Source organism: Kutzneria buriramensis, assembly GCF_003387475.1.
In the GTDB taxonomy this organism is placed as follows: domain Bacteria; phylum Actinomycetota; class Actinomycetes; order Mycobacteriales; family Pseudonocardiaceae; genus Kutzneria; species Kutzneria buriramensis.
Window position 1 is genome coordinate 56,217 of the sequence record NZ_QUNO01000017.1, and the last position, 56,692, is coordinate 112,908.

At 72.0% G+C, this 56,692-nt stretch carries 51 protein-coding genes (2 of these 51 only partly in view); 12 read left to right on the top strand and 39 right to left on the bottom strand.

Annotation, left to right across the window (positions count from 1 at the left end):
• On the bottom strand, window positions 1–1,428 hold the 5' portion of the coding sequence (locus BCF44_RS40150) for an alkaline phosphatase family protein (protein ID WP_116179747.1). 678 nt of this gene lie to the left of the window's left edge; 1,428 of the gene's 2,106 nt are visible here — the first part of the coding sequence; it begins with the start codon at window positions 1,426–1,428; its stop codon lies off the left edge, out of view.
• 173 nt (window positions 1,429–1,601) lie between these two features.
• Between BCF44_RS40150 and BCF44_RS40155 the strand changes: the two genes are divergently transcribed.
• Window positions 1,602–1,907, top strand: coding sequence for a hypothetical protein (locus BCF44_RS40155; protein ID WP_116179748.1), 306 nt, complete (start codon window positions 1,602–1,604; stop codon window positions 1,905–1,907).
• A gap of 166 nt (window positions 1,908–2,073) precedes the next feature.
• On the opposite strand, the gene BCF44_RS40160 is transcribed toward BCF44_RS40155, so the two are convergent.
• From BCF44_RS40160 to BCF44_RS40230, 15 genes are all read right to left on the bottom strand, one after another.
• Window positions 2,074–3,279, bottom strand: coding sequence for an MFS transporter (locus BCF44_RS40160; RefSeq protein ID WP_116179749.1), 1,206 nt, complete (start codon window positions 3,277–3,279; stop codon window positions 2,074–2,076).
• Window positions 3,276–3,770: a GNAT family N-acetyltransferase gene (locus tag BCF44_RS58090; RefSeq protein WP_116179750.1), complete on the bottom strand. Its 495-nt coding sequence runs from the start codon at window positions 3,768–3,770 to the stop codon at window positions 3,276–3,278. The genes BCF44_RS40160 and BCF44_RS58090 overlap by 4 nt, the downstream gene beginning before the upstream one ends.
• Window positions 3,771–3,772: 2 nt before the next feature.
• Entirely contained in the window at window positions 3,773–4,987 is a 1,215-nt protein-coding gene (locus BCF44_RS40170; protein ID WP_246016082.1) for a type III PLP-dependent enzyme, read from the bottom strand.
• The gene (locus BCF44_RS40175; protein WP_116179751.1) at window positions 4,971–6,272 is read right to left on the bottom strand and encodes a DUF6271 family protein; all 1,302 of its coding nucleotides are present in this window, start codon (window positions 6,270–6,272) and stop codon (window positions 4,971–4,973) included. The genes BCF44_RS40170 and BCF44_RS40175 overlap by 17 nt, the downstream gene beginning before the upstream one ends.
• Window positions 6,254–7,318 (bottom strand): phytanoyl-CoA dioxygenase family protein, encoded by a 1,065-nt coding sequence (locus BCF44_RS40180; RefSeq protein WP_116179752.1) that lies wholly within the window; start codon window positions 7,316–7,318, stop codon window positions 6,254–6,256. The genes BCF44_RS40175 and BCF44_RS40180 overlap by 19 nt, the downstream gene beginning before the upstream one ends.
• Window positions 7,319–7,453: 135 nt before the next feature.
• On the bottom strand, window positions 7,454–8,638 hold the full coding sequence (locus tag BCF44_RS40185) for a glycosyltransferase (RefSeq protein WP_116179753.1): 1,185 nt from the start codon (window positions 8,636–8,638) through the stop codon (window positions 7,454–7,456).
• A gap of 3 nt (window positions 8,639–8,641) precedes the next feature.
• Window positions 8,642–9,901 carry a condensation domain-containing protein gene (locus BCF44_RS40190; RefSeq protein ID WP_116179754.1) on the bottom strand — a complete coding sequence of 420 codons (1,260 nt, stop codon included), beginning with the start codon at window positions 9,899–9,901 and terminating at the stop codon, window positions 8,642–8,644.
• Window positions 9,883–10,815 (bottom strand): 3-oxoacyl-[acyl-carrier-protein] synthase III C-terminal domain-containing protein, encoded by a 933-nt coding sequence (locus tag BCF44_RS40195; protein WP_147328811.1) that lies wholly within the window; start codon window positions 10,813–10,815, stop codon window positions 9,883–9,885. The genes BCF44_RS40190 and BCF44_RS40195 overlap by 19 nt, the downstream gene beginning before the upstream one ends.
• 191 nt (window positions 10,816–11,006) lie before the next feature.
• On the bottom strand, window positions 11,007–12,599 hold the full coding sequence (locus tag BCF44_RS40200) for an amino acid adenylation domain-containing protein (RefSeq protein ID WP_116179756.1): 1,593 nt from the start codon (window positions 12,597–12,599) through the stop codon (window positions 11,007–11,009).
• Window positions 12,600–12,629: 30 nt separating this feature from the next.
• Window positions 12,630–14,513 carry an ABC transporter ATP-binding protein gene (locus BCF44_RS40205; protein WP_116179757.1) on the bottom strand — a complete coding sequence of 628 codons (1,884 nt, stop codon included), beginning with the start codon at window positions 14,511–14,513 and terminating at the stop codon, window positions 12,630–12,632.
• Window positions 14,510–16,243 carry an ABC transporter ATP-binding protein gene (locus tag BCF44_RS40210; RefSeq protein WP_116179758.1) on the bottom strand — a complete coding sequence of 578 codons (1,734 nt, stop codon included), beginning with the start codon at window positions 16,241–16,243 and terminating at the stop codon, window positions 14,510–14,512. Before BCF44_RS40210 ends, BCF44_RS40205 begins: the two co-directional genes overlap by 4 nt.
• Window positions 16,243–17,409 carry a nucleotidyltransferase family protein gene (locus tag BCF44_RS40215; RefSeq protein ID WP_170218000.1) on the bottom strand — a complete coding sequence of 389 codons (1,167 nt, stop codon included), beginning with the start codon at window positions 17,407–17,409 and terminating at the stop codon, window positions 16,243–16,245. Before BCF44_RS40215 ends, BCF44_RS40210 begins: the two co-directional genes overlap by 1 nt.
• A complete protein-coding gene (locus BCF44_RS40220; RefSeq protein ID WP_147328812.1) occupies window positions 17,406–18,212 on the bottom strand; it encodes a hypothetical protein in 807 nt (268 codons plus the stop codon). Before BCF44_RS40220 ends, BCF44_RS40215 begins: the two co-directional genes overlap by 4 nt.
• Window positions 18,209–18,898: an adenylate kinase family protein gene (locus tag BCF44_RS40225; protein ID WP_116179761.1), complete on the bottom strand. Its 690-nt coding sequence runs from the start codon at window positions 18,896–18,898 to the stop codon at window positions 18,209–18,211. Before BCF44_RS40225 ends, BCF44_RS40220 begins: the two co-directional genes overlap by 4 nt.
• Window position 18,899: 1 nt before the next feature.
• Window positions 18,900–20,201: a radical SAM family protein gene (locus BCF44_RS40230; RefSeq protein ID WP_211353445.1), complete on the bottom strand. Its 1,302-nt coding sequence runs from the start codon at window positions 20,199–20,201 to the stop codon at window positions 18,900–18,902.
• Window positions 20,202–20,419: 218 nt separating this feature from the next.
• Here BCF44_RS40230 and BCF44_RS40235 point away from each other — a divergent pair, with 218 nt between their 5' ends.
• The 3 genes from BCF44_RS40235 to BCF44_RS40245 are packed head-to-tail and all read left to right on the top strand — an operon-like array spanning window position 20,420 to window position 23,273.
• Complete coding sequence (locus BCF44_RS40235) at window positions 20,420–21,598, top strand: acyl-CoA dehydrogenase family protein (RefSeq protein ID WP_116179762.1); 1,179 nt, start codon at window positions 20,420–20,422, stop codon at window positions 21,596–21,598.
• Between the two features lie 38 nt (window positions 21,599–21,636).
• Window positions 21,637–21,888: a phosphopantetheine-binding protein gene (locus BCF44_RS58755; RefSeq protein WP_116179763.1), complete on the top strand. Its 252-nt coding sequence runs from the start codon at window positions 21,637–21,639 to the stop codon at window positions 21,886–21,888.
• A gap of 2 nt (window positions 21,889–21,890) precedes the next feature.
• Window positions 21,891–23,273, top strand: coding sequence for an aminotransferase class I/II-fold pyridoxal phosphate-dependent enzyme (locus tag BCF44_RS40245; RefSeq protein ID WP_116179764.1), 1,383 nt, complete (start codon window positions 21,891–21,893; stop codon window positions 23,271–23,273).
• A gap of 5 nt (window positions 23,274–23,278) precedes the next feature.
• Here BCF44_RS40245 and BCF44_RS40250 read toward each other — a convergent pair whose 3' ends face one another.
• Window positions 23,279–24,217 (bottom strand): ParB/RepB/Spo0J family partition protein, encoded by a 939-nt coding sequence (locus BCF44_RS40250; protein WP_170218001.1) that lies wholly within the window; start codon window positions 24,215–24,217, stop codon window positions 23,279–23,281.
• Between the two features lie 36 nt (window positions 24,218–24,253).
• A complete protein-coding gene (locus BCF44_RS56015; RefSeq protein ID WP_170218002.1) occupies window positions 24,254–24,625 on the bottom strand; it encodes a winged helix-turn-helix transcriptional regulator in 372 nt (123 codons plus the stop codon).
• 346 nt (window positions 24,626–24,971) lie between these two features.
• On the opposite strand from BCF44_RS56015, the gene BCF44_RS56020 reads away from it, so the two are divergent.
• Window positions 24,972–25,658, top strand: coding sequence for a LuxR C-terminal-related transcriptional regulator (locus BCF44_RS56020; RefSeq protein ID WP_170218003.1), 687 nt, complete (start codon window positions 24,972–24,974; stop codon window positions 25,656–25,658).
• Between the two features lie 157 nt (window positions 25,659–25,815).
• Entirely contained in the window at window positions 25,816–26,961 is a 1,146-nt protein-coding gene (locus BCF44_RS40260) for a class I SAM-dependent methyltransferase (RefSeq protein WP_116179766.1), read from the top strand.
• A gap of 44 nt (window positions 26,962–27,005) precedes the next feature.
• Here the strand turns inward: BCF44_RS40260 and BCF44_RS40265 are convergent, their stop codons facing one another.
• From BCF44_RS40265 to rffA, 7 genes are read right to left on the bottom strand one after another with little or no spacing between them, the layout of a single operon-like run.
• On the bottom strand, window positions 27,006–28,172 hold the full coding sequence (locus BCF44_RS40265; protein ID WP_116179767.1) for a cytochrome P450 family protein: 1,167 nt from the start codon (window positions 28,170–28,172) through the stop codon (window positions 27,006–27,008).
• On the bottom strand, window positions 28,166–29,356 hold the full coding sequence (locus BCF44_RS40270; RefSeq protein ID WP_116179768.1) for a macrolide family glycosyltransferase: 1,191 nt from the start codon (window positions 29,354–29,356) through the stop codon (window positions 28,166–28,168). Before BCF44_RS40270 ends, BCF44_RS40265 begins: the two co-directional genes overlap by 7 nt.
• Window positions 29,357–29,358: 2 nt before the next feature.
• Window positions 29,359–30,534: a macrolide family glycosyltransferase gene (locus BCF44_RS40275; protein ID WP_116179769.1), complete on the bottom strand. Its 1,176-nt coding sequence runs from the start codon at window positions 30,532–30,534 to the stop codon at window positions 29,359–29,361.
• 7 nt (window positions 30,535–30,541) lie between these two features.
• Window positions 30,542–31,726 (bottom strand): macrolide family glycosyltransferase, encoded by a 1,185-nt coding sequence (locus tag BCF44_RS40280; RefSeq protein ID WP_211353447.1) that lies wholly within the window; start codon window positions 31,724–31,726, stop codon window positions 30,542–30,544.
• Window positions 31,717–32,922 (bottom strand): macrolide family glycosyltransferase, encoded by a 1,206-nt coding sequence (locus BCF44_RS40285; protein ID WP_116179770.1) that lies wholly within the window; start codon window positions 32,920–32,922, stop codon window positions 31,717–31,719. The genes BCF44_RS40280 and BCF44_RS40285 overlap by 10 nt, the downstream gene beginning before the upstream one ends.
• Before the next feature lie 13 nt (window positions 32,923–32,935).
• Window positions 32,936–33,697: a GNAT family N-acetyltransferase gene (locus BCF44_RS40290; RefSeq protein ID WP_116179771.1), complete on the bottom strand. Its 762-nt coding sequence runs from the start codon at window positions 33,695–33,697 to the stop codon at window positions 32,936–32,938.
• A complete protein-coding gene (gene rffA, locus BCF44_RS40295) occupies window positions 33,694–34,845 on the bottom strand; it encodes a dTDP-4-amino-4,6-dideoxygalactose transaminase (RefSeq protein WP_211353448.1) in 1,152 nt (383 codons plus the stop codon). The genes BCF44_RS40290 and rffA overlap by 4 nt, the downstream gene beginning before the upstream one ends.
• Before the next feature lie 237 nt (window positions 34,846–35,082).
• On the opposite strand from rffA, the gene BCF44_RS58760 reads away from it, so the two are divergent.
• The 3 genes from BCF44_RS58760 to BCF44_RS40305 all read left to right on the top strand — a co-directional run bounded on the left by BCF44_RS58760 (window position 35,083) and on the right by BCF44_RS40305 (window position 37,069).
• Window positions 35,083–35,217 (top strand): hypothetical protein, encoded by a 135-nt coding sequence (locus tag BCF44_RS58760; RefSeq protein WP_281283198.1) that lies wholly within the window; start codon window positions 35,083–35,085, stop codon window positions 35,215–35,217.
• Window positions 35,218–35,340: 123 nt separating this feature from the next.
• Window positions 35,341–36,468: a nucleotide disphospho-sugar-binding domain-containing protein gene (locus tag BCF44_RS40300; RefSeq protein WP_116179772.1), complete on the top strand. Its 1,128-nt coding sequence runs from the start codon at window positions 35,341–35,343 to the stop codon at window positions 36,466–36,468.
• Entirely contained in the window at window positions 36,458–37,069 is a 612-nt protein-coding gene (locus BCF44_RS40305) for a flavoprotein (protein ID WP_116179773.1), read from the top strand. Before BCF44_RS40300 ends, BCF44_RS40305 begins: the two co-directional genes overlap by 11 nt.
• A 12-nt stretch (window positions 37,070–37,081) precedes the next feature.
• Here the strand turns inward: BCF44_RS40305 and BCF44_RS40310 are convergent, their stop codons facing one another.
• The gene (locus BCF44_RS40310) at window positions 37,082–38,221 is read right to left on the bottom strand and encodes a macrolide family glycosyltransferase (RefSeq protein WP_116179774.1); all 1,140 of its coding nucleotides are present in this window, start codon (window positions 38,219–38,221) and stop codon (window positions 37,082–37,084) included.
• 48 nt (window positions 38,222–38,269) lie between these two features.
• Here BCF44_RS40310 and BCF44_RS40315 point away from each other — a divergent pair, with 48 nt between their 5' ends.
• Window positions 38,270–38,653: a hypothetical protein gene (locus tag BCF44_RS40315; protein ID WP_116179775.1), complete on the top strand. Its 384-nt coding sequence runs from the start codon at window positions 38,270–38,272 to the stop codon at window positions 38,651–38,653.
• On the opposite strand, the gene BCF44_RS40320 is transcribed toward BCF44_RS40315, so the two are convergent.
• From BCF44_RS40320 to BCF44_RS40370, 11 genes are all read right to left on the bottom strand, one after another.
• Entirely contained in the window at window positions 38,610–39,812 is a 1,203-nt protein-coding gene (locus BCF44_RS40320) for a cytochrome P450 family protein (protein ID WP_116179776.1), read from the bottom strand. The genes BCF44_RS40315 and BCF44_RS40320 overlap by 44 nt on opposite strands.
• Window positions 39,803–40,603: an NAD-dependent epimerase/dehydratase family protein gene (locus BCF44_RS40325; RefSeq protein ID WP_147328813.1), complete on the bottom strand. Its 801-nt coding sequence runs from the start codon at window positions 40,601–40,603 to the stop codon at window positions 39,803–39,805. The genes BCF44_RS40320 and BCF44_RS40325 overlap by 10 nt, the downstream gene beginning before the upstream one ends.
• Window positions 40,600–41,607 (bottom strand): Gfo/Idh/MocA family protein, encoded by a 1,008-nt coding sequence (locus BCF44_RS40330; RefSeq protein ID WP_211353449.1) that lies wholly within the window; start codon window positions 41,605–41,607, stop codon window positions 40,600–40,602. The genes BCF44_RS40325 and BCF44_RS40330 overlap by 4 nt, the downstream gene beginning before the upstream one ends.
• Window positions 41,586–42,992: an NDP-hexose 2,3-dehydratase family protein gene (locus BCF44_RS40335; RefSeq protein ID WP_116179779.1), complete on the bottom strand. Its 1,407-nt coding sequence runs from the start codon at window positions 42,990–42,992 to the stop codon at window positions 41,586–41,588. Before BCF44_RS40335 ends, BCF44_RS40330 begins: the two co-directional genes overlap by 22 nt.
• Entirely contained in the window at window positions 42,989–44,173 is a 1,185-nt protein-coding gene (locus BCF44_RS40340; protein ID WP_116179780.1) for an NAD(P)/FAD-dependent oxidoreductase, read from the bottom strand. Before BCF44_RS40340 ends, BCF44_RS40335 begins: the two co-directional genes overlap by 4 nt.
• The gene (locus BCF44_RS40345) at window positions 44,170–45,492 is read right to left on the bottom strand and encodes a SagB family peptide dehydrogenase (RefSeq protein ID WP_116179781.1); all 1,323 of its coding nucleotides are present in this window, start codon (window positions 45,490–45,492) and stop codon (window positions 44,170–44,172) included. The genes BCF44_RS40340 and BCF44_RS40345 overlap by 4 nt, the downstream gene beginning before the upstream one ends.
• The gene (locus tag BCF44_RS40350) at window positions 45,489–46,934 is read right to left on the bottom strand and encodes a SagB family peptide dehydrogenase (protein WP_116179782.1); all 1,446 of its coding nucleotides are present in this window, start codon (window positions 46,932–46,934) and stop codon (window positions 45,489–45,491) included. Before BCF44_RS40350 ends, BCF44_RS40345 begins: the two co-directional genes overlap by 4 nt.
• Before the next feature lie 12 nt (window positions 46,935–46,946).
• Window positions 46,947–48,857: a TOMM precursor leader peptide-binding protein gene (locus BCF44_RS40355; protein WP_170218004.1), complete on the bottom strand. Its 1,911-nt coding sequence runs from the start codon at window positions 48,855–48,857 to the stop codon at window positions 46,947–46,949.
• Window positions 48,850–50,655, bottom strand: coding sequence for a YcaO-like family protein (locus BCF44_RS40360; protein WP_170218005.1), 1,806 nt, complete (start codon window positions 50,653–50,655; stop codon window positions 48,850–48,852). The genes BCF44_RS40355 and BCF44_RS40360 overlap by 8 nt, the downstream gene beginning before the upstream one ends.
• Before the next feature lie 120 nt (window positions 50,656–50,775).
• Entirely contained in the window at window positions 50,776–51,984 is a 1,209-nt protein-coding gene (locus BCF44_RS40365; protein WP_116179785.1) for a macrolide family glycosyltransferase, read from the bottom strand.
• Between the two features lie 944 nt (window positions 51,985–52,928).
• Window positions 52,929–53,735: an alpha/beta fold hydrolase gene (locus BCF44_RS40370; protein WP_342775700.1), complete on the bottom strand. Its 807-nt coding sequence runs from the start codon at window positions 53,733–53,735 to the stop codon at window positions 52,929–52,931.
• Here BCF44_RS40370 and BCF44_RS59010 point away from each other — a divergent pair.
• On the top strand, window positions 53,713–53,976 hold the full coding sequence (locus BCF44_RS59010) for a hypothetical protein (RefSeq protein ID WP_342775706.1): 264 nt from the start codon (window positions 53,713–53,715) through the stop codon (window positions 53,974–53,976). The genes BCF44_RS40370 and BCF44_RS59010 overlap by 23 nt on opposite strands.
• A 135-nt stretch (window positions 53,977–54,111) precedes the next feature.
• On the opposite strand, the gene BCF44_RS56985 is transcribed toward BCF44_RS59010, so the two are convergent.
• Complete coding sequence (locus tag BCF44_RS56985; RefSeq protein ID WP_211353450.1) at window positions 54,112–54,411, bottom strand: hypothetical protein; 300 nt, start codon at window positions 54,409–54,411, stop codon at window positions 54,112–54,114.
• On the opposite strand from BCF44_RS56985, the gene BCF44_RS40380 reads away from it, so the two are divergent.
• Window positions 54,397–55,422 carry an esterase/lipase family protein gene (locus BCF44_RS40380; RefSeq protein WP_147328814.1) on the top strand — a complete coding sequence of 342 codons (1,026 nt, stop codon included), beginning with the start codon at window positions 54,397–54,399 and terminating at the stop codon, window positions 55,420–55,422. The genes BCF44_RS56985 and BCF44_RS40380 overlap by 15 nt on opposite strands.
• Before the next feature lie 968 nt (window positions 55,423–56,390).
• Here the strand turns inward: BCF44_RS40380 and BCF44_RS40385 are convergent.
• Window positions 56,391–56,692 carry the 3' portion of a YbhB/YbcL family Raf kinase inhibitor-like protein gene (locus BCF44_RS40385; RefSeq protein ID WP_170218006.1) on the bottom strand. The gene runs 190 nt beyond the window's last position, so only the last 302 of its 492 coding nucleotides appear in the window; its start codon lies off the right edge, out of view — the gene reads right to left on this strand; the stop codon is at window positions 56,391–56,393.

The following is a 56,692-nucleotide window of genomic DNA, read 5'->3' on the forward strand; positions in this document are numbered from 1 at the left end:
CTGGTAGGCGACCTTGTCGGTGCCGCCGGTCAGCGGATTGGTCACGGACAGCTTCGTGACGTCGCGCTCCAGCGACAGCGCGGTCGGCGAACCAGCCTGCGGGTTGCCCTGCACCCACACGGCCGGCGCCGGGTCGCTGTGGATGGCGAACGGCGTGGTGTTGCCGGCCTGCGTGGCGAGCAGACCCGGCAGGTTCACGTTCACCTCGGACCGCGTGGTGTAGGAGCAGGTGTTGCCCGCGGCGCCGGTGCAGTTGGCCGGGGTCGGGGCGCTGCCGGAGAAGTGGTCGCCCTCGTCGGTGGTCACCGAGAACAGCGTGTTGGCCGGGGTGATCCCGTCCTTGGCCAGTCGCGCCAGGAACTGTCCGAACGAGCGGTCGTAGTCGTGCAGCTGCTGGGAGTACAACGCCTCGCCGGGACCGAGGTCGCCGGTGTTGGCCGCGGTGTGGTCGCCGTGCACGTCGGACAGGTACACGTTGGTGATCGGGACCCCGTGCTCCTGCAACAACGCGGCGTAGCCCAGCGAGTTGGTCGCGGTCTGCGCGTCGAAGCCCGGAAAGCCGGGATTGCCCTTGCTGTCCGCGATGATCTGGCCGTCCAGGTTCGTGGCCGGCCCCGAACCCAACTCGGGCGCCACCTCGGCGTTGCCGAACAGCGCCTTGTAGCCCGAGTAGCCCCCGGGCTCGTCCGGCAGCACGTCGCTCTGGCCGTTGCCGCAGACCGCCGAGGTCCGCGCGCAGTGCACGGCGTAGCCGACGAAGTCGGCAGTCGCCTTGGCGGGGTTGGCCTTCGCCTCGGCCTGCTGCGGCGAGTCGGAGCCGAACACGGTGGGGATGTCGGTGGCGATGTTCTCCAACACGGTGTTGGACATGCCCACCTCGCCGACGTTGCAGCCGGCCCGGGTGAACGTCGTCCACGGCGCCGGCGTGTTCACGTTGGCGCTGATCGGGTTCTGCGAGCGGTCCGCGCTGTAGGCCATGTTGTACCGGGTGTCCGCCGGTGACCCGCTCGGGTCGTACAGCGGGTCCGTCCAGTACGCGAAGGACACGCCGGTGTGCGTCTTCCCGGCCGCGTCGTAGTAGGAGAAGCTGTTGGACTGCGTGACGCTGGTCCGGTCGGGGTAGAGCCCGGTCTGGTTGGACGTGAAGTTCGTGGCGGTGTGGCTGAGCACGTCGTGGTCGTTGCTCAGCAGCGTCCCGTTGTGCTCCAGGAATCCGAGCAGGTTGGGCATCTGCTCCAGGTCGCTGGGCACGTTCGGGTTGTCCCGGGTGAAGTGCACGTTGTCGAACTGGATCGAGATGACGTGCTTGATTCCGTTGTCCAGCTGGCAGCCGGTAGGCCGCTGCGCGGACGCCTGCGCCGTCGTCGCCATGCTGAGCGCGCCGAGCACGCCCAACGCGGCGGCAACGGCTCTTCGGGTCTTGTTCACGTGCTGTCCCCTCAAGTGATACCGACCGGTCCTCACCGAGCTCCGATTCATGAGCCCCGCACACCCTGGGCACCCACCCCGCCGAAGTCAAGCTTTTGGCCCAGCACCGGGCTGCCCGTGTTGCATTCGTCGAAAGGTCGTGCGGACCGTCGCGATGCGTTACCTACCAGGACATGTCGGACACCGCGCGGCAGGTTTCCCGCGCGGCCATCACGCTGGCCGGCGGGGAGGCGGTCGCGGCCGGAGGCGGATACGACTTCGACCGTGCCCACCGCAAGCGGCTCCACGCCGAGATGGCGTACTTGGACCACAAGGGCCTGTCCACGCGGGCCGGAGTTCACGCGAAGCTGGACGGCCTCTACATCGATCTCAGCCTCGACCCGTGCCCTCTTCAGCAGGTCGACGAGAACCTCCTCGGCCAGTTGCCGGCCGAGGACATGGCACCGCGCCGGCCGGTGAGTACGAACCGCTCGGCGTAGCAGTCCGCCCGTGGGACAACGCTGTGGGATCCTGACCGCCGTGGTGCCCGCCTGATCAAACGAGTACGAACAGGCCGCGTAAAACTACTGGTCAGAGCCAGTGACTGACTTCTGGAACCCCACAGGCGGCCGGCGAGGACAGGCCGTGACGGGCAACTGCCGATGATCAGCTGACGTTGGGCGTGGTGTCGTCGAGGACCAAGGACGTCTGCTTGACCGAGGCCTGCGGCGTCCAGGTGATGCGGGTGGCGCAGAGGAAGACGACGAAGGCGGAGACCGCCACGGCGAGCAGACCGACGGCGAGGGTGGTGGCGGCGGCGAGGAGACCGATGGCGGGCGGCCCGGCGAGCAGGCCGACGGTGCCCATGCCGGCGACAAAGGTGAGGGCGTCCGGGCCCTGACGGGCGGCGGCGACGTACACGCACGGTGTGACGGCGGCGACGCCGAGACCGACGCAGGCGAAGCCGACCAGGGCCGGGAGGACACCGCCGAGGAGCACGCCGACAGCGAGGCCGAGGGCAGCCAGGGCGGTGCCGACGAGCACCACCCGGCCGTCGCCCCAGCGCGACCGCCAGCCGTCGGCGAAGAGCCGGGCCAGCACCATCATCACGGACACGACGGCGATGCCCATGGGCTCCACAGCCACCGATGCGTGCACCGAATTCCGCAGGTAGAGCGCGGACCAGTCGTTCATGGCCCCCTCCGTCACAGTGCCGAACACCATGGCGCAGCCCAGCAACAGCGTCATGGCGGACGGCGCCCGCCTACGACCGCGCTCCTTCTTCACGGGGGCCTGGTTCTCGGCGAGCAGGCCGGGCCGGGCGCACGCGACCAGGACCAGCACGACAGCCAGCGCCAGCCAGAAGTGCCCGGAGACGCTCGGCGTCAGGGCGGCGACCCCGGCCGCGACCAGGGCCGCGACCAGCGAACCTCCGCTGAAGCTGGCGTGCAGCCTGGCCATCACCGGCCGGCCGTAGCGGTCCTCCAGCGCCGCGCCCTGGGCGTTCATCGCCACGTTCAGGCATGCGACGGCGACGCCGTCGACGAACAGCGTGGCGACCGCGGCCGGGTAGTCGGCCACGACGGGCAGCGCCACCAGGACGAACCCGAGAACGAGGGCGGCCAGGCAGGACAGGTCACGCGAGCCGAGCCGGGCCATGAGCAGCGTGACCAGCGGGTACGACACGACGGCACCGACGCCGCAGGCCAACAGCAGCAGCCCGACCTCCGCGCTGCCCAGGCCCAGCCGACCGGCGATGGCCGGCAGCCGCGCCGCCCACGTCGAGTACTGGAAGCCCAGCAGGAAGAACAGGGCCGCGGTGGACAGGAACCGCCGGCCGAACCGGCCGTCCACTGTGGATGTGTCTGTCACGTGCTCTCCGTTCCGATGGCCTTCGACATGTACACGGCGCCGGGCCCGTAGCCGGCCGGCACGGTCACCCCGCGGACCGTGCGGAATCCCCTGGCGGCCCAGAAGACGTCGCTGCCGCCGACCGCGGCCAACGAGACGTGCGTGTACGCCCGGGCGGTCGCCGCCGCGAAACCGTCGAGCAGCAGCCGGGCCAGTCCGCGGCCGCGAAACCGCTCGGCGACGACGAGGTCGTGCAGGTGGACGTTGTCCGAGCGGCACCCGGCCCGTTCCGGCGTCACCAGGTCGGGACAGCGAAACCGCGGGTAGGGCAGCGAGATCAGGTAGCCGGCGATGACCTCGCCGTCGGCCAGCACGAAGCACGTCGACGGCGAGCGGCCAGCCCTCGACCGCAATGCCTCGACGCCTTCCGACAGCCCCCTGTCCCGGTACGCGGCGACCTCGAGGTCCCCGATCGCGCTCCAGTCGCCGGCGGCGATGCCCCGCGTGCGCATGGTTACACCGGTCCCGGAGTGGAGGCGGGGACGAGGCTCGGCGCGAACGTGTGTGGCAGCGGGAAGAATCCGTTGAATCCCTGGGTCTGGTAGCTCACGGAGTAGGCGCCGCAGGCGAGGATCCACACCGGATCGCCGGACACGACGGTCGCGGGCACCAGCGTCGGCTCGGCGCCGAGGATGTCGTCGCTGTCGCAGGTCGGCCCCGCGACCACGGCCGGCACGAGGTCGGCGTCGCTCCGGGTCGGGAACACCAGCCGGTACCGGAGCTGGTCGCTCTCGTACAGGCCGTTGAACCGGCCGCAGCTCAGGTAGAGCCAGTGCTGCCGCCGGCCGTCCGGTCGCCGCCGGGCCGACAACCGCGACACGTGGGCGCGGATCACGCCGTGGTCGGCGACGAGGTGCCGGCCCGGTTCCATGACGAGGTCGAGCGGCGCCGGGGCGAGGCGGCGGAGCTCGCGCATGCCGGTCCGGATGGCCGCGAACATCGCGTCCAGCGGGGGTGCGAGCGCCCGGCCGTGGCGGTCCAGGTAGCCGAGCGCGGGCAGGCCGCCGCCGAGGTTGACGTGGTCGAGGACGATGCCGCGCAGGCTCAGCTCGGTGATCGCCTCGGCGATCAGGTCGAACGCCGTCCGCCAGGCCCGCACGGTCAGCTGCTGCGACCCGACGTGCACCGACAGGCCGGCCGGGGTCAGCCCGAGCTCACGGGCCCGGTCCAGCACGAGCACCGCGTCCGCGACCGAACACCCGCACTTGCGGCTCAGACCCCAGAGCGCGCCGTCCCCGTCGGTGGCCAGACGGCAGAACACCCGCGAGCCCGGGGCGCCGGCGGCGATTGCCGCGACGTCCTCGACGCTGTCGGTGGCGAAGTCCCGGACGCCGAGCCGGTATGCGTCGGCGATGTGCCGGTCGGACTTGACCGTGTTGCCGTAGTGGATGGCGCCGGCCGCCACGCCGGCGGCGAGCGCCTGGGCGATCTCGCCGGGGCTGGCCGCGTCGACGCCGGCGCCCTCTCCCGCGAGGCGGCCGATCACCTCGTCCACCGGGCAGGCCTTCATCGCGAACCGGACCCGGACCCCGGGCAGCTCCCGGCGCAGCGCGGCGGACCGCCCGGCGATGCCGTCGAGGTCGAACACGATCTGGTCGTCGCCGGCCGCCGCCAGCGCGGTCCGCAGCCGCTGGCCGACCAGCTCCGACGCGTCACCGGCCCGGAACACCGGTCGTCCCGCTCGCTTCGACCAGCCGCGGCCAGGCCTCGATCAGCAGGGCGAAGTCCGCCATGTCCCGGCGGGCCTCCTCCAGCAGCCGGTCCCGTTGTGCCGCCAGGAGTTCCGCAACCGCCCGATACCGGCCGCCGAGCGCCCGGTAGGCCCGGTCGAGCACATCCAGGCGACGCGCGTTCGGCGCGACGTCCAGGCTCGTGCTCTCCAGGACGAACCCCGCGACCAGGTCCGGCCGGACGTGGCCGTCGCCGTCCAGCAGCGACTCGCCGGCGGCCGCCATCCGCTCGTACACGTGGTGCAGGTACCGCATCGACAGGAAGAACTTCGCCAGCCGCCGCTGGTAGGCCGGGAATCCCGCGTCCGTCTTGCGCTCGGCGGTGTGGAAGTTGACGATGTGCCGGTTGTGCTGGACGCCCGGCAGCCGGGCGGCCCGCACCAGATGCAGCAGGAAGTAGTCGCTGCCGATGGTGTCCACCGCGGGCGGCAGCGGAATCCGCTCCTGCACCCGGGAGAACGCGACGTTGCACATGTCCACGTGCATCGGATCGACGATCGTCAGCACCGAGTGGTCGGCGGTGAAGGGCTCGGCGCCGGCGCCGGTGAAGGACTTCTCGACGAGATCGCGGCGTTGCGTCTCGGTCGCGCCCTCGGCGGCCCAGAGCCCGACCACCTCGCGGTAGACGGCCGGGTCCAGGTCCCGGATCTCGGCGATGTCCACCGACAGGTCCCCGATGAACGAACTCCCGACCAGCACGACGGTCTTGTCCCCGTCGACAGGGTCGAGCGCGGTCTCCGTGACGGCGGTCGCCGCGTCGCGGGCGCGCCGGCCCAGCGACAGCAGCTCGTGCCGGATGGGGAAGACCGGCGCCCCGTCGGCGGTCTGGTACCGACTGTCGGAGTCGCGGCGGTGCACCGACACGCAGCCCAGCGCCGCGCCGATCAGGAAGGCGCGATTGGTGCACGCCCCGTACGAGACGCCGGCGGGCAACATGAGCTCCTGCACCAGCTCCGGCTTGGCCACACCGGAGCGGGCGACCACATCGGACAGGAACCGGTGCTGCCGGGCCTCGTCGAGATGGTGCACGACCACGCCCGGCGCGGCGATCCCGCCGAGCACCGAGGCGTGGGCGGCCCGGTCACGCTCGCCGGCCGAGTCGAGAACCAGGAGGTGCACCTCGACGTCGAAGGTGCGGGCGGCGTATTCGGCCTCCTCGGCCACGGCGGCGATCGTCCGGGCGCAGCCCCGGTTCGTCGGCAGGGTCAGGCAGACCGCACGCATGCGACATCCCCGTCGACCCGGTCCCACTCGTGCCCCGCCCACGGCTCCAGCCCCAGCAGCCGCGCCCCCAGCTCGGTCAGCTGTGCGCCGCGGTAGCGCTCCGCCTCCGGCTTGATCGCGTCACCGAGCAGGGTCGGATTCCAGTCGGGGGTGCTCAACGTCCGCCAGGAGTCCACACGGGACCGTCGCAGCTCCTCATGGGACTCGAGCGCCGGCATCATCGACAGGTACTGCACCGCCCGGACGCCGTCGGCGGAGGTGTTCGGGGCGACGCCGTGCGCCAGCATGCCGTTCCAGATCAGCAGATCGCCGGCCGCCAACTGCGGGCGGACGATCGGAAACTCCGTGCGGTCGACGTCCGGCCGGATCGGGTCCCGGTGCGCCGGCTGGGTGGCGCACCACTTCTCGAACCGCCGGAACAGCTCCGGGCAGCACTGGAAGCCGCCGAGTTCCGGGCTGGTGTCGGTCAGCGCGATCAGGCCCTGCACCCGCTGCGGCGGCTCCGCCGGCGTGCTGTCGACGTCCCAGTGCAGCTCGATGTCGAAGCCGCGTTCGGTCGGCGCGATCAGCGAGCGGCTGCGGTTGCCCACGTTGGGCGGGTTCAGGTTCAGCCGGTCCAGCGTGACCCACAGCTGCTCGCAGTCCCACACGTCCACGAAGGCGTCGTACACGCGTGGGTTCTGTCTGCTGTCCCAGATCAGCTGGTGATGGTAGGCCTCGACGAAGCCGTAGACGTGCAGGTCGCGGTCCAGCTCCGAGCGGAACTCCCGCTGCGGGTACCAGGTCTGCGGCCGCTCGGGGTCGAGACCCTGGAAGTCCCAGGCGAAGTCGAGCAGTCGCTTGGCCGCCGCGGTCGAGATCGCCTGCCGGACGATGACGTATCCGTAGGTGCGCCAGCAGTGCAGGTCCGCTTCGGACAGCACCCGCGACGGCAGCGACTTCGTCAGGTGTCGCAACTGGGTCGGGGCCCGGTAGGTGTCCGCGTCCGCGCTGAGGTAGGGCACCGGAGTCGCGGATCGATACAGCGTGGTTTCGGCTGTGCTCATGGGTTTTTCGTCCCGTGCTGAGAGTCGACGGTGTGCTCGGGTGAACGCTCCCACGAATCGGCGACCGTCGAAAGTACGGACTTCGATGTGCGCGGGCACCTCGAGGTGCGCAGTTTTCCTTGTGCGCCAGGGTAATCAGGACACGATCCGGGCTACGGCGTCGAGCACCGGCGTCATCCCGTCCTCGGCCCGGATCGCCGCCGCGAGTCGCTCGGCCCGCGCCCTGAGGCCGACGTCGGCCACCGCGCCACGGATCGCGGCACCGAGTTCCGCGCCGGAGACGGTGCGCAGCCGCAGCGCGCCGGTCGGCGCGACACCGAGATCGACGAGCCGGTCGGCCCAGAAGGGTTGGTCCGGAGAGGTGTAGGGCAGCGGCACCGCGGGGACACCGGCCCGCAGGCCGGCCGCGGTCACGCCCGCGCCGGCGGCGTGGACCACCGCGGCCGTGCGCGGGAACAGCCACTCGTACGGCACGTCCGCGATGGTCAGGACGTCCGGCCCGTGGACCGTCAGATCCGCCCAGCCGGACTGCACGACGCCACGGACCCCGGCGGCGCGCAACGCCTGCGACACCACGGCGGCGAGCCGGTCGGCGTCGCCGGGCATCATGCTGCCGAAGCCGACGAAGACGGGCGGCGGCCCGGCCGCGAGGAACTCGGTCAACTCGGCCGGCGGCCGCCAGCCGGGATCGAGGTGCGGCCACCAGAACCCGGCCATGGTGAACCACTCGGGCCATGACCCCGGCCGGGCCACCACGCTGGGGCTGAGTCCGAAGTGGATCGGCCAGCGCAGCTCCCGCTGCCGCCGGGCGGTGTCCTCCGGGGTGGTCGCCGGCAGGCCGTAGCGGTGCCGTAGATCGTTGACTCCCTTGAAGTACAGCCGTTCCGCCGACAGCGCGCCGCCGATGTGCATCGGCGCCACGTGCAGGCCGAGGCTGGGGATCCCGCGCGCCTCGGCGACGTGGTAGCCGGCGATGCCGAGTTCGCCGACGAGGACGGCATCGGCATCCACCATCGCCTCCGGCACGCCCACATTGACCTCGGCCAGATAGGCGCGCAGCAGCCGCGCCGCCGCTATCCGGCCCGACGAGATGACCCGTTCCGCCGGCTCGTGTCGGCGCGGCGACTCCCGGACACAGCTGCGGAAATCGCCGGGAAGCACCCGCAGCCCGAGCCCGGCCGACGTGACCAGGTCCGTGAACGCCCGGTCCACCGCGAGCGTCACGCGGTGGCCGGCGTCGCGAAGCCGGACACCCAGCCCCACACACGGATCCACGTGGCCACGCGAGCCGGGCGCGATCAGCACCAGATGCGCGCCCACGGCTCAGCCCCCGATCGGCCCGGCCGGGGCCAGGGTTCGGGCGTCGAGGGCGGCCGCCAGCGCGGCGACCGTCCGGTCGGTGGGGAACATGCCGGTGTTGATCACCGTGCGGAGGTGGATGCCGCCCTCCTGGCCGGTGGCGACCACGTCCAGCATCGGCGCGGCCAGCGAGCCGGCCGGCACGCCGGGCCCGCGCCCGATCGCCAGCCCGGCCACCCGTGCCGTCTCGGCGGCCACGGCGGTGTGGTCGAGGTAGGAGAAGGAGATCGTGCCGGGCACCGACAGCCCGTGGGCGCGCGCCAGCTCCTGTTGGCAGTCGGCCATGGCGTCCGGCGGCACGTACCCGTGCACCCGGCCGCGGAGCAGCGTGCGCTGCACCTGCTGCGGGCTGATCCCGGCAACCGCGTCCCGGTCCAGCACGATCGGGACGCCGCGGGCGAAGGAGCCGATCACGTCACGGTCGTCGACCGTGCGGAAGTCGTTCAGGGTCAAGATGATCAGGCGAGACAGGTCGAGCACGTCCGCCACGGCGTCGCCGATCCGGGCCAGCAGCACCTCGAACTCCGTGCAGCGGAGCCGGTCCGCGTCCTGGGCGAGCGCCCGGCGCGCCGAGCCGGCGAGGAAGAAGTCCCGGACCACGGAGTCGCCCGATCGCCGCTGGAGCTCGCCGAGCGCGGCGAACGCCGGATCCGGGGCCAGGGCCTTGCGCCAGTACGCGGCGTTCGCGACGGCGCGCCGGCCCAGCGACGCCATGGACCGGGTCGCGGCCGCCAGGAAGCCGGTCGCCGGCTCGGTCGGCGGTGTGCCGCCGGCCCGGAGGTCGGCGTAGGCCGCCCACAGCTCGGCGGCGAACAGCCGCTGGCCGCGGCCGTCCACGGCGAACCGGGCGAACACCGCGCACAGCACGTGGTGCTCGGGGGTGAAGCGGCACAGCAGGAATCGCGCCGGCGGCCCGTCGGCCAGGTCCCAGCGCGTGTCCAACTCCTCGACCAGCCGGGCCTCGACGTGGTCCAGGAACTCCGCCTCGGAGTCGCATTCCACCTGCTGGAGCTCGATCCGCGCGGACTCGTCCACGGCGTGCTGGCGCGGCGGCTCGCCCGGCAGCAACCGCAGGCGCAGGGCGTCGTGCCGGGTCACCACCGACTCCAGCGCCGCCACGAGCGCCTCGACGTCCAACTCGCCGCGCAGGTCGAAGGACTGCCAGACCCGGCTGTCGCCGTCCATGTCGGCTTGTTGCACGTAGGTCACCGGTGCGGTGTCCACGTCTGCCCCCTGATGTGTCGTACGGCGATGGCGGACCAGGAACGCGGGCTCACGGTGAGCATCAGCGCCTGGTCGTCCCCGCCGAGCTGTCCGGTGTCCACAAGGGACGACAAGGTGATGAGCGGGTCGCCGGCGAAGCAGTGCCCGGCGTCGGCGAGCAGCGGCGCGGCCACCCGGTCCGTCGGCACGCCTGCTGACGTCGCCAGGAAATCCAGGGCCGAGCGGCCGTAGTTGCCGGTGACCAGGTGACGGAAGTCGTTGGTGGTCAAGGAGAGCCGCTCGGTGACGCCACGGACGGCGGAGCGGATCCCCTGCGTCGTCGCCCTCGCGACCAAGATGGGCCGGTCCGCGACAGTGCCGATGTCCACCCGGCAGCTGTCGGCGATCGCCCGGAGCTCGAAGCCGGCGCCGAACGCCTCGGCGCCGACCACGCAGCTGGCGGCGGCGTCGCTCATCACGGTCTGTCCGTTGGCCAGGTACCGAGTGCCCTCGCGAACCCGGTCGGCGGTCACCACCAGCACCGCGGACCGGTCGCCGGTCAGCACCATGCCGCGGGCGACGTTCAGCGCCGGGCCCAGGTTTCCACAGCCCGCGCCGCTGACGAAGGTGGCGGGCGTCCGGGGCAGGCCGACGGCGTCGAGGAAGTCCCAGATCTCGGCGGTGGGGCTGGGCTCGGGTGAGTTGTCGGAGCAGAACACCACGGCGTCCACCGTGTCCGGTGGCACGGCGGCGAGGGTGCGCCGCGCGCTGGCGGCGGCCAGTTCGACCACCGGCCGATCGGCCACCCGGCAGTGCCGCAACCCCTGCTCGTGCAAGGCCTGCAGCTGTTCGCGCAGCGTCGGCTCGTCGACCTGCGCGAGCGGGGTCCGTGTGCCGAGCTCGTGGTCGAGGCCGGACAGGTGCACGGTGGCCACAGCGTCTCCCGCTCGTCGTTGGGACGATGGTGGTGCCGGCGCTGACAGCACCGGCACCACCGGAACTAACTCACTGGCACAGCGAACGACGCTTGCCCACGCGAACCGCCTTCTTGGCGGCAACGGTCTTGAACTGCATGACGAACACACCCCCCTTCCCACTTGCGCTTGCGGTGTCTCCCCGAGCCGCGTCAGCCGACGGCGGTCCGGGCAGTCTCGGGCTGCCGCAGCAGCCGGTAGTCGACCTTGCCGCTGTTGTTGAGCGGCAAGGCATCCAAGCGGGTCCAGTGCCGGGGCAGCATCGCCTTCGGCAGGTTCCGCTCGGTGGCCGCGCGGACGGCCGTCGGCGACACCGAAGGGTCCGCGGCGTAGTAGGCGCGGAGATGGAGGTCGCCCTCCTCCCCCTGCGTCACCACGGCGCAGCCGGCCACCCCGTGCGCCTCGGCCACAGCGGCCTCGACCTCGTCCAGCTCGATCCGCACCCCGGCGATCTTGACCTGCCGGTCCGCCCGGCCGAGGCAGTGCGCCTGGCCGTCGGCGAACACGGCGAGATCACCGGTGCGGTAGAGCCGGCCGGTCGGCGAGGCCGGGTCGAACTCGTCCACGACGAACGACGACCGGGTCAGCTCCGGCTCACCCCGGTAACCGAGTGCGACGCCGGCACCGCCGACCCACAGTTCTCCCGGCTCGCCCGGCGCGGCCGCGCGCCAGACGCCGTCCTCGCGGACGAGCAGGTACAGACAGACGTTGGGCAGCGGCCGCCCGGCCGGGATCCGCCCCCGCTCGACGTCGACCGCGCACACCCGGTGCAGCGTCACGTCGTCGGAGCATTCCGTTGCCCCGTAAGCATTTACGAGGACGACTCCAGAATAGACGGTCAGTAACTCCGCCGCCAGTCCCACCGGCAACTTCTCTCCGGTGGACATCAGGCAGCGCAGACGGGGCAGCCCCGACGTCGCCGGGCGGCGGCGAAACTCCTCCACCAGCCAACCCAACGCGGTCGGCACGAGCTCCGCAACCGTCACTCCGCCGCGGGACAGCGCCGCGACCAGGCGCCGGCCGAACACCGCGTCACCCTCGGATATCACCACTACCCGCCCGCCCACCAGCAACGCGGCGAGCATCTGCCAGATCGAGACGACGTATCCGGGCGCGGCGGAGAAGGCGACCGCGTCGGACGGACCGAGGCCGAGTTCATCCACAATGGACCATAGATGGTTCAGCAGACCGGTCTGCGTGACGACCACGCCCTTCGGCCGGCCGGTACTGCCGGAAGTGGTTATGACGTAACGGGGTTCGTTCGGCGGCGCGGTGCGCGGCGGCTCGCCCCGCGCCAACGGCGCGTCCTCGGCCGGCGGCGCGACGACCGGCACGGGCAGGTCGGGCGCGCCGGGCGCCAGGACGCACCGCGGCCTGGTGCGGTCCAGCATGTCCGCCAGCCGGCCGGATGGCCAGTCGAGATCCACCGGCATGTAGGCGGCGCCGAGCGACTCGATGGCGAGCAGCGTCGCGATCGTGTCCACGCCGCGAGGGCCGGCCACGCCGACCAGGTCGCCCGGGCCGCAGTCGCGCAGCGCGGACCGGAGTTGACCCACCCGCCGACACAGCTGCCCGTACGTCACCGTCCGCGCACCGTCCACAATGGCCACAGCGGACGGGGCGATCCGACTTACCTGCGCGAAGACACCACCGCCGGCAAGGGGCTTCGGGTTGCGCAGCGCCTGTCCGGCGGCTTCCTCGATCGTTCCCGGCCGCAACCGCAGCCGTCCCAGTGGTGTGTCCACCGTGTTCTTCCCCCCTTGGTGGTGACGTGCCTATCCGGCATCCGTGACGGGTTGCGCGAACTGGGCCCGGTAGAGCTCCGCGTACGGGCCGTCGGCCGCGAGCAGCGCGGCGTGCGTGCCGCTCTCGACGATGGCGCCGCCGCGCATCACCACAATGGTGTCCGCGTCACGGACGGTGGACAGCCGATGCGCGATGACGAAGCAGGTCCTGCCGGCACTGAGCCGCTCCATGGCCCGCCGCACCAGCAACTCGGTCCGGCTGTCGACAGCGCTGGTCGCCTCGTCCAGCACGAGGATCGGCGAGTCGGCCAGGAACGCCCGGGCGATGGTGATCAGCTGCCGCTCGCCGGCGCTCACGCCGCCGCCGTCCTCGCCCAGCACGGTGTCGTAACCGTCGGGCAGCGTGCGGATGAAGTGGTCCGCGTGCGCGGCCCGGGCCGCGGCCTCGATCTCCTCGCGGCCGGCGCCGTCGCGACCGTAGCCGATGTTGTCCGCGATCGTGCCGGCGAACAGCCAGGAGTCCTGCAGCACCATGCCCACCCGAGCCCGCAGGTCTGCCCGCGGCACCGTGGCGATGTCGATGCCGTCCACCGTGATCCGGCCGCCGCTCACCTCGTAGAACCTGAGCAGCAGGTTCACCAGGGTGGTCTTGCCGGCGCCGGTGGGCCCGACGATGGCGACGGTCCGACCGGGCCGGACGTCCAGCGACAGGCCCTCGATCAGCGGCGTGTCCTCGTCGTAGCGGAAGCGCACCGACTCGAACCGCACCAGGCCCGCCGCCGGGCTCGGCAGCCGACCGGTCTCTCCGTCGGTCTCCTCCGCCGAGTCCAGCAGCTCGAACACCCGCCGCGCGGACGCCACCCCGGACTGCACGATGCCGGCCAGGCCGGTCACCTGGGTGAGGGGGCCGCTGAGCTGGCGGGAGTACTGCACGAACGCCTGCAGCTCGCCGATGGTCAGGCCGCCGGACAGCACCCGCAGGCAGCCGACCACCGCGACCGCCACGTAGCCGAGGTTGTTCACGAAGTTCATCGACGGCTGGCTGACGCCGCTGACGAACTGCGCCCGGTAGCCGGCACGGAACACGGCCTCGTTGCGCTCCCGGAACTCGGCCAGTGCCAGGTCGCGGCGGTCGTGCGCGGTCACCAGCGCGTGGCCGGTGTAGGTCTCCTCGACCTGGCCGGTCAGCCCGCCGACGGCGGCCCACAGCCGGTTGAAGTCGGGTTGCGCCCGCTTGCCGAGCAAGGTCGTCACGGCCACCGCCGCCGGCACCACGAGCACCGCGATCACGGCCAGCAGCGGCGTGATGGAGAACATCATCACCAGCAGCGCGACCAGCAGCAGCACGGAGTTGGTCAGCTGGCTCATCGTCTGCTGGAGCGTGACGATCAGGTTGTCGACGTCGTTGGTGGCCCGGCTGAGCAGGTCGCCGCGCCGAGTGGTGTCGAACCGGGTGAGCGGCAGCCGGCCCAGCTTCGCCTCGACCTCGGCGCGCAGCCGTGCCCCGGCGTGCTGGATCGCCTTGGTGGCTTGCCGGCCCTGGAGCATCCAGCACAGCCCGGAGACCGCGGTGACCACCAGCGCGGCCAGCAGCGAGGCGGCGACGGCGGCCATGTCGACGCCCTGGCCGGGCGTGAAGTCCACGACGCCGACCATGGCGGCGAAGGTGTCGTGGCCCTGCTCCCGCAGCCGCGCCACCACCTGGGCCTTCGTCTCGCCGGGAGTGGTGCCGTGGCCGAGCACGCCGGCCAGCACCAGGTCGGTGGCCCGGCCGAGCAGGATCGGGCTGATGATGTTGAGCGTGATGCTGGCCAGGCCGAGGGCCAGCATGGCGGCGAACGCCCGCTGCACGCGGACCAGCCGGAGCAGGCGCCGGCCGGTCACGGCGAAGCCGGTGTCGGTGGTGGCCGTCATGCCAGCTCCTCGGTCAGCTGGGACTGCACGATCTCGCGGTAGACGGCGTTGTCGGCGAGCAGTTCGTCGTGTGTTCCGACGCCCGCGACCACACCGGCCTCCAGCACGACGATGCGCTCCGCGTGCCGGATGGCGGCCACGCGCTGGGACACCGTCACCACCGTCGCCTCGGCGATCTCGGTGGCGAGCGCCGCCCGCAGCCGCATCTCCGTGGCGTGGTCCAGCGCCGAGAAGGAGTCGTCGAACAGGTAGATCCCGGGCCGCGCCACCAGGGCGCGGGCGATGGCGAGCCGCTGGCGCTGGCCGCCGGAGAAGTTGCCGCCGCCCTGCGTGACCTCGCTGTCCAGGCCGCGGTCCATGGCCTCGACGAAGTCCCGCGCCTGGGCCGTCTCCAGGGCCCGCCACAGTTCGGCGTCGGCGGCGTCCGGCCGGCCGAAACGCAGGTTGGACGCGACGGTGCCGGCGAACAGCCACGCCTGCTGCGGCACCAGGGCGACCGCCCGGGACAGTGCCGACCGGTCGAGCTCCCGGACGTCCACCCCGCCCACCAGCACCTGGCCCGCGGCCACGTCGGCGAGCCGGGCGACCAGCGCGAGCAGGGTGCTCTTGCCGCTGCCGGTGGAGCCGACCACCGCGGTCGTCTCGCCCGGACGGGCCACCAGGTCCACCCCGCGCAGCATGGGCTCCTCGGCGCCGGGCAGCCGGTACTCGACGTCCCGCAGCTCGAGGTGCCCCGGTCGGGGCAGCACTGTGACGGGTTCGGCCGGCGGCGTCAGGGAGGTGCGGGTACGCAGCACCTCGGCGACCCGCTCGGCCGACGCCTCGGCGCGGGGCAGCGACATCAGCGCGAAGGTGGCGGAGATGATGCCGACCAGGATCAGCGACAGGTAGCCGAGGAACGCGGTGAGCGCGCCGATCTGCATCTGGCCGGCATCCACCCGGTACGCCCCGAGCCACACCACCGGCACGCAGAACAGGTTGGTCACGGTGGCCGCCAGCGGAAGCATCATGGTGCTGAGCCGACCGCTGCGCACGCCGATCCCGGTCAGTTCCTCGTTCACGGCGGCGAAGCGCTGCCGCTCGTAGCCGTCACGGTTGAAGGCGCGGATCACTCGCACGCCGCCGACCTGCTCGCGCAGCACCCGGTTCATGGTGTCCGCGCACCGCTGAACGACCCGTTGCAACGGTCGCAGCCGCCGGACAATCGCCAGCATCAGCACGCCGATCAGCGGCACCATCACCAGCAGCAGCAGGGCCAGCGGCACGTCCTGGCCCAGCGCGAGCAGCACGCCGCCGACGCCCATCACCGGGGCCGCGACCAGCATCGTCAGACCGGTCAGCAGGAACGTCTGGATCTGCTGCACGTCGTTGACGCTGCGGGTGATCAGCGACGGCGTGCCCAGCCGCGCCAGTTCGGTCGCGGACAGGTCCAGCACTCGGGTGAAAGTCAGCTCGCGCAGGTCGCGGCCCACTGACAGGGCGATGTAGGCGCCCAACCGCACGGCGCCGGCCAGGCACACCACCTGGAGCACCGTCACGGCGACCATCACCGCGCCGACGCGCACGATGTGGCCCGTGTCGCCGGTGAGCACACCGTTGTTGATGATGTCGGCGTTCAGCGTCGGCAGGTAGAGCAGCGCGGAGGCCTGGAGCAATTGCAGCACGACCAGCAGCGCCAAGCGGCCGCGGTGCCCGCGCAGGGGACCTCGCAGGAGGGCGGTCAGCTCCATCACACCACCGCCCGCGGTCCGGGCACGGTGCTGTGCGTGGTGAGCGACGCCCAGCGCCGGGTGTCGAACAGGCGCTCGCCGAAGTCGCGGTCCCAGCGTCGCGGCTGGTCGTCCAGCACGCCGTACAGGTCGAGCAGCGCCGGGTCGCCGGTGTCGAACCGGGCGACCAGGCCGGCGTCGACATCATCGGGGTAGACATGGGCGGCGTGGTGCAACGCGTAGTGCACGCTGTCGGCGCAGTCGAGTTCCCGCACCCGGGCAGCCAGCTCGTCGACCTCGGCCTGCGTCAACTGCCGGATCACCTCGGCCAGGTCGAGGAACTTGAGCAGGGTGAGGTCCTTGCCCAGCTCGATGTACATCAGGGTGGTCGCCTCCACGTGCAGCTGCACGCACATGTCCACGACCTGGTCCACGCGGTGCAGCATGCGGCTCGGCTCGCCGAAGTGCGTCGCGGGCGCGGACCGCGCCAGCAGTTCCGCCGGATCCACCGACCGCCCGGAGCGCGGCTGGAACAGGTTGAAACAAGGGTCCAGCACGAACACCTCGACGTCGTCGCGCTGCGCCGGCTTCAGGAACGGCAGCGTGGAGTTGGTCAGGTTCACCTTCCACACCAGCTGCGTGCGTCGGTCGAAGGGAACCACCGTCTCCGCGTTGCGGGACAGGTGCCCCTGCTCGTAGCCGAGGTCGCCGACCACCGACACGAACCGGGGCAGGCTCTCCGGCGCCAGCAGCACGTCCAGGTCTCCCATCCGCCGGACGCCGGGGTCGGGATAGACGCCCTCGGTGAGCACCGGCCCCTTGCGCACGGCGTAGTCGACACCGGCGGCGTTCAGGCCGCGCAGCACCTTGCCGTACTCGTCCCGCAGGGCGAGGTTGCGGCGGCGGTTGCCCTCGTAGGCGTAGGCGTAGATCCAGCGGTACGGCGCGAGCGTGCGGCCCTCCGCCGAGTGCACCAGCCGCTGCGTGACCAGGTTGCGGCCGACCAGCGGCAGCACTCCGTGCGCGCAGGCGAGTTCGAGGAACCGGCCCCAGTCCAGCGACCGGCCCCGCTCGGCGAGGAAGTCGTGCACGCGGTCCTGCTCGGCGGCGCTGAGCCGCGCCCGGGACAGCGCGACCAGCAGGTCCGCCTCGGGCGTCAGGCCGCGCAGCGCGGTACGCGCGATCACGGCGACACCTCCTTCACGCTGCATCGGTGGTACTCACGGCGGAAGGCGGCGGCGTCGGTCACCTCGACGGGCCGCACCCCGTGCAGGATCCCGGCGTCCGGCATGTTGTTGACGAACACGATCGCGTCCGGCCCGAGCGGACCCACGTCCACGCCGCACTCGGCCACCGCCGACCGGCAGTGCTCGGGCCGCAGCACCGGCTTGCTGCCCTCAGTGGACTCGCTGGACCACGTGAAGGCGTCGGCGAAGCCAAGCCCGCGGCCCCGCAGGTAGGGGCGGACGTCGACCAGCAGCAGTTCGCCGCCGGCGAACCCGGCGACCGGTCCGTACAGGTGGGAGAACAGCAGGACTTCGCGGTCGACGTGCAGGTCCTTGAAGCTCCAGCGGCTGCCGTAGAGCTCCTCGGGGATCGCGCCGTCCGCCACGGTCCCGGTCTTGATCCGGAATTCCCGGTCACCGCCGGGGATTCCGGCGCGGAACTCCGTCCACACGGCACGGAACAGGTCCTCGTGGAACTCCCGTGCGGCCGCCGGCCGGAAGTGCGCCGCCAGCCCGGTGACGAGCACCGCGCCCGGACCGACCCGGTGGTCCGGGCGGGACAGCCGCCGCGCGACCGCCGCCGCCAGCCGGGGCAGTTCCCGGCCGGGCACGTCGTCCGGCGCGAGCCGGACCGTCATGTCGGCGAACGGGCCGTCGACCGCCAGCGGCGCGACCGCGCACCGGTCGAGCCCTTCCCGTCGCAGCACCATCATGTCGGTGGCCTGCGTCGCCCCCAGTTCGATGGCGTTCCCCCTCCCCCTCATGGCCGCGGCCCCGCCAGGACCGCGCCGACCTCGATGCCGAGCACGCCGGCGAGGTCCGCCAGCACCCGCTCGGCCGGCTGGGCCCCGTCGACCTCGCGCAGCAGCCCCCGCGTGGCGAAGTAGTCGCGCGGACCCCGGCTCAGCCGGCGGAAGTCGGCCAGTCGCCGGTCCAGCGTGCCGGCCGCGTCGTCCCGCCGCCTGGCGAGAGCTCCCCCGCAGGCACCGCACCGCACCGCCATCATGGCATCGGTCGGAGCGCCGCAGCGAACGCAGATGCGCCGGCCTCGCACCCGTTGCCGCGCGAGGTCATCCGGAATGTCCACGATCACGTATCCGCCGACCCGCGCGCCCCGCGACGCGACGGCCGCCAGAAGCCCGTCGCACTGCCGCTCGTCCCGGGGGTAGCCCTCCACCGCGACCACCTCCGCCCGCGCCGGCGCCCGGTCCAGGAAATGCAGGAACTCCTCCTGCACGAGCTCGTCGGTGAGAAGCTCCTGGCGCAGCAGGGGTTCGCGCAGGACCAGCCCCAGCGGGTCGCCCTCCGCGGCCAGGTGCAGGCCGTAGTCGCGGACGCCGAAGCGGGCCAGCACGGGTGCGCGGCGGCCGAGTTCGATCAACGCGGAGGACTTGCCGGCGCCGGGCGGCCCGGTGACCGCGACGACGACCGGTGGCGCGGACGGCGACATGTCAGGCCGCCCCGCCGAAACCCGCGTCGGCCAGCAGCTTCCAACCGCGGTCGACCAGCTCGGCGGGGGCCTCGATCCGCCCCTCGGCGGCGTGCAGCTCCAGCACGCGCAGTGTGCCGTACAGCCGACGCTCCGGCCGGCCCAACAACTGTTCGGTGAGGTGGTAGAGCTGGTTGGTGTCAGCGGCGAGCGAGGCTGCCTCGGGAAACGCGTCGGACAGCAGCTCGGCCAGGTCCTGCGGGCCGTTGTCCACCAGGAACACGGTCAGCGGATCGGCGTACAGGAACCGGACGGCGTCGGCCCAGTCGTCCGTCCGGCGCACGTCGGCGCACCGGTTCGGCGCGTTGCCCTCCAGGATGCGGGCCTTGCCGTCGTCGTCGACCAGGCAGGCGAGGCCGTCCAGGTGCTTGACGGTCGGCCCGTTGTAGGTCCGCGCCGGCACGCTCTTGCCTCGGCCGTCGAGGAAGCGCCGGCCGAACACGTCGGCCCGGGACTGGGTGGGCAGCGCGACCGGCAGCCGGGACAGCTTCCGGTCGTTCATGCGGCCCTCGACGATGAGGTTCTTGTGGTAGACGAGGATCGTCCGCCCGTCCGGCAGCTCGATCTCCTGCTGGTAGTCCCGGATCGGGCCGACCCGGCCGCCGAGCGCGTCGGCCAGCCGCTGCGTCGTCGGGTCGTTGTCCAGCAGCACGGACCGCACGTAGCAGCCGACGTCGCGCAGGTCGTCCTCGCCGAGCAGCTCGATGACCCGGGCCGCCGGCTCGACGCCGATGCGCTGCGCGTGGAACCAGTCCAGGCTGATCCGGATGGTGAAGCTCGCCTTCGCCGCGCCGGGCGCCCGGTCCCGCCACGCCCGCACCAGCCGTCGGACGCGGTCGCGGGTCTCCTGCGGGGTGGCCGCGAAGTGGGCGCTGGTGATGAGCTCGATCTCGGCCAGGTCGGGCGAGTCGATCTCGTTCACGAACAGCTCGCAGAACTCCGGCTCCACCATGGGCTCGCCGCCGCCGGACAGCACCGCCTTCCACAGGCCCATGCCGTTCATCAGCCGCAGCACCGGCGCGGGATCGCGGGCCACGCTGTACCGGCTGAGCCGGTCGGTGGACATCGGCGAGGCGTAGTTGCAGTGCCCACAGCCCACCGGGCACTCCGCCGACGGCCACACGTAGCAGGTGGACGCGTGCGTCGGCCCGTGCTCGGCGTAGCCGGGCAGCGCATCGATGATCAGGTCGCGGTGCCGGTCGAGCTCGGCGAGCTCGGGCGCGGCGGCGCGACCCGTCCGCTGCTTGAACAACGACTCCGGCATGTGCCCCCCTTTGGCGAAAACATTTCGTCGCGGCGGTGAATCCGTGCCCCCCTGGCATCTGGCGACAGATTTCAGCAACGGCCAACGAAATCGTCAAGCGGCGTTCGAACGCCGAGTTGAACGGAATCCCCACAATTGCGTTCAACGTTGTCGTTGCCACCGTGGTCACGCCTGCATACGGTGACGTGCACTCAATTGCCCGAGGGGGGATCGACGTAATGGAAGAAGAACTGGCCTCCGCCTACGACGCGGCCCGTGCCGTGCTGCCGGTGCTCGAGGACCAGGCGGCGGACACCGACCGCTCGGCGGAGTTCCCGGTCAAGGCGGTCGACGCGCTTCGCGCCGCCGGGCTGATGGGGCTGCTGGTGCCGGTGGAGCACGGCGGATCCGGCGGCGACCTCGGCGACCTGGTGGCGATCGCCGGCCTGTTCGGCTCGCGGTGCGTGTCCACGGCGCTGATCTGGGCAATGCACTGCCAGCAGGTCGACTGCGTGGTGCGGTTCGGCGGCGAGCGGCTGCGCGCCGGCCTGCTGCCCCGGATCGCGGCCGGCGAGGTGTACCTCGCCTCGGTGACGACGGAGGCGGGCAAGGGCGGGCACCTGCTCAGCGGCGACGCCGCCCTGGTCGGCGACGGCGACCAGCTGCGCATCGACCGGCAGGCGCCGATCGTCACCGGCGGCGGCCACGCCGAGGGCTTTCTCGTCACCATGCGGGAGTCGCCGGACGCCGACGACCACCGGGTCACCCTCTGCTACGCCGAGCGCGACCAGCTGACGCTGGAAACCACCGGCGAGTGGGACCCGCTGGGGATGCGAGGCACCGCGAGCGCCGGCATGCGGCTGCGCGGCGCGGTGCCGCCGCACCAGGTGGTCGGCGAACCCGGCGGGTTCCGGGCCGTCGCGGTGGAGAGCATGATCCCGGCCGGGCACCTGGGCTGGTCGGCGGTGTGGCTGGGGGCGGCCCGCCGGGTGCTGTCCGACGTGCTGGGCATGGTCCGTGCCCGCGGCGCGGAGAAGGTGTCCGACCTGACCGCCGACCGGCTGGCCCGGGCCCGGATCGACGTCGAGCTGGTCGCCTCCTATCTGGCCTCGGTGCGCGACGAGGTGCTCGCGCACCGGCGGGCCGGCACGTCGCTGGCCGGCATGCCGACCCAGATCCACCTCAACAACCTCAAGGTCGCCGCCTCGGAGCTGACCTTCCGCGCGGTGGACGGCCTGATGCAGGTCGCCGGCCTGGCCAAGGGCTACCTGCGGGACTCCCCGATCCCGGTGGAGCGGGTGTTCCGGGATCTGCGGTCGGCGGCGCTGAACTACGGCAACGACCGCCTGACCACGATGACCGGCGCGCTGGCCCTGCTGGACCGCGACGTCACGTTCGCCCCCGCCGGCCTGCTGTAGGCCGCGGCGTCCCGTACCGACGACGAAAGGAACGCACGTTGTCCGAGACACCCTGGCCGGCCGCCTTCGCGGACATCCTGGCCCGCCACCTGCCGCTGGCCGAGGGGCCGGTGCCCGGCGACGCGGCCCTGTCCGACCTGGGCCTGGACTCGCTCGGCACCGTCAGCCTGGTGATGGAGCTGGAGGACAGCCTCGACATCGCCATCCCGGACGAGCTGCTGGTGGCCGAGACCTTCCACACCGCGGCGACGCTGTGGGCCGCCACGTCGGACCTGCTGGCGCGGGCCTGACGATGGCCGGGTCCACCGCCACTCCGTTCGCCGACGCGGTGCTGCGCCTGCGCGGACGCGACCGGCCCGAGCTGGACGTCGCCTCCTTCCACGCGCTGCCGTGGTCGCAGGCGGCGCCCGGTCCGCTGCGGGACAAGTACCTCGACCTCTTCGGGTCCTTCCCCCTGGCCGACCTGACCTGCTCGGGAGTGGGGCTGGACTCGTTCTTCCGGCCGACCGGCCCGCTGGCCCGCGCACAGCGGCTGGCCGCCGACGCCTTCGGCAGCGACCACACGTACTTCCTCACCTGCGGCACCACGGCGGCCAACCAGGTCGCCATGGACGCGATCGACGCGCCGGGCCGGCGGATCCTGCTGGACCGCACGGCCCACCAGTCGCTGCACGCCGCGGCGGCCCGCGCCGCCGCCCAGGTCGACCACGCCCCGGCCGGCCCGCTGCTCGACGTCGACGCGCTGGCCGCTCGGTTAGCGGCCGCAGCGGCCGACGGCCGGCCGTACGACGCCGTCGTGGTGGGCGCCTCCACGTACGACGGCGTGCTGTGCGACGTGCCGGCGCTGGTGCGGATGTGCCGGGCCGCGAGCCCCGCCACCAGGACGTTCCTCGTCGACGAGGCGTGGTCGGCGATCAACGCGTTCCACCCGGAGCTGCGCGCGCTCGGTGGTCTGGCGGCGGCCCGGGCGTCGGCCGGTGAGGTCCGGATGCTGGTGACCCAGTCGGCGCACAAGTCCATGAACGCCGCCCGCCAGGGCTCCTACCTGCACGTCGTCGGCCATCCGGGATTCGTGGAGCAGGTCGGGGCGTGTCTTCGGGGCCGGCACACGACGTCGCCGAGCATCCCCATCCTGGCGTCGCTGGACCTGTGCCGGGCGCACGCCGAGGCCGACGGCGAGCGGCTGGTGCGCCGCGCCATCGAGCTGGCCGACGGCGTGCGGCGCGCCCTGGCCGACGATCCCGCGCTCAAGGCCGCCTTCGCGGCGGTCCCGCCGCCGGTCGGCCCGGCGCTGGTGGCGGACCCGACCAAACTGATGGTCGACGTGTCCCGGTTGGAGATGACCGGCGAGCAGGTCCGCGCCGCGCTGTTCGACCGGCACCGGATCTACGTCGCCCGCGTGGTGCGCGACGGCTTCCTGCTCAACTTCCACATCGGCGTCGACGGGGTGCGGGTCCGCCGCCTGCTCGACGCGCTGCGTGACCTGGCCGACCGGCCCGCGCCGCCGACCGGCGGCCCGTTTCCCGAGCCCGGGTCGGTGGTGACCCAGGCGATCGTGGCGTACCCGCCGGGCGTGCCGGTGGCCGTGCCCGGCGAGCTGTGGACCGCCGCGCACCGGCGGCACGTCGAGGACCTGCGCCGGGACGGCATAGACGTCTTCGTGCTGAAGGGATAGCGGGCTCAGCCGCCGACGCGCCGTTCGAAGGCGGCCGCGAGCTGCTGCCAGGTGTCCGCGTAGCCGCGGGCCAGCCGCGCCATCGCCGGCAGGCAGTGCCGCGGCGCGGCGCGCACGATGCCCTCCCACTCGGCACAGCCGAGCGCATGGGCGCTGACCAGCCGCAACAGCAGCCGGCCGGCCTGGCTGAAGCGCAGCGTGGGGTCGGTGTGCAGCGCCTCGGCGAGCCGGGCCCGCTCCGCCTCGGCGGAGCCGGCGGCCGGCGGTCGCGGCTCGGCCGGCACGGCGGAGCGGAACCGGTCAGGCACCGGATCGTCGCCGCGCAGCACGCGGTCCCGCACGTCCTTGGCCGTGCCGACGGAGATGCCGGCGATCCGGGCCACCTCGCGCAGCGGCGTGTCCGGGCGTTCGGCGAGCACCGTACCGGCCCGCCGTCGGCCGTCCGCGCTGTTCACCGGCCGGATCCGGCCGTCGCGGCCGATCCGGACGTTCAACTGCTGGGGCTGTTCGGTTGAACAGCGCCGGACCGCGGCCACGGTGGCCGCGCACAGGCCGGTCGCGGCGGCGACAGCGCGGTCCGACCACTGCGGATGCGACGCGACGATGCGCGCCGCGGCGGCCTGCCGCTCCGCCGAGGACAGCGGAAGGCCGTGTGAGACATTCGCCTGCACCGCGTGCAGGAAAGCCATTTCCGGGCTGTCATCGAAGAACCGGACGGCGATTTCCTCGTCGCCCCGAAGTTCCGCGGCACGCAATCGGTGCATGCCGTCGACCACTTTCATCGTGGCCCGATGCACGACAATGGGCGGCAAAGCCTCACCTAGTGCGGCGAGCGTGCGAACGTGTTGTTCGTTCTCGCCGGTGAGCCGGGGCGTGTCCGCGGGCCGCAGTTCGGCGATCGGCACCACCGTCACCGTGTCGTCCGCGCCGCTGTGCTCCGTCATCTGTCGCATCCCCCCTGGACGCACGAAATAGACGTCTCAGGCGCGGGCCCGGTCGAACTCGTCGCGGGCCCGCCTCAGCTGGCCCCAGCGGTCCTCCGACCAGCAGCGGATCTCGTCGATCAGCTCGATCAGCTCGCAGCCGACCGGAGTGAGCAGGTACTCGGTCAGCCGCGGATCGGTCAGCGGCCCCCGGACGAAGCCGTCCCGCTGGAGCGAGCGCAGCGTGTCGATGAGCACCTTGTGGCTGATGCCGGCCAGCCGCCGCTGCAGTTCGTTGAACCGCGCGCCGCCCTCGAGCACCGCCTCCAGCGTGAGCACGCCCCACCTGGTCGACAGCAGGTTGATCACCTGCGCGGTCGGCGTGCCGGTGAAGCGGACCGCCTCCGACGCCTTACGACAAGTCTCCATCGTTCCCCCCGGAACTGAGCATCCTACCGGACCCGCACCGCCGTGCGTGTCCACTGTCGACTCAACGATATGGACCAGACCATCATGCACAACCAACCACGACTTGTCCCCCCCAACCGGTCCCATGGGCACGTGCCGCCGCGCCCGGAGTCTGGCAGCCCACCACCGAGCGCGCCAGTATGCACCTGCAAGTACGCGGGTACCGGGAAGTACGTACTTTTCGTCCGTCCATCCCGAATGCCATAGTCGGCGACGACGCACCGACGGGCGCGGCGCCCGGCGCCGCCGCCACAACCGTCCACTCTGGACAATGCGGATTTCCGGCACTTTCGTTCCGAGGTTTGTTATGGACCAGCTCAGAGAAGAAGACCGAACACGGGTCGTGGTCTGCGACACCCAGCCGGTGATGCGCGAGGGCCTGCTGGCCATCGTCGCCCGCGACCCCCACCTGACCGTCGTCGGCACGGCGGCCACCACGGCGGAGGCGATCGACGTGGCCCGGCGCACCGAGCCGGAGATCGTGGTGGTCACGCACGAGCCGCCCGACGTGAACGGCATCGTGGTCGGCCGTGCGCTCACCGGGAACGGCCCGCCACCCGGCGTCGTGCTGTTGCTCAACGACGGTCGGCAGGAGACGCTGCTGGAGGCGTTGCAGGCGGGCGTGCGCGGCCTGCTGGCGAAGCGGACCGCCTCGCACGAGCTGGCGCCGGCCATCCGGACGGTCGCGTCCGGCTCGACGGTCCTCGCGCTGCCCGACGCGATCGGGCTGCTCGGCCGGCTGGTGCACCGGTTCCCGGTCGCGTTCGTCGGGCGCTCCCGCGAGCTGAGCGAGTTGACGCGACGGGAGATCGAGGTGCTCCAGCTGATCGCCAAGGGCCAGTCCAACCACCGCATCGCCCGCGACCTGTCGCTCAGTGAAGCCACCGTGAAGTCGCACGTCTATCACATGTGTCGCAAGCTCAACATCCGCGACCGGACCCAGGCGGTCATCCTGGCCTACGAGAGCGGCCTGGTGAAGGCGTGGGGCGCCTGAGGGCATCCGTCCCGGTGCTGAGTCCGAAGATCAGTCCGCGGCCCGACGACGCGGGGCCGGCCGCCCTGCCATTCTTCGGCCTGTCCACGAAAAAACGCCAGATCCGGGGGAAACAGCCATGCCCACAACGGTTCCGACGACCGGGCACTGACATTCCATGGACGACAACAAGGTTCTCCGGCTCATCCACGCCGCCGGGCTGCACGAGGCCGAACTGGTCGCGACCGTCGCCGAGCTCGGCCTGGCCGAGGTGGCCCGGATCCTGATCGACGAGGTGCTGTTCCGCGCGGCCGTCCCGCACAACCACTACCCCGTCGTGGTTCAGCTGACCATCGCCCACGAGGGCCGGCGCGTCGACAGCCAGCTGCGGGCCGTCGGCGGCAAGCCGTGGGAGCTGCTGCCGGTGGCGGCGGCGGACCAGCTCGTCGCGATGCGGATCGACTACGAGGCCCTCGACCTGATCCGCGCGGTGTTCGGCCCGGGCGAGGAGCGTTCCGTCGGCTATCGCACCACCTCCCTGCTGCCCTCGGGCTCCGCCGCCGCGCTGACCTCGGACGACCAGCGCATGAACTACCTCGGCGCGGCCACCCAGGCGGTCCAGTCGATCCTCGCGGCGTGCACCCGGGGCCGGCCGGACCTCGGCGAGCTGGCGACCCGGTACCACTCCGACAAGTACGGGCTGCTGCACTGGTTCACGCCGCACTACGAGCGCCATCTGGCCGGGCTGCGCGACGAGCCGGTGCGGGTGCTGGAGATCGGCATCGGCGGCTACAACTCGGCCTTCGGCGGCGGCTCCCTGAAGATGTGGAAGCACTACTTCCACCGCGGCCTGGTGTTCGGGATGGACATCTACGACAAGTCACACCTGGACGAGCAGCGCATCGTGACCATCCAGGGCGACCAGAGCGACCCGGACTCGCTGACCGAGATCGCCGAACGGCACGGGCCCTTCGACGTGATCATCGATGACGGCAGCCACATCAACGAGCACGTCCGCACCTCGTTCCGGGTGCTGCTGGCGCACCTGCGCCGAGGCGGCTTCTACGTCATCGAGGACCTCTGGACCTCGTACCAGCCGGGGTACGGCGGCGACCCGGACCCGCAGTCTGCCGCGGGCACCTCGCTCGCCCTGCTCAAGGACCTGATGGACAGCCTGCACTACGAGGAGCGGCCGCCCGGGCAGGAGCGCGAGCTGGTCTACTCCGACCTGCACGTCGGCGGTGTCCACGTCTACCACAACATCGCGTTCATCGAGAAGAAGCTGAACGCGGAGGGCGGCATCCCGCCCTGGGTGCCGCGGTAGCGCCGACCCGGAGAAGCCCCTTGCCACCGTGGCAGGGGGCTTCCTCAGTTGAGCCGCGCCGGCAGCGTGATCAGGCCACGGGCCAGACCGGTCGGCAGCCACTGCGCGGCCCGGTCGTCGAGGGCCAGCCCGGGAAGGCGGCGCAGCAGCGTGCCGATCGCGACCGCGCCCTGCAGCCGGGCCAGCGGCGCCCCCAGGCAGAAGTGGATGCCGTGCCCGAAGGCCAGGTGCTTGCCGTCGGACCGGCCGATGTCGAGCCGGTCGGCGTCGGTGAATCGGTCGCCGTCCCGGTTGGCGGCCGCCAGACCGACGCTGACCACCGCGCCGGCCGGAACAAGCGTGCCCGCGATGGTGATGTCCTCGGTGGCGACGCGGAGCGTGGCCCGGCCGAGCGGACCGTCGTGGCGCAGCACCTCCTCCACCACCGCCGGCAGCAGCCCCGGGTCGGCGCGGAGCGCGGCCAGCTGCTCCGGATGTCGCAGCAACGCGAGCATCGCGTTGCCGATGAGGTTGGTCGTCGTCTCGTGGCCGGCGATCAGCAGCAGCACGCACAGTTGGACCAGCTCGTCCTCGGACAGGCGATGCTCGCCGTCGCGGGCGCAGATCAACGCGCTGAGCAGGTCCGGCTGGGCGTGGGCGCTGCCGGACACCAACGGTCGCTTGGCGGCGACCAGCTTGGTGAAGTAGGCGGCCAGCCGCCGCGCCCGCGCCCGCGGACTGTCCCCGTCGCCGACCTGAAGCACCCGGGCGGCCCAGCCGCGCAGCGCGGCCCGGTGCGCCGGCGGCACCCCCAGCAGCTCGCAGATCACCAGCACCGGCAGGGGAAAGGCGAACGCGTCGATCAGGTCGACGGTGGCGCCGTGCTGGAACTCGTCGACCAGGCCGTCGGCGATCTGCTCGATCCGCGGCCGCAGCGACTCGACCCGCCGGGCGCTGAAGGCCGTGGTCACCAGTCGGCGCAGCCGGGTGTGGTCCGGCGGATCGCTGTTGACCATCGGCAGGAAGACGCCCTCGGCAAGGCCGGACGCCGCCCGGCGGGGATCCTTGGACAGGCGGGGGTCGCTCAGCGCCGCCTTCGCCTCGGCGTACCGGGTGATCAGCCAGTACTCGACGCCGTTCGGATCGCGCACCGGCACCACCGGCCCGGTTTCGCGCAGCCGGGCGTACGCGGCATGCGGGTCGGCGAGGAACTCACGGTCGTCGATCAGCACTGCGCCAACACCTTCTCGATGACGTCGGCGGCGGCCGGCGCGCCGCCGGCGCGGCGGATCTCGTCCCGCATGGCCGACGTGGACGTGTGCGCGGCCACGAACTCGACCGCCTGGCGGACCGTCTCGGCGCGCACCCGCTCCCGGTCCAGCCGCGCGCCGAGACCGAGCTGGACGATCCGGTCGGCGGTCGCCCGATGCTCGGCGATCTGCGGCACGACCACCATCGGCACCCCGGCATGCAGGCTCTCCATCACCGTGCCCATGCCGCCGTGGTTGACGAAAACCGTGGTGTGGGCGAGGACATCGGCCTGTGGCACGAACGCGTGCGCCTCGACGGCCGCCGGCAGCGGGCCGAGTTCGGCGGCCGTGACGCCGCCGCCGTGGGCGATCACGACGCGCCACGGCAGGTCAGCCATCGCGTCGATGCAGCTGCGGAAGAACCGCGGCTGCCGGTTGTGGAAGGTGCCCAGCGACACCAGCACGAGCGGCTCGGCCGGGTGCCGCGGCATCCACCTGCCGTGGAACGACCGCTCGCCGAGGCACGGACCGACGAAGTGCACCGAGTCGCCGAAGGTCTCCCCCGCGTACTGGAACGCCCGCGGCAGGTAGACCAACGCCGGCTCGGCCGGGTCTCCGGCGAGGAACTCCTCGACCGTCAGCGGCAGTCCCAGCCGCTCGATCAGCCCGCCTAGTCCCCGCAACACGGCCGCCGGATCGGCGACGCCGGCGGCGGTGTAGCCCGCCGCGAGCGACCAGTGCTCATTGGCGGCGAACGTGGGCATGCTCTGCACGGTGGGCACGCGCCAGCGCTCCGCGAGCAGCTTTCCCGTCCACCCGGACGGATCGTGCACGATCAGGTCCGGTTCGTCGCCGGCGAAGGCTCGCGCGGTCGGCGGCAACACCGCCACCGTCTCCCGCAGCGTGTTGCGCAGCACCCGGACGAAGTCGTCGGCCGTGAACGCCTCGCGGCGGGCGTAGCCGCGCATGTCGGCCGTGAAGGCCGCGGAACGGGTCGTGGTCTCGTACGGGATCGGCAGCGCGCCGGTGGCCGCGACCCGGTCGGCGAGTTCGGCGGTGATCGGGTAGCTGACCCGGTGGCCGCGCCGGACCAGCTCCGCGGCCACCGCGAGCGAAGGGTTGACGTGTCCGGCGAAGGGAATCACGAAGAACGCGATGTGCGCCATGGTCACGCCGCCTGTTCGACGAAGTCGGCGGCGGCGCGGGCGCCTCCGGCCGCGTGGATCTCCTGCCGCATCCACCGCAATCCGGCGTGCACGGCCTCGTCGGCCACGACCGCGTCGACGGCCCGTCGCAGCAGGCGCGGCGTCAGCTCGTCCGGCGCGATCAGCCGGCCCAGGCCGAGCGCCACCACCCGGTCCGCGGTGGCTCGGTGCTCGGCCATCTGCGGCACGACCACCGTCGGCACGCCGGCGGCCAGCCCCTCCATCACCGTTCCGGTGCCGCCGTGGTTGACGAACACGTCGGCATGGCGCAGCACATCCCGTTGCGGCACATAGGAGTGCAGCTCGGCGTGCGGCGCGATGCCGGCGAGCTCATCCGGCACCGGCCCGCCGAACGCCACCACGAGCCGCCACTGGCCGTCGGCGAACGCCTCCAGGCAACGGCGGAACGTCGCCAACTGTCGGTTGTGGACGGTTCCGAGCGAGACCAGCGCCACCGGACGGCGGTCGCCGGGCGGCCGCCAGGTCCCGTCCCTGCTTCCGACGCACGGGCCGACGAACCGGAATCGGTCGTCGAAGGTGTCACCGGCGTACTGAAACGCCCTCGGCACGTAGACCAGCGTCAGATCGCCTTCGCCGCCGAGGAACTCGTCGACACCGATGCCCGCGCCGCACCAGTCGAGCAACCGCGCGATGCCCCGGGTCAACGCGGCCAGCCCGGCATGCGGGCCGGCGGGGGTGGCGTGGCCGGCCGCGAGCGACCAGTGCTCGTTGGCGGCGAACACCGGCTGGCTGCGCAGCAACGGCACCCGGAGGCGTCGGGCCAGCAGCACGCCCGCCCAGCACGCGGGATCGGCCACCACCACGTCCGGCCGGTCCCGGTCGAACGCCGCGGCGAACGCCGGCAGCGTGGCCACCGCGTCGGCCAGCTGCCAGCGCAGGTGCCGGGCCAGATCGTCGGCGGTGAACGAGGTACGGTCGGCGAAGGCGGTCGCCGGCTCGCTGCCCAGCACCGTCCGGTACGGCACGGCGACCGCGCCGGCGCGGCGGACCCGGTCGGCGAACTCCTCGCTCGTGGTGTAGCTGACCCGATGGCCGCGGGCCACCAGCTCGGCGGCCACCGCGAGCGTCGGGTTGACGTGCCCGGTGAACGGGATGACGAAAAAGGCGATGTGCGCCATGGGTCTTTCAGCCTCCGCCCGCGCCGGTCACCACGTCCGCGGCGGCGGCGGCCCCGCCGGCGCGCCGGATCGCCGCTCGCATACTGTCGACTCGCATCCGAATGTCCTTGTCCTGCGCCACCGAGTACACGGCCGCTCGCAGCGTGTCCGCGGTCAGCCCGCGGCCGAGCTGTCGTCCCAGCCCCAGCTCGTCGATGCGGTCGGCGTTGGCCCGCTGCTCGGACATCTGCGGCACGGCCACGATCGGCACCCCGAAGTGCAGGCTCTCCATGCTGCTGCGCATGCCGGCCTGGCTGACGAACGCCGTGGCGTGCCCCAGCACGTCGAGCTGGGGCACGGACCGGCGCAGTTCGACGTGGGCCGGCGCCGGTCCCAGGTCGGCCGGATCCGTGCCCGCGCCGACGGAGATGACCGCGCGCCAGTCCGATTCGGCGAACGCCTCGACGCACGTGCGATAGAAGTCCGGACGTCTGTTGTGGACGGTTCCCAGCGACACCAGCACCGTCGGGCGTCCGTCGTCCGGCGGCGACCACGCTCCGGCGCCGGGCGGCACGCACGGGCCGACGAAGTGGAACCGGCAGCCGAAGGTGTCGCCGGCGTACTGGAACTCCCTGGGCAGGAAGACCAGCGTCGGCTCGGCCCCGCTGCCCAGCAGGACATCCTCCACCGAGAGGTCCGACCGCAGCCGCGCCAGCAGTGCCGCGACGCCGCCGATCACCCTGCCCAGCGCCGGGTTTCCCGGTCGCACGTCGGTGTGGGCGTCGGCGAGCGACCACTGGTCGCCCATGGCGAACGTGGAACGGCTGGCCACGGCGGGAATCCCCAGCCGGTGGGCCGCCAGCCGCCCGGCCCACCCGGTCGGATCGTCGTACACGACCACGTCCGGCGGGTCGTCGGCGAAGGCCCGGGTCAGTTGAGGCAGCACCGTGACGGCCTCGGTGAGCAGTCCCGCGACGAGGTCGGCCAGGTCGTCGTCGGTGAAGGCCGGCCGCGCCGGGCGGGCCGCCTGCTCGGCCAACGCCATCGTGGTGCGGTAACGCACCGCTCGCGCGCCGACACGGGCCACCGCCCCGGCAAACTCGTCGGTGACGGCGAAACTGACCCGGTGGCCGCGATCGACCAACTCGGCCACCATGCCCAGCGGCGCGTGCACGTGGCCGGCGTCCGGGATCGCGTAGCAGGCTACGTGCACGGCTGACGGGCCTCCTCCAGGGCGAGCTCGACGACGTCGGCAGCGGCCGACGCGCCACCGGCGGCGTCGATCTGACGCCGCATGTCGGCGACGCGGGCGCGGACGCCGGCGTCGGACGTCACCGCGTCGACCGTGCGCGCCAGGGCATCCACATCGTCCAGCCGGGCGCCCAGCCCCAGCTCGACGATCCGGTCGGCATTGGCCCGCTGCTCCGGCATCTGCGGCGCCGCCACCACCGGCACGCCGGCGTGCAGGCTCTCCATCACGCTGCCCATGCCCGCGCTGCTGACGAACACGTCGGCGCGCTTGAGCACGTCCAGCTGCGGCACGAACGGGTGCGCCTGGACGTTGCCCGGCAGCGGGCCGAGCGCGGCGGGATCCAGCCCGCCGCCGAGCGCGATGACGGCGTGCCAGTCGGTGTCGGCGAAGGAGTCCACGCAGCGTCGGAAGAACTCCGGCCGGTTGTTGTACGCGGTGCCCAGCGACACCAGCGCGAGCCGGCTGCCGGCCGGCGGCGGCTGCCAGCGTCCGTGGCGGCCACGGGGCCCGAGACAGGGCCCGACGAAGTGGGTCCGCGGGTCGAACGTGTCGCCGGCGGGCTGGAAAGCCCGCGGCAGATAGACCAGGGTCGCCCGGCCGCCCCGCTCGGTGAAGAACTCGTCGGCGCCCAGGTCCACGCCGAGCCGTTCGATCAGCCGGCCCAGCCCGGCGTGCACCGCCGCGAGCCCGGCGGACGAGCCGTCGCCGCCGTAGTTCCGGCCGAGCGACCAGTGCTCGTTGCCGGCGAAGGTGGGCACGCTGCGCACGGTCGGGACGGCCCAGCGGGCCGCCAGCAGCCGGGCGGCCCAGCACGGCGAGCTGTGCACGACCAGGTCGGGCCGGTCGCGGTCGAACTCGGCGGCCAGTGTGGGCAGGTTGGCCACCGCCTCGGCCAGCCGGCCGTGCTGGATGCGGGCCAGGTCCGTGCCGGCGAATCGGTCCCGGTCGGCGAAGGACGCCTTGTCCCGGCCGAAGAAGGACTTCATGGTGGCGGTGTAGCCGACCCGCCGCGCGCCGGCCAGCGCCACCCGGTCGGCGAACTCGTCGGCGGCCGCGTAGCTGACCCGGTGACCGCGGCGCACCAGCTCCTCGACCACGGCCAGGGTCGGGTGGACGTGGCCGGCGTCGGCGATGGCGAAGAAGGCCACATGGGCCATGGAGATCCCTGCCTCACAGTAGTTCCGACCGCACCAGGTGCACGGTCGCGAGCGGGTGCGCCGGCTCGAAGCCGTACCGGGCCCAGGCCCGCTGGCCGGCGATGTTGTGCCCCTGGGTGGGGCTGACCAGGAAGTCCGCGCCCAGCTCCGACGCGCGGTCCTCGACCGCCGCGATGAGCCGCGGGTACACCGCGCGGCCGCGGGCGGCCGGCGCCACCGCGGCCAGCAGCAGTTCGACCCGGTCGTCGTCCCGCTCCCAGGTGATCGCACCCAGTGGCCCGCGTCCGTCGTGCACGGCGATGGCGTGCCCGGACTTCGCGCTGCGGCACGCCCAGTCCGGATAGGCCACCGCGGACAGCGCGGGGTCGAACAGCGGGTTGGCCGCGTAGTGGTTGGCGTAGCCGGCGAAGCCGGTGGCCATCAGGTCCGCCACCATGTCCGGGTCCGGCTCCGCGACCACCGCGATCTCTTCCGACGGTGCGGGCCGCCGGCCGCCACCGACCCGGAGCCGCCAGTACGTCAGCGTGTCCGCGAAGATGGCGGCCCTCCCCGGCACGGCCCGCAGGCCCGCGAACCACGTCACGTTGCCGGCGGGATACCGCAGCACTACCACGTCCGCCGTGCTGTCCCGGGCCACCGCGAGGACCTCCTCCAGGCCGGCCGTCGAGGTCGCGGACACCGTGACGCGCGTGACGCCCACCCCGAACCGTTCGCCGTCCAGCGGCGAGTCCCGGACCGTGAGCCCCGGCGTCAGCACGGATTCCCGCCAGCTCATCGGCTCACCTCGAAGGACAGCACGGCGTCGACCACCTGGTCCACATCGGACGGAGTGAGCCCGGCGTGCAGTGGGAGCCGCAGCAGCCGGTCGGCGATCCGTTCCGTCACCGGGCAGCCGGCGGCCGTGGTCCGGCCGAACCGCTGGCCGCCGGCGGACGTGTGCAGCGGCTGGTAGTGGAACGCTGCCAGCACGCTGCGGCGCTCGAGGTGCGCGAGCAGGGCCTGCCGGTTGGCGAGGTCGGGCAGCAGCAGGTAGTACAGGTGCGCCGGGTGGGCGCAGCCGTCCGGCACGGTCGGCTGGCCGATGCCCTGCTCCGCCGCCCAGCGGGCCAGCCGCGCGTGATACGCGGACCAGGCGGCGTGCCGGCGGCGCTGGATGTCGTCGAATCCCTCCAGCTGCGCGGTGAGGAACGCGGCGAGCAGTTCGGACGGCAGGAAGCTCGACCCGACGTCGACCCAGGTGTACTTGTCCACGACGCCGCGGAAGAACTGCCCGCGGTTGGTCCCCTTCTCTCGGATGATCTCGGCGCGGGAGGCGAGGTCGAGATCGTTGACGAGCAGGGCGCCGCCCTCGCCGCACTGGACGTTCTTGGTGGCGTGAAAGCTCTGCGTGGCAAGGGCGCCGAGCGAGCCGAGCGGGCGGCCGCGGTAGCTGCCGCCCAGGCCGTGCGCGTTGTCCTCGACGACGGTGAGGCCGTGCCGGGCCGCGACGGCCAGGATGGCGTCCATCTCGCAGGCGACGCCGGCGTAGTGCACGACGGCGATCGCCCGGGTCCGCGGGGTGATGGCGGCCTCGATCAGCCGCTCGTCGATGTTCAACGTGTCCGGGCGGCAGTCCACGAACACCGGCACGGCGCCGCGCAGCACGAACGCGGTGGCCGTGGACACGAACGCGAATGACGGCACGATCACCTCGTCGCCGGGCCGCAGGTCGAGCAGCAGGCCGCACATGTCCAACGCGCTCGTGCACGAGCAGGTCAGCAGCGTCCGGCCGGCGCCGGTCAGCTCGCCGATCAACGCGGCCGCGCGCGCGGTGAACGGCCCGTCGCCGGACAGCGCGCCGGCCATCGCCGCACCGAGGTACGCGTGTTCGCGACCGGTGAGAAAAGTGCCGTTCAGGCTGACGACCGAATTCACGTTGAGCACACAAAAATGCTATCAACGCCCCGGCCGCAATCGAAGACTGAAATTCAGAATCCGACTCAGGTATGAGCAGCGTCAGCCGAGGGGCGGAATTTTGCGGTCACTCCAACAACGCCGGACGGAGCGCCGAAACCAGCCGGAGAGCCGTAGCACGGCGCAGACTCAACCGGCATTCTCGATGCCAGGCCGAGGCCAGAAGGGACACGGCCGGTTACACCACAATTTATTTCGGAGGTATCCATGTCGGACGCTTCGCTGTTGGCCGTCGATCTCGCGGACCTCGACGACCTCACCGTCGACGACCTGCTGGCGGGCGACAGCACGGACATCAGCCCGAAGATGGAGGCGTGCTGCTGCTCCTGGTGCGGCTGCTGATTTCTGCCGTCCGGCGGTCTTCACCCGGGACCGCAGGTCAGGGTGTTTCCCGGGGCGTTCCCCTCACCCCGGGAAACACCCACCTGCCGGCCCCGTTCCGGCATTAAGGGGTGCTCCGGTCCGATGCGTGTGCTGCTCGCCTCATGGGGATGGCCTTCGCACTATTTCCCGCTCGTCCCCACCGGCTGGGCATTCCGGTCGGCCGGGCACGACGTGCGGGTGGCCACCCAGCCCGGGCTGGTCGACGTCGTGCTGAATTCCGGCCTGCCCGCGGTCGCGGTCGGCCGGGACATCGACGTGCCCGATATCGTGCGCAAGGCGCGCGAACGCCTGGCCCCCGGGGCCCGGCCCGCGGCGCCGTTCTTCTTCGATCCCTATCTGGCCGCCGCCGAATCGATGGTCGACGACCTGCTCCGGCGGGCCGAGTCAGAGCGACCGGACCTGGTGGTCTACGAGCCGACGACATATGCGGCCCCGCTGGTCGCCGCGCGACTGGGAATTCCGCGCGTCCGGCAGTTGTGGGGGCCGGACTTCCTGTGGCAGCTGCGTGACCGTGAACGCGCGGCACTCGCCCCGCTGGCCGAGCGCCTGGGGCTCGACGGCATCAGCCCCGCGACCGACGACACGCTCGACCCCTGCCCGGCGGGCATGCGGGTGGCCACGGAGTATCGCCGCCATCCGGTGCGTTACGTGCCCTACAACGGCAACGCCGCCGTCCCGGACCTGCCGCCGCGTGGCGACCGCCCCCGGGTGTGCGTGACCATCGGCAGTACCCTGCCCAAGATCGGCGGCCAGCCCGACTCGCTCGGCGAAACCCTTGCCGCACTTGCGGATTTTGACGTCGTCCTGGCCACCTCGGCACCGCCGTCGACGGCCGTGCCGCCGCACGTGACGGTGATGGAGTCCGTGCCGTTCACCGCGCTGCTGCCCACCTGCGACGTGCTCGTGCACCAGGGCGGGCCCGGCACGATGATGACCGCGCTCGCCCTCGGAGTGCCGCAGCTCGTGCTGCCCTCCTTCCTCCCCGAGCAGCCCTTCTACGCCGACAAGATCGTCCGCCAGGGCGCCGCGCTGGCGCTGCGTCCCGCGTCGGCGACCGCGACGGCGGTCGCCGACCGGGTCGCCCGGCTGGTTCGGGACCCCGCGTTCCGGTCGGCGGCCGCACGCCTGCGCGCCGAGAACGACGCGCTGCCCAGCCCCGCCGACGCGGTGTCCGCCCTGGCCCACAACGGGAGTAGCCATGTCCTCTGATGCCCGGTGGAATCCGCGGGCGAACGCCGCCCCGCCGTTCGGCGCCCGCCGGCTGCTTCTGCTCGTCACCGGCTCGTCGGCGGCGGTGTTCCTGCCGCCGTGGCTGAGCTGGCTCTGCTTCGGCTACCCCGACCTGGAGTGCAAGGTCGTGCTGACCAGGTCCGCGCAGCACTTCGTGACCGCCGAGGGCCTTCGCCCGCTCGGGCCGTCCGAGGTGCTCGCCGACGACTGGTCCCCCGCGTCTCGGGACCGTTCGCTGCACGTCGAGCTCGCCCAGTGGCCCGACGCGGTGGCGGTCTACCCCGGCAGCATGAACTTCCTCGCCCGCTTCGCCCTCGGCGCCGTGGACACTCCCGCCCTGCTCGCGCTCCAGTGCACGACCGCCCCGATCGCCATCGCGGCGGCCCTGCCGCCCGGCGGTTGGGACTGCGCCGCCATGCTCCGCCACCGCCGCGAGCTGGCCGATCGTCCCAACGTCGCCGTGCTGCCGCCGGTGCCCGGCCGCAGCATGACCACCGGCCAGCAGAACGGGAACCAGCCGGGTTCCCTGCCGGAGCTGATCACCCTGCTGGAGCGCACCCGCACAGCCCTGGCGAGCTGACACCCGGCGGCGCTAGCCGGCCGCAGCCTCCACATGGTCCGCCGCCGCCGCGGCGCCGCCACTCGCCCGCATCTCCGCCCCCATCGCCGCGAGCCGTTCCCGGGTCGCGGCGTCCTCGGCGACCGCGAGCACGGCCGACCGCAACGCCTCGGCGGTGGCCCTGCGCACACTCAACGCCCGGCCCAGCCCCAGCTCCACGAGCCGGCGGGCGTTGGTCACCTGCTCGGGCAGCCTGGGCACCGCAACGACCGGAACGCGCAGGTACAACGCCTCCATCAGGCTGTTCATCCCGGCATGCGTGACAAAGGCCCGTGCCGTCGACAGCAGCTCCATCTGCGGCACCCACGGCAGTGCCGTGACGTTGCGTGGGAGCGGGCCGAGCGCCGCGGCATCCGTGCGGGAGCCCACCGACATGACCACCTCCCAGTCCAGGTCGGCGAAGGCGTCGGCGCATGTCCGGTAGAACTCGGGATGGGCGGTGTTGATCGAGCCGAGGGAGACCAGGAGCAGCGGCCGCCGTCCGTCCGCGCGCGCCCGGGCTGCTGGCGGATCGGCGAGGCACGGGCCGACGAAGGAGTAGCCGGCGCCGAACTCGTGGCCGGCGGGCTGATAACTCCGCGGCAGCAGCACGATCCCACCGTCGAAGCCGGCGGCGTAGTGCTGCTCCGCCGTCCGGTCGATGCCTTGGCGCCGCAGGAACTCCGTCAGGGTGGTCAGCAGCCGCGAGACGTCCTGGTGCCCGTGGCCGTACCGGGCGGTCCAGTGCGTGCGGGACGCGAGGAACGACCACACCTGCACCTGTGGGATGTCCCATCGCGTGGCCAGCAGCCGCAGCGCGGACGCGGGATCCTCGGACACCACCACGTCCGGCCGGTCGGTGGCGAAGGCGGCCGCCAGTTCGGGCAGCGTCGCGATGGCCTCGTCGAGCAACAGCAGCGGCAGGCCGAAGAAGTCCTTGGGCCAGGCCCGCGGGTCACGCGGCAGCCGGGACCGGTAGCCGACCGGCCGCGCGCCGGCCGCGGCGACCCGGTCGGCGAACGCGTCCGTGACCGCGTAGCTGACGCGGTGTCCCCGGCGCCTGAGTTCGGCGACGATGCCCAGCATCGGACCGACATGACTGGTCGTCATGCCGGTGGCGAAGGCGATGTGCACGAGGCATGCTCCATTGTGGTCGTGTCCGGCAGCCGGTATAATTGGTCTATGCCATTGCCCGAGGCGGTCCGGGAACGCTGCCGCCGCTTCCTGCGGCCCGGTGACCGGATCCGATACGTGTTCCCCGCGATGAGCCTGTCCATCGGCCGGTCCGCGGGCACCGCGCCGTTCCTGGTCGTCGTCGGTGAGGCCGAGGTGCTGGTGCTGGGCTGCGGCGTCTTCCGGCGCAACAACCCCAAGTCGGTCTGGGCCCGGCACCCGGCGACGGTGCGGCTGGGCCCGGTGGAGACCGGCGGCTCGCTCAAGCCCACCATCAGGCTCGGCGAGCTCGTGCTCGAACTGGACGAGGAGTACGCCGCGGTGGTGACCGCCGCGGACGCCGAACGGCTCAACACCGACCAGCTTCCCGCGGATCCGTTCCCCGACCTGTGAACGTGACCGGCACCGCGTCGAGCCGGTGCAGCACGCTGACCTGACGCCACCGCAGCTCGTACGGCGGGCAGCCCAGCGCGAGATCGGGAAAGCGCCGCAGCAGGCCGTCGACGGCGACCCGCGCCTCCATCCGCGCCAGCGGCGCGCCGAGGCAGAAGTGGATGCCGTGCCCGAAGGCGAGGTGGCGCCGGTCGGGCCGGGTCACGTCGAGCCGGCTCGGGTCCCGGAACCGCCTCGGGTCGCGGTTGGCCGCCGCAAGTCCGATGTGGACCATGCTGCCGGCGTGGACCGGCGCCCCGCCGAGGTCGAGGTCCTCTGCGGCGATGCGAACGGCGGTCTGGCCGGCCGATCCCTCGTAGCGGAGCAGTTCCTCCACCAGGGCCTCGGGATCCGCGCCCCGCATGCGATCCGGCTCACGCAGCAGCACGGCCACGCCGTTGCTGATCAGGTTGGTCGTGGTCTCCAACCCCGCCATCACCAGCACCACGCACAGCGCGCTCAGCTCACGCTCGCTGAGCCGGTCGTCGGCGGTGACGAGGGCGCTGAGCAGGTCGTCACCGGGCGTCTCCCGCTTGGCGGCCACCAGCCGGGCGAAGTAGGCCCGGATCCGGCGTGCCCGCTCGCGCGGCGGCAGCGGCGCGCCGCGGACACCCAGCGTCCGGGCGGCCCAGGTGGCGAACGCGTCGCGGTCGCCGGCCGGCACGCCGAGCAGCGCGCAGAGGACCCGCACCGACAGCGGGAAGGCGAATTCCGATACCAGTTCGGCGGTTCCGCGGGGCGCCATGTCGTCCAGCAGCGTGCCGACGACGCGCCGCACCTCGGGCCGCAGCCGCTCGACCCGAGCCGGGGTGAACGTCCGGGACAGCAGCCCGCGCAGCCGTGTGTGGTCCGGCGGATCGCTGTTGATCATCGGCAGGAACGTGTCGTCGCCGTCGTCGACCAGCCCGGTGTGCCGGGGATCGTTGGACAGCCTGCGGTCGGTGAGCGCCGAGCGAGCCAGGTCGTAGCCGGTCACCAGCCAGTACTCGAAGCCGTCCGGCGTGCGGATCCGATGCACCGGGCCGATCTCGTGCAGCCGCGCGTAGATCTCGTCGGGACGGGTGAGCAGGTCGGCCGGCGCGATCTCGATCGCCTCGGCGCGGTGTCCGGTCAGCCCCATGCGCCGAGCTTGACAGTGGATCCGCCCCCGGTCTTCAGTCCCGAGGCTGAATCCGGCCAGGAGTTCAGGTATCGGTCCAGCAGCGCCGGCAGGTGACGGACCCCGAAGTCGATCGCCGCGAATTCGGGCACCAGCTCGTGCAGCCGGCTCACATCGGCGACGGTCCGTCCGGCCCGGCCGGGCACCGCGATCCGCCGGGGCCGCACCCCCAGCCGCCGCTCGATCTCGGTCACGATCCGCTCCACCGGCTCCGGCGTCGCGGAGGCGACATTCACCGTCTGGCAACGGGTCTCGGCCAGCAGCCGGTCCACGGCGAGGACCAGGTGCCGCACGTCGAGCAGGTCGCGATGAGCTCCACTGTGGATGGACACGACGCCGGAACGCACCTGGGCGGCCAGGAACGGCATCATCTGCCAGGGTTGCTGGGCGCGCCCGACCAGGTGACTGATCCGCAGGATCAGCCACGGCACGCCGGAGTCCCGGACGACGGACTCCATCGCGAGCTTGTGCCAGCCGTACGCACTGACCGGGTGCGCCGGCTCGTCCTCCGTCCGTGGCTCGCCGGTCGCGCCGTACAGCGCCGCCGAAGCCGTCGAGCAGAAGACCACCGTGTGCCCGAGCGCCCGGCACTCCCGCAGCGTCGCCAGCACGAGTTCGCGCTCCCGGGCGAACTCGGCGTCGTCGGTGACGGACGTGCTGGACACGCCGGCGGCGATGACCGTCACCTGGGGATGACGGTCCCGCAGCGCGCCCAGCTCACGCGCGATGAAGCCGGTGCCGATGATCCTCATGCCACCCGCCACCCTCCGGTGATCGCCATCTCCCGGACCTGCTCGGCCAACTCGACAGTGCGCACCGCATGCGCGCACCACCGGGCCTCGGCCGGGTGCCGCGCCGACCGGCCGGCGAGCACGGCATCGGCGAAGGATCCGACGGCCGCGGCGATCTGATCGGCCGGCTCCAGGGGCACGGCCTCATCCTCGATTCGCAACACCGGCCGCCAGTCCGCCGGCGGCGTGTACGCGCGGTCCAGTCGTGCCGCCGCGGCAGTGCCGTGCAACGAGTACGAACATTCGTAGCTGTGCTCGAAACCGAAGCCGATGGTCGCCAGAACGCCGTCCTTGGTGACGAGCAACGCCTGACCGGCCACGTCCACGCCCCTGCGGTCATCCACCAGCAGGCTCGCGCCGACCACCCGGATATCCCCGCCCAGCAGCAACTGGGCCGCCCGCAGTGGGTAGACGCCGACGTCGAGCAGCGCGCCGCCGCCCAGCTCGCGGCGGTAGCGAACGTCGTGCGGCGGCAGCGGCGGAATGCAGAACGAGCCATGGAAGGCCCGCAGCCGCCCGAGCCGCCCCGCCGCGAGCAACTCACGGACCTGAGCGTGCTGGGGGTGGTGGGGAAAGAGGAAGTTGTCCCGCAGCAGCAGCCCGTGATTCGCGGCCAGGCGCACCAGTCGTCGGGCGTCCCAGGGCCGCAGCGCCAGTGGCTTCTCCGCCAACACGTGCTTTCCCGCGCGCAGCGCCGCCTCGATCCACCGGGGGCGGAGGGCGAGCGGCAGCGGCAGGTACACCACGTCGATGTCGTCACGGCCGAGCAATTCATCGTAACCCGTTGCCGCACAGCGGAACTCGGCCGCGAAGCGGGCCGCCTTGGCCGGCTCGCGGCTGGCCACTGCGGCCACCTCCGTCCGCGGATGTGCCCGCAACGCCGGCAGCATCCGCCGCCACGCGAAGGAGGCGCACCCCAGCACCCCGAAGCGCACGACGCCGGTCACCGCAGGCTCCGCAGACACGCGACCAGCGTCCGCGCCTCGACGTTGAGGTAGTGGCTGTGTCGCAGCAGCCCGGTGAGCTGGTGCACGGTCAGCCAGCGGAAGTCGTCTCGGCCGGCGGCCGGCTCGTCGTCCACCTCGATGATCAGGTACCGGCCGCGCGCGTGGTGGAACCGCCCGCCCTCCTCGGACAGCTCGGCGTCGAACAGCACCTGCTCCGGCCGCCGCCCCAGTACGAGATCCAGCAGGGGCGGCCGATCCAGCCGGGTGTAGTTGTCCGGCGTGCACTGCACCGTGGGGGCGAGTTCGACGGCGTCGAGGTAGCCGGGTTCGACCCTCGCGTTGACCAGCGCGTGCAGCACCCCGTCGATTCGCCGCACCAACAACGCGATGACGCCGATGCCGTGCGGTTCGAGCAGCGGCTGGGTCCACGAGCCGACCTCGCGGCTGTCGGCCCGCACGTCGACCGCCACGACGCTGAAATGCAGGCCCTGTTCGTGCGAGATGGCCATGTCCGACCGACGCCAGCAGCGGACGTCGACGAGCGGGATCGGCGTGGTGACCAGCTCGATCTCGCTGTGTTTGGCGGTGATCCAGCTGAGCACGTCGGTCGTGCTGTGCAGGCTGCCGAATCGGGGGTCGCAGGACCTGCGGACGGCTGCCGCGACGTCGTCACCGCCCGGCATGCCGGGCGCGGCGTCGGGCAGGCAGGACAGCACCGTCCGGGCATCCATGTTCACCAGGTTGTCCACGCGCAGCAGCTCGTGCAGCTGGCCGACGGTGAGCCAGCAGAAGTCCGGCCCGGCGTCGACCTCCGGCCCGACCTCCACCACCATGTTGCGGTTCCGCTTGCGGTAGAACCACGATCCCTGTTCGGACTGCAAAACATCCGCGAGCACGCGGCCCGGTGCCACCGCGCGGAAGTGCGCCAGGTACGGGACCGCGGCTCCGCCGTGCGCGCCGGTGTAGTTGCTCCTGGTGGCCTGCACGGTCGGCGAGAGCTGCACCTTGTTGACGTTGCCCGGCTCGGCCTTGGCCTGCATCAGGCAGTGCAGCACGCCGCCGATGTCCCGCACGGCGATGCCCAGCACGCCGATCTCCGGCTGACTGATGATCGGCTGCGTCCACTGCCGGACCGGGCCGGCGCCGCCGCGCACCGCCAGCCCCATCACCGTGAAGAACCGGCCGGTGTGGTGGCCGAGGTTGCCGGTCGCCGGGTCGAACCCCCAGCCGCGCAGCTCGTCGAACGGGATCCGCCGCACCTCGTGGACCTGGGCTCGGCAGCGTTCGGCGTACCAGGCGTGGAACTCGGCGGTGCTGGTGGCGACGCCGTCCGTGGCCAGCGCGGACTCCGCGATGCGCCGCGCCAGGTCGGATTCGGCGCTGCGGGACAGGGTTGCGGTCATCGGGCGGCTCCTTCCAGGCTGGGCACGAAGTCCGCGGGCTCCAGCGCGCCCGCGACGGCGGCGACGAACATCGCCGTCGCGCTCCGGTCGGTCTGCATCCAGCGCAGCCGGTTCAGCTGCTCCTGCGGCACCTCCAGCCGTCCGAAGTCCAGTGTGGACCGGTAGCCGTCGGCCATCTCCTCGTCGCGTCGGGCGGCGAACCGGCGTAGGGCGGCGTCATCCAGGCCTGCCGCGGTCAGCTCGTCGGCCAGCACGGCGGCCTGGCGGAGGGCGTTGGTGATACCGGTGCCGACGATGGAGTCCTTGCTGTGCCCGGCGTCGCCGACCAGCACCCAGCCCGGTCCGGCCGCGCGACGGAAGAAGTTGTGCTGGCTGCCGCTGCCGCGCAGCCGCTCGACCGGCCGGCTGCCGGCCATCCGGTCGGCGAGCTCCGGCGCGGCCGCGCGGATGCTGTCCAGGTACGCACTCATCGGGTCGTGCCGGATCCGGGCGAACTCCGCCTGCGGGAAGTAGCTGACGACCATGGTGAGCCCGTCGTGCGTCCGGGCGGCGCCGAGATGGCCGCCGTCGCGGGCGTACAGCTCGAAGTCGGTCGGCAGGTCGGCCCAGTAGGAGTAGTAGACGCAGGTCAGCCGGGGGTGCTCGGTCTCGATCGGCGCGCCGGCGAACCGGGCCACCGACGACCGCATGCCGTCCGCGCCGACTACCAGCGCCGCCCGGACGTGCCCTTCGGGACCGGTGTGGGAGCGGTAGCGGACGCCCGTGATGCGGTCGCCGTCGGCCAGCAGCCCCACCACCGTGCAGCCCGGGCGGAAGTCCACCCCGGCGTCCACCGCCGCCCGCACGAGAAGGTCGTCCAGCACGCGCCGGCGCGGCGAGTAGATCCCGCGCAGCCGCTCGGTCGCCGGCACCTCGCCGGCCAGCCGCACGGTGTCGCCGGCGTGGTAGACGAGCCGGGTCATCGTGGGGCACCCGCCGTCCAGTAACGGATCCAGCAGTCCCCATTCATCCAGCAGCCGCATGCCCGGACGGGTCACGTGATGCGTACACAGGGTGTCGCTCGGAAAGTCCACGCGATCCAGCAACAACACCCGGAATCCGGCGCGGGCCAGCAGCAGCGCGGTCGACGCGCCCGCGCAGCGCGCTCCCACCACAACGACGTCACACCGGTCGGCGCTCACAGTTCCCCCTGTGGATCGGTACGTTCCGGCTGGCAGTAGCCGGCGGTCACCACCACGAGCGGCAGTCCTTCGTCGACCCCGAGCGCCCGAGCCATCGCCGTGACGTCGAAGTCGCAGTGCACGTGGCTGTCCATCCCCATGGCGGCAGCCGCCAGGCACACCCGCTGGGCGAGAATGCCCGCCTCGATGTTCCGCATCCGGTACCAGCGATCGCCGTGCGACCGCAGCCCGCGTTCGTAGTCGCCGACAGGCACGACCGTCACGGCCGCGGTGCGGAATTCCTCGGCCAGCATGGCGCTCTGCGCGGCCGGGGCGAGCGGACCGCCCGCCGTCGGCACCAGCCCCCGGTCATACCGCCACGTACCCGACGCCTGGAGGTAGATCGTCGAGGGATCGGCGGCGACCGGGTCAGCCGGGACCGGGCGGTTCACGATGTCCAGCAGGCGATCCAGGTCGGCGCTGGGCACTGGCCGGCGGTTGAAGCGGTGGACGGTGCGGCGGCGCTCGGCCCCGGGCAGCGGTTCCGGCGGCGTGGTGTCCAGCGGGACGCCCGGCCGCGTCGACGCCAGTCGCGCCGCGGCGTGCAGCCGGGCGACATCCGCCAGTGCCGGAATGGTGTCGATCGCCGGCACGGCCGCCAGCTCGGCCGGTGCAGGCCCCGACCAGTCGGCCGACTCCCCTGCCGCGCCGGCGTTTCGAGTCAGCGTCACCGCCGCGTACACCGATTCCACGTACGGTTGCAGACCCAGCAGCTGGTCCAGTCGGTCGTCGTCGAACCGGAGGTGCACCCGCGCCCGATAACCGTGCGCCGAGGCGACGGCCAGTGTCTGACCGATGAGGACGCCGGCGTCCAGGCCCTGCAACCGGTAGCCGAACGGACCGTACTTCACGCAGTTGCGCCAGAACACCGTGCTCAGCAGCAAAACCAGCTCGGGTCGGCCCTCGGGCGGATCGACGAGGCAGTCGGCCAGCAGCGACCGCCCGTCGCCGGCGCGAAGCTGGTCGAGCCAGTGATGCGCGGGATCGTAGTGGTGCAGGCCGTCGCCGGTCGCGACGTACACCTCGATCGGATACCGCGCCCCGGAGGAAGGCGCTCGGCGGCCGGCGACCAGTTCGCCGCCGTCCGCCGCCGGCATCCACCGCATCCTGGTGAGGCCGTTGATCTCGCGTAGCATCCGGCCGAGTTCGCTGTCACCGAAGGGAACCCTCCCGGCCGCGGGATAGCGCTTGTACACGCCGGGCAGTCCGCGGGTGTCCGCGACGCCGGGCGCGCCGCGAGGTTGGTGCGGCCCGTCGAGGAAAGCGCGGGCGAGGGTCATCGGGCTCCTCCGACGAACGGGATCGGCATCTGGTAGCGGGCGCTGGGCCCGGCCGTGCCGACGACGATCTGGAACAGCGGCTGCCAGGCGGTCGGCAGCCCCAGCTCGGCCGAGATCTCCGCGGCCGGATAGCCGTTGTGCACCCGGCCGGCCAGCGACCGCGTCGCGGCGAGCACGCAGATCCGCTGGGCGACGATGCCGGCTTCCTGGTTGAGCACCCGGAAGCTGCGGTCGCCGAGCCGGCGCTGGGCCTGCTCCTGGTCGGCCACGAGGAAGGCGACGAAGTTCGCGGTGCGGTAGTTCACGTTCGACGACCGGAGCCGGCCCGCCAGCGTGCCGCGCCGCCGCACGGGGGTCAGCCGCCCGTCCTGCAGCCGGTAGATGCCCGGCTCGCCGTCGGACGGCGTGATGGCCCATACGTAGCAGGCGACCGGCGGACAAGCGCCGGGCGCTACCGCGTCACTGACGTGCGGGCTCAGGGCCGGCGCCACGATCTCCTCGACCGTATGCAGGGTGATCGGCCGGCGCACCGGGTTGAACGCCGGGCCGCCGGAACGCCGGGCTCGCAACACGTCCGCCAGGTTCGGCACGGTCAGCGGCTCGGCCTCGACGGCCGGACTGTCCAGTGTGGAGCGTATGGCGAGATCGGTCCGGCGGCTGGCGGCGTCGATCTCGATCAGCGGTCCGCACGTCCGGGGATCGAGGAATCCCGTTGCGGCGGGCTCGATCACCGGCGGTCGCGCGGGGGCCGCCAGCATCGGCCGCGGGCCGGGATAGAGCGCCACCACGCTCATGGCGCTTTCCGCCGGCCAGTCCAGGCCGAGCAGCCGCTGCAAGTCGGCGTCGACGAACTGATGGTGCACATGTCCGTGCCGGCCCTGCGAGCCGGCGACCAGCAGGGCGTTGCCGACGGTCATGCCGACTTCCTGTGCGCACAGCCGATACGCGTAGTCGCCGTAGCGAAATGCAGTACGCCAGAACACCGACGCGAACACCAGCACACAGTCGGCGCCGGCGAGGTCCGCGCCGACGGCGGCCCCGAGGGCGTCGACGGCCACCCCGGCCCGCACCAGCACGAGGGCGTGGTGTGCGGCGTCGTACGCGTAGAGGCCGGCCGGCAGCCGTCCCGTTTCCGGCAGCCAGCAGTACAACTCGGTCGGGAAGAAGCACCGCGCGGACGGAACCAGCCGGTGGTACGGCCACATCGCCAGCGGCCCCAGCTCCAGCCGGGACACACCGTAGGTGTAGTGCAGCAGCTCGGACAGCCCATCGGTCAGCCGGCTCGCCGGCGTCGGCAATGGAAAGCGCGGCAGGCCCCGCCACGCCGTGAACCGCGCGGGCTCGTCGGGATCGCCCTCGTTGCCGTACTTGCCGCGCAGACCCGGCAGCGTCCCGAACTCGTGGAGCGTCCGGCGCCAGTAGCGCTCGCCCGTGCTCGTCATCGTCCGGCCTGCTCAGGGAAAGGGGTGCGGGTGGGGGTTGAGGTCGGCGACGGTCAGCTCCCGGTCGCGGTAGCCGAGCCGGTGCGGCACGGTGAGCAGCCGGGGCAGGTCGTCCAGTCGCCGGTTGGCGTGCCCGAAGGTCATCGGCAGCGTGCCCGGCACGATGACCTTGACGCAGGCGAAGCCGCCGGCGCGGTGGTCCGCCGTGGTCTGGTCGACGACCACCACGTCCAAGCCGGAGTCCCGATAGCGGCGGATCATCTCCCGCACGTCGTCGCGGAGGTCGTGGTGCCGGGGCCAGCGCCACCGGTCGGCCAGGTCGGCGAAGCTGTGGGTCCGCCGCGGCGCCAGCAGGAAATCGAATCGGTCGAAGGCGGCCTCGTGGCAGTACAGCAGCGAGTGGTCGTCCATGATCTTGACCTCGTGCGGGTCGTCGACCATCCGACGTGCCCGCTCCCGCGCCGACCCGTCATAGGTGTCCACGAGCTGGAGCAGATGGGCCAGCTCGTGCAGCAGATTGAGCACCGCCTTCTCCGGCCGGATCGCCGACCCGCCCGCGCACAGCACCCGGGGCCGGTCGGGGCCCGGGGTGCGGTCCACGGCCATTCCCCAGAAGCTCGGGACACCCTGTTCCAGGGTGGTGCAGAAGAGCAGGATGTCGTAGCCGAATCGGCGCCGCAGGTGTTCGACCATCAGCGGGATGGTCCGGTCCGCGGCGGAGAACGGGTCCACCCGGGGCACCGGCATCCGGGCGTGCCAGGTCATCAGGAACGCGTCCCGCTCCGCGACCTCCAGCAGGCCGTAGAGGATCGCCTCCTCCAGACAGCCGCCCATGGCGCAGCCGTTGGAGATCTCGTACACGAAGCGGGGATCCTCCGGCGAGTGCAGCGCGTAGTACGCGTGCCGCTCGGGCACCAGCACGGGTTCGTCCCGGCCGAACGAGTGTCCCCACACCCATGAGCAGTCCAGATCCTCGTCGTAGCGCAGGAACCGGAAATCCGGGCTACCGTAACGGTCGTCCGGATACAGGCCGAGCGTCCTCGGGTCCAGCGCGCGGTCGGCCAGCTCGCGGTACGAGCCGTGCACGACCGTGCGCCGGCCGCCGGGCTTCTCGCCGCCGGCCCGCTCCAGGGCTTCCAGCACCGCCGTGAGCCGGGCGCTGGGCACGTCGTTCGTGCGGCCCCAACCGTTCTGCGACTGGGTTCCGCGCAGCGAGCTGACCGGCGCCACCACCCGCACGAGCGGGGCGTCCCGCTGTAGCAGCAACGGCCGCACGACACCGGCCGCGTCGTCGACGTACATGTCGATCAGCTCGTTGTCCATGGTGGACAGCTCGCGCACCCGGTGCACGTCCGGCGACGGCTTCGGCCGGGACCGCAGCACGATCGGTTCGGCGACGTCGGCCGGCAGCCCGCCGCAGTCGGGGCAGGCCGGGTCCGGCAGGAAGCGATGCCTGCTGACGCCGAGGTCCGTCAGATCGAGCCGCCGGAACGTCCGATCGGCCCGGCCGCGCACCACTTCGTCGAGGACGAGCCCGGCGGCCACGTCCGCGGCCATCGACGTGCACACCGCTGGCGCCGACACGTCGCCGTGCCGCCGCAGCGCTTCCCGCTCGGCGGCGTGCGGGTCCGCGAGCCGGCGGCGGTACGCGGCGCACGTCGGGCAACCGGTGTCGGTCCCGGTGGTAACCGGTCCGATGATCACCTTCCGGTGTTCGGTTCGCACGGGGATCAACCGCGTCCCGGTGTCAGCGCAGGCTTTGCACAGGTCCGCGTCCGCGTCGCCGTCCACCGACACCGCCGCCGACGCGCCGCGCAGTTGCGCCGGGTCGTCAACGACCGCGAAGTCCCGGCTCAGGGCGGCCCGGACGCGGTCGTGCAGGATGCCTCCGGCGCCGGTCAGGACGATCAGTTCGTCACGCATTGAGCAACACCACTCGAAGCACGTAGGGCAGCAGCTCGGCCACCGCCGGGTCGTGGTCGAGCGGCACGACGACCGGTCCGTTGTCCCGCAACGCATCGACGAGCGCGGACTGCGGCGCTACGGCGCGAGCGACGCGTCCGGTGGAGTTCGAGCGTCGCCGGGCAGGCAGATCCGGCACCGGCGGCGGCGTCATCTGGTGCGCCAGCAGGGTTTGCATCAGGCCGTCCTCGACCGCGCTGGCCGGGTCGAGGTGGTTGCGATAGGCGACCGTCCTGCCGTCCAGGCAGAACGCGAACGTCGGCACGCCGGAATCGTCGGTCACGTCGTATACGGTGACCGTGCGGCCGGCCGCGACGAGCAGGTCGAGGTGGTGGGAGGCCGGCAGTGCGACACCGGGGAACGGCTCCCCGACAGCAGAGATCGCGGTGACCGTACGGTGCAGGCAATGTGAGAGCAGCGCTTCCGTCAGCGCCGTCGACCAGTCCCGGCCGGCCGCCAGACCGGTCCGGCCGGCATTGAACACAAGCGAGGACGGCACCAGCTCGACCCCGCCGTCCACAAGGGACATTCCTAGGGTCCAGGCCTGCGCCGGAGGCTCGTCCAGCCACCGAGGGCCGATGTCCGACAGCGGCCAGCCCTCGTCGTCCAGCAGTCGCCGCGCGTCCACCACACTCGCCGCGTACTCGGCCACCGCGCTGAACACCGCGGCGGCCCGGGCGGACGCGCTGTCCGCGCCCACCCCGTGCACACCGTTACTTTCCAGCACCCGCAACGGGAACTGCGTGAGATCGCGCTCGTCGGGCGGGCTCAGGATGCCGAGCACCTCGTCGGTGAGCAGGGGCACGCGCTCGTCCAGCACGTCGTCGTCGAGCGTCGGGCCGCCGGCGAGTTCCGTGATACGCGCCAGCAGATCCTCGGCGGCCGCCGGCTTCACGGTCCAGGCCGCCGCATGTTCGGCCGCACGGTGCCGGCTGGTCCGCAGCGTCTCCAGGTCGATGCGCACGACCGTGCCCGCGCGGGACTCGGCCGTCACGCCGGTCAGGTGCTCGAAGCAGGCGAAAACGGCGTGGCTGGCCACGATCCCCGGCACCGGTCCGGTGAGGTATTCGGTCCGCCGGGACGTGTCGCGGTTCGGCAGCCGATGCCACACGCTGGTCCAGCGGTGCGGTCCGCAGACCGGGCCGACCCAGGCCTCGTCGCCGACGACCACCGCCGGCACGAACACCGTGGCCCGCTCCGCGCACCACTCGTCGAGATCGAGAATGTCCGCCACGACGGGATCTCCGCTGGCGTACAGCACCACGTCGACGTCGTCGATCATGCTCGCCGACACGGATTCCGCGACTGTGATGTCCCGCATCCCGGCTCGCTCGCCGGCTTCCACCGCCGCCGCCAGCACGGGACCCGCGCCCACGGCCAGCACTCTCGCCGTCCGGAACCGCTCGAACCGGCTCTCCGGCGAGTCGACGTACGCCTCGATGAAGCCGATCTCGGCGGCGTAGGCCCGCAGCTCGTCGGCCGACAGCGTGTGCGGCTCGTCCGCCGCCGCGTCTCGTAACAGCTTCGCGTCGTGCAGCGCCACCACCAAGCGTCGCACCATGTCCGCCTTCACCGGTGGCAGCGCCGCCGTCAACTGCTCAAGCGTGTGGTCACCGGTCAGCCGCGGTGCCAGCTTCTCCAGCCAGACATAGGTCGCCGCGCCACGCAGCGAGACCACCTCGCCACCGCTGCTCACCACCGCGCCGTCCCCGTTCGTGTTGGGCGCGAAGAACACCCCGGCCTTCAGTCGTGGGCGCATGGCTGCGATGGAGCTGGACATGGGCGTCACTCCGGCGGTTGTCTGCGGATTGGGGCAACACAACGCACCTTGTCAGGAGCAGCGCGGGCGGTTCATCAGTCGCCGGACTGAAATTCGGACTCACCGCCGGGCCGGGAAAGCGCTCTCCACGAGGTCCGCTGCGGCGACCGCGCCGCCGGCGACCGAGACGTCCCGGCGCATCGCGGCCAGGGCAGCGCGAGTGCCGGGATCAGCGATCACCTGCCGGACCGCACGGCCGATGGCGCCGGCGTCGCAGTCGCCGGCCGAGACGTGCACGCCAAGGCGGAGCTCGGAGATCCGGTCCGCTGTCGCGCGGTGTTCGGCCATCCTCGGCACCACCACCTGGGGAACGCCGAATTCCAGGCCGTCCAGCACGCCGCCCATGCCGCCGTGGTGCACGAACACGTCGGCGTGGGCCAGCACGTCGCGCTGCCGCACGAATTGGTGTACCTCGACCGACGGCGGACAGGGGCCGAGCTCGTCGGGCTTGAGGCCGCCGCCCAGGGCGATGACCAGCCGCCACGATTCGTCGGCGAGGGCGTCCACACAGGACCGGAAGAAGGCGACGTGTCTGTTGTAGACGGTTCCGAGCGAGACGAACGCCAGCGGGCCGCCGGGCCGCACCGGCCGCCACGGCTCCCCGCCGGGCCGGTGCGCGGCGCTCGGGCCGGCGAAGCAGACCTGCGGCCCGAACGTGTCGCCGGCGAACTGGAAGGAGCGCGGCAGGTGGACGACGGCCGGCGTGCCGTCGTCGCCGGTGAGGAACTCGCCGCCGCCGCGATCGATGCCGAGCCGGCCCAGCAGCCGGCCGAGCCCGGCGATCGTCGACGCGAACTCCGGATCGGCGGGATCGAAGTCGGCGTAACCGTCGGCCAGCGACCACTTCCCGTTGGCGGCGAACGTGACGTGGCTGCGCACCGCCGGCACGCGCCACCTGTGGGCCAGCATGCGGCCCGCCCAGCAGGAGGGCGCGTCGTAGACGACGAGATCAGGACGGTCGTCGTGGTAGCGGGCGGACCACTGCGGCAGCACGTTCACGGCCTCTGTCAGCAGCATGCGCGTGATGCGGTTCATGTCGGCCTGCGTGAACCGGTCCGGATTCTCGAAGGCGCCCATGGCTCGTTCCGAGCCGGCCATCGTCGTGACGTAGTCGAGCGGCTCCGCGCCGGCATCGACGACACGCTGCCGATAGGCCGGTGTGCACGGAAAGCTCACCCGGTGCCCACGCCGGACCAGCTCGGCGACCATGCCGAGGGTGGGGTTGATGTGTCCCGCGAACGGAATGGCGCAGAGTGCCACGTGGGCCATGTGATCCTCTCAGCGATCGCCCGATGACGTCGGCCGCCGGCACGACCGGTTCACCGTCCCACAGGCAGTCGCCCCGATTCATCAGTCGAGGGTCTGGGCAGCGCGCTCAGCCACGAGGCTGACGCGCACAGCAGCCACAGCCCGGCGGGTCGATGCCGGCGCAGGTCGAGCCAGACGAGCTTCCCGCGCACCGCGACAATCCACCCCACCTGCCGCTGGGCGGCGTCGAGGTCGCGACCGCGGCAACGTCAGGTGGCAGCCGACCGGCACCCGTACTCGATACCGGCCCTAACCAGCAAGATCACGATCTACGGCTGGAGTACCACCCGGACCGCAGCCGTGGCAATGCGGGCCCGCCTACCCCATACCGCCAGCCGACCGTACCCGCCTACGGGCGTCCTACGAATTCGCCGCTGAAGAATCCTCGGCCGGGTGACATGAAACTGGACCAAAACCTGCCCCCGTTTCACATAGGGTCAACCCCTGCTCGGTTTTGCTCCCCCACGTTCAGTGTGAAGGCCTTGGATCCAGCCGCACATCCCTTGTACCACAAGGTATTCCGCCCACAGCATCGATGCGCCTCGCGATGCGCACAATCTTCGACGAGATCGTCACTCTCGTTCTCACGATGACGCGGCCAGCTCGCCTCGCTGCACCCGGCGACCACACCAGCCATGAGCCCGATCGGGGCTGGCCGGAGTTTGCTGGTAGCTCGTCGGCAAGTTGTCGAGGCGGGACAGGAATCTAACTGTCCAAGTCGGACACTAGGTGCCGACGGCCAAACGAGTACCAACCGGCACCTAACCCTAGCTCACAGCTGGTGGCAGCGTCTTCGACCAGGACAATCCTCCACAAACTACGGTGCAGTTCCCACCGCGCCGGCCGCCGGGCCAAAGCCATCCACGTCCTGCAGCCCGCGAACTCACCTCAGGATGAAAAGACGATCAGTGTCCGACCATGCTGTCGGCCCAGTGCACGACGGCCTGATGGTAGCCGGGCGCGTTGGGCGCGTAATTGATCGAGTGGCCCCAGTCGGGCAGCACATAGGCCTGCAGCTTGGCCGCCGCCGAGTAGTACGGCGCCTCGGAGGCGAGCAGGCCGGCCGAGGAGGAGCAGTCGGTCGCGAGCGGGCCGCACAGGAGGCTGTCCCCGCCGCCGAGGACGACCAGTGCCGGCACGGTGATCCGCAAGGTGTACGGCAGGATCGTGGTCAGGGCCGCGGCGTCGAGCAGCTCGGCGGGCGCGACCACGTCCTTGGTGGCCTCGTCGTAGGCAACCACCTCGGGGATGTCCGGCCCGGGCGCCTGGAAAGCCTGGTAACGGGTGCCCGCCCGGGTGGTCAGGTACCCGGGGTCGAGCCCCCTTTGCGCCATCGCCGGGTCGAGCGTGACCGGGACGAACGAGCCGAACACGGTCAGGTCACCGGGAGGATTGATGTGGTGCGCCAGCCCTGTGATCAGCACACCGTCCACATCGTGGTAGGTACCCGCCTCCAGCACGGTGATGGCCGAGCCGAGCGAATGGCCGCCGAGAATCACCTTGTCGAACTGCGATCCCACCTCGCCACGCCGGATCGCCTGGACCACCTGATGCACCACGTCGGCGTCGGTGACCGCGGTCAGCGACACGCTGGGCGGCGTGGAGCTGGCGCCGGTGCCGAGCCGGTCGAGGGCAAGAGTGGCGTACTCAGCTTCGTTCATCGCGAGTCGGAACGAATTGGTCTCCGGCGTGAGCGTGGGATCCCAGTACACGCTGCTGTATGTGGCACCGGGGACCAGCAACCTGGACGGTGCGCGCGCCTCCCGCCGGTTCGCACAGCCTGCCGTGCATGGTCTCTGGCACCAGCCTGAGCAGCTGCACCGGGAGTTCACATCCTGGCAGGACGCCCCGTCGGCCTGGGCCTGCGCGGGCGCCAGCAGGGACCCGGCCAGCAGCAGGCCACAGGTCACCGCGCCGGCACGGCGCAGGGAATGGCGCTTCACGCCGCGATGACGCCAACGCATGACAACTCGGCGACCCAGTCGACGCCGGCAACGACCGACGAGTCGGAGTCGAAGTCCGAACAATTGAGGACACGGACAGAGACCAGGTGTATGCCCTTGACGACGCCGAACTTCTCCCCGCCGATCAGGTCGGCGACGCTGGCGCCATGGCTGGAACATTTGTTGGATTGGCCACGTAGTCAGGCGTGTAGAGGATGTCCCGGTCCGCCAGAACGGCATCCACCCCGGGCGCGGCCAACTGATTGTTCGCGCCACCACAGACGATCTCGGCTGCACCGGGCACGAGCCGGTAGAGTGGGAAGTCCCGGGCCGGAGGTGAGAACCGATCGCCGCCGATGACGAACGTACCGACGAGCTGGCGACGACCGTGCGGCTGCTGTTCGACGCGGCCAGCGGCGTTGTCGGTCTGGTGTCCCGCACGCATCGGGCCATCGCACCGCCCGCCTTGCCCGACTTCTCCGGCTTCGTCTACGGCTGCGTCAACGCCGGTGTCACCATCGCCGGCGCGGTAGCTGACCTGGCGCTCACCGCTACCGGTATCGGCCAGCACTACCGCCCCCTCCAGGCCACCATGACCGGCCGGCGCGTCGGCGCGGCGCTCAACGGGGCCATCGGCGACAGCCTCACCGGTCGATACGCAGCCCTCGCCACGCCGATGCGGCTGCGGCACAAGGGGATTGACCTGCCGACGACCGCTCTCGCCGAGCGGTGGCCCGATCCGTCACGACATGTGATCGTGATGATCCATGGTCTTGCGGAGAACGAGGAGTGGTGGCAGGGCGGTGACGCCGACGACCGGACCGACTTCGGCCGCTGCCTCACCGAGGACCTCGGCGCGTCCGTGCTGTACGTGCGTTACAACAGCGGCCGTCAGGTCACCGACAACGGACGGGAACTCGCGGAACTACTCGCCGACGTGTTCGACCACTGGCCGGTGCCAGTCGAGCGGCTCTCGCTGGTCGGCCACTCGATGGGCGGATTGGTGGCGCGCAGCGCCGTCCGGCACGCCGACGCGGGCGATTCGGCCTGGGTCGCTGCCCTCGGCGAGGTCATCTGTCTCGGCACGCCGCATCGGGGATCCCCGGTCGAACGCACCGCCGAGTTCGTCGGTCGCACGCTGGGCTCGTTCCACCAGTCCGCACCGCTCGCCACGCTGTTCACGCTGCGCAGCGCCGGCATCAAGGACCTGCGCCACGGCCTTCTCCACGACCCGGGCACGACGTCGCCCGGCCGTCAACTGTTCGTCGCCGCCACCCTCGCCCGGGATCCGGGCAGCTGGCCGGGTCGGGTGTTCGGCGACCTGCTGGTCACACCGGCGAGCGCGACCGATCCGGCCCAGCAAGCCGACCGGCACACGTTCGGCGGCATCGGTCACGCCGCCCTGTTACGGCATTCCCGGGTGTACGCCGAACTCCGCCGCTGGCTCAGCGACTGACCGCGCACCCGATCACCGTGTGGGGCTCGGCAAGTCATCGCTGCAGGTGGCAGCCGGGAACCTTGGTCGGGTAGCCGGGAGGGATCTCACCTCCCGGCTACCCGACCAAGGTGACGCGCCGGTGGGGCGCTGTCACCTGTCAGCGGCGAATCCAAAGGCCAATGTTCAGAATCACCCGTCTGGGTTGCCGGTCCTGGAGATTATTCCTGACCCCATATGGTGCCCGAGAAAACGAACTCTCCAGATTTCCTCCACTTTGACCCCTCACACGCCACACACCATCCACAGTAGACGATCGATTGCGGGCATAAAAATGGTCCCCGACCTGGACAAACATCAGGTCGAGGACCATCATCGAATTGTGGAGCTGAGGGGACCACGTCCAAACCCGTTGCGGCCACTGCACTCAAGTGCAGTACAGCGCGGTTCAATGTAGGTTCAACACGCATCCCTGCTCCAGTTTTGCTCCAGCACGTTCGGTGTGAACGCCCAGCACCATGCCGTGCATGCCTTGTGTCGCAGCACCCTCCGGCCACGACATCGAAACGACTCGCAACATGCCAGTCTTCGAAGAGGTCGCCATCCTCGTCACCATGACGACGCAGCCTGCGGGGTTCCAGACACAGGAACCCCTTGCGCCGCAGGACACTTTGACCCGACCGACAACACGACTCTAGACATATCCACGTCCACGTGACGACGCGCAGAGCGACCAAGTCGTCCCGACTACCGACCCGACAGGTCTCCAAACCGCTACCGCGTTCATCAACAACCTCGCGTACGGCTTCCCCTACGACGACATCGCTGGCCAGTCGTCGCCCATCTCGCACGCAAGCCCGCAGTGACCGGAGGTCGCGGTCGGCTGGTGACACCGACCTGAACTGACCACCCCCAACAACAACACTGCGACTCAGGCAGATCAACCGGGCAGTCCGGGACGGCGCAACTGGCACCGCCCCGGATCGCCGTTAGGCGGCGGGCTTGCTGGTGCCGACGAGGATGCCGCGGCCGACCGTGTGCGGGATCATCGCGATGTTCAGCATGGCCAGGCTGGCGTCCTCCGGCAGGTCCAGGATGTCGACCCCGAGCGCGGTCACGCAGATGACCAGCCGGTGGGTTCCGGTGCCCGGCGGCGGGTTCACGCCGGTGTACGCCCGTTGCCCCAGGTCGTTGGCCAGCGGCATGCCTATGCCGGTGACGTTGTGCGCGAGGCCGCTGGCGGTCGCCGGGATGTCCTTGACCGCCCAGTGCCACAACCCACCCGGGATCG

What these genes read in the sequence shown, in the direction of transcription:
- BCF44_RS40305 (WP_116179773.1), top strand. Translation starts at nt 36,458, where the DNA reads ATGTCCTCTGATGCCCGGTGGAATCCGCGGGCGAACGCCGCCCCGCCG.
- BCF44_RS40250 (WP_170218001.1), bottom strand. Translation starts at nt 24,217, where the DNA reads ATGACGGAGCACAGCGGCGCGGACGACACGGTGACGGTGGTGCCGATC.
- BCF44_RS40320 (WP_116179776.1), bottom strand. Translation starts at nt 39,812, where the DNA reads ATGGGGCTGACCGGACACCGCGCCGAGGCGATCGAGATCGCGCCGGCC.
- BCF44_RS56020 (WP_170218003.1), top strand. Translation starts at nt 24,972, where the DNA reads ATGGACCAGCTCAGAGAAGAAGACCGAACACGGGTCGTGGTCTGCGAC.
- BCF44_RS56985 (WP_211353450.1), bottom strand. Translation starts at nt 54,411, where the DNA reads ATGCGTGCGGGACACCAGACCGACAACGCCGCTGGCCGCGTCGAACAG.
- BCF44_RS40230 (WP_211353445.1), bottom strand. Translation starts at nt 20,201, where the DNA reads ATGCCGGAGTCGTTGTTCAAGCAGCGGACGGGTCGCGCCGCCGCGCCC.
- BCF44_RS40270 (WP_116179768.1), bottom strand. Translation starts at nt 29,356, where the DNA reads ATGGCGCACATCGCGTTCTTCGTGATTCCCTTCGCCGGACACGTCAAC.
- BCF44_RS40360 (WP_170218005.1), bottom strand. Translation starts at nt 50,655, where the DNA reads ATGCGCCCACGACTGAAGGCCGGGGTGTTCTTCGCGCCCAACACGAAC.
- BCF44_RS40205 (WP_116179757.1), bottom strand. Translation starts at nt 14,513, where the DNA reads ATGACGGCCACCACCGACACCGGCTTCGCCGTGACCGGCCGGCGCCTG.
- BCF44_RS40345 (WP_116179781.1), bottom strand. Translation starts at nt 45,492, where the DNA reads ATGACCCTCGCCCGCGCTTTCCTCGACGGGCCGCACCAACCTCGCGGC.
- BCF44_RS56015 (WP_170218002.1), bottom strand. Translation starts at nt 24,625, where the DNA reads ATGGAGACTTGTCGTAAGGCGTCGGAGGCGGTCCGCTTCACCGGCACG.
- BCF44_RS40245 (WP_116179764.1), top strand. Translation starts at nt 21,891, where the DNA reads ATGGCCGGGTCCACCGCCACTCCGTTCGCCGACGCGGTGCTGCGCCTG.
- BCF44_RS40355 (WP_170218004.1), bottom strand. Translation starts at nt 48,857, where the DNA reads ATGCGTGACGAACTGATCGTCCTGACCGGCGCCGGAGGCATCCTGCAC.
- BCF44_RS40290 (WP_116179771.1), bottom strand. Translation starts at nt 33,697, where the DNA reads ATGAGCTGGCGGGAATCCGTGCTGACGCCGGGGCTCACGGTCCGGGAC.
- BCF44_RS40260 (WP_116179766.1), top strand. Translation starts at nt 25,816, where the DNA reads ATGGACGACAACAAGGTTCTCCGGCTCATCCACGCCGCCGGGCTGCAC.
- BCF44_RS58090 (WP_116179750.1), bottom strand. Translation starts at nt 3,770, where the DNA reads ATGCGCACGCGGGGCATCGCCGCCGGCGACTGGAGCGCGATCGGGGAC.
- BCF44_RS40325 (WP_147328813.1), bottom strand. Translation starts at nt 40,603, where the DNA reads ATGAGGATCATCGGCACCGGCTTCATCGCGCGTGAGCTGGGCGCGCTG.
- BCF44_RS40155 (WP_116179748.1), top strand. Translation starts at nt 1,602, where the DNA reads ATGTCGGACACCGCGCGGCAGGTTTCCCGCGCGGCCATCACGCTGGCC.
- BCF44_RS40175 (WP_116179751.1), bottom strand. Translation starts at nt 6,272, where the DNA reads ATGCGTGCGGTCTGCCTGACCCTGCCGACGAACCGGGGCTGCGCCCGG.
- BCF44_RS40285 (WP_116179770.1), bottom strand. Translation starts at nt 32,922, where the DNA reads ATGGCCCATGTGGCCTTCTTCGCCATCGCCGACGCCGGCCACGTCCAC.
- BCF44_RS40210 (WP_116179758.1), bottom strand. Translation starts at nt 16,243, where the DNA reads ATGGAGCTGACCGCCCTCCTGCGAGGTCCCCTGCGCGGGCACCGCGGC.
- BCF44_RS40275 (WP_116179769.1), bottom strand. Translation starts at nt 30,534, where the DNA reads ATGGCGCACATCGCCTTTTTCGTCATCCCGTTCACCGGGCACGTCAAC.
- BCF44_RS40235 (WP_116179762.1), top strand. Translation starts at nt 20,420, where the DNA reads ATGGAAGAAGAACTGGCCTCCGCCTACGACGCGGCCCGTGCCGTGCTG.
- BCF44_RS40365 (WP_116179785.1), bottom strand. Translation starts at nt 51,984, where the DNA reads ATGGCCCACGTGGCACTCTGCGCCATTCCGTTCGCGGGACACATCAAC.
- BCF44_RS40180 (WP_116179752.1), bottom strand. Translation starts at nt 7,318, where the DNA reads ATGAGCACAGCCGAAACCACGCTGTATCGATCCGCGACTCCGGTGCCC.
- BCF44_RS40350 (WP_116179782.1), bottom strand. Translation starts at nt 46,934, where the DNA reads ATGACGAGCACGGGCGAGCGCTACTGGCGCCGGACGCTCCACGAGTTC.
- BCF44_RS40335 (WP_116179779.1), bottom strand. Translation starts at nt 42,992, where the DNA reads ATGACCGCAACCCTGTCCCGCAGCGCCGAATCCGACCTGGCGCGGCGC.
- BCF44_RS58760 (WP_281283198.1), top strand. Translation starts at nt 35,083, where the DNA reads ATGTCGGACGCTTCGCTGTTGGCCGTCGATCTCGCGGACCTCGACGAC.
- BCF44_RS40225 (WP_116179761.1), bottom strand. Translation starts at nt 18,898, where the DNA reads ATGTCGCCGTCCGCGCCACCGGTCGTCGTCGCGGTCACCGGGCCGCCC.
- BCF44_RS40315 (WP_116179775.1), top strand. Translation starts at nt 38,270, where the DNA reads ATGCCATTGCCCGAGGCGGTCCGGGAACGCTGCCGCCGCTTCCTGCGG.
- BCF44_RS40300 (WP_116179772.1), top strand. Translation starts at nt 35,341, where the DNA reads ATGCGTGTGCTGCTCGCCTCATGGGGATGGCCTTCGCACTATTTCCCG.
- BCF44_RS40220 (WP_147328812.1), bottom strand. Translation starts at nt 18,212, where the DNA reads ATGAGGGGGAGGGGGAACGCCATCGAACTGGGGGCGACGCAGGCCACC.